Annotated in this window: 47 protein-coding genes (1 of these 47 running past the window's edge); 13 read left to right on the forward strand and 34 right to left on the reverse strand. The window is 76.8% G+C overall.

Features of this window, described 5'->3' with window-relative positions:
* Positions 1 to 1,776, reverse strand: a 1,776-nt coding sequence (locus EJA20_RS00005; RefSeq protein WP_129336128.1) for a glycosyltransferase family 2 protein, incomplete at its 3' end; no start/stop codon positions are given.
* 315 nt (positions 1,777 to 2,091) lie between these two features.
* Between EJA20_RS00005 and EJA20_RS00010 the strand changes: the two genes are divergently transcribed.
* Both EJA20_RS00010 and EJA20_RS00015 read left to right on the forward strand, forming a co-directional pair.
* A complete protein-coding gene (locus EJA20_RS00010) occupies positions 2,092 to 3,420 on the forward strand; it encodes an ABC transporter substrate-binding protein (RefSeq protein ID WP_129336129.1) in 1,329 nt (442 codons plus the stop codon).
* A gap of 209 nt (positions 3,421 to 3,629) precedes the next feature.
* Positions 3,630 to 5,222, forward strand: a complete 1,593-nt coding sequence (locus EJA20_RS00015; RefSeq protein ID WP_129336130.1) for a flotillin family protein — start codon at positions 3,630 to 3,632, stop codon at positions 5,220 to 5,222.
* Positions 5,223 to 5,264: 42 nt separating this feature from the next.
* Here the strand turns inward: EJA20_RS00015 and EJA20_RS00020 are convergent, their stop codons facing one another.
* Entirely contained in the window at positions 5,265 to 5,675 is a 411-nt protein-coding gene (locus tag EJA20_RS00020) for a hypothetical protein (protein ID WP_129336131.1), read from the reverse strand.
* A 262-nt stretch (positions 5,676 to 5,937) separates the two neighbouring features.
* Between EJA20_RS00020 and EJA20_RS00025 the strand changes: the two genes are divergently transcribed.
* The gene (locus tag EJA20_RS00025; RefSeq protein ID WP_129336132.1) at positions 5,938 to 6,672 is read left to right on the forward strand and encodes a hypothetical protein; all 735 of its coding nucleotides are present in this window, start codon (positions 5,938 to 5,940) and stop codon (positions 6,670 to 6,672) included.
* Between the two features lie 51 nt (positions 6,673 to 6,723).
* Here EJA20_RS00025 and EJA20_RS00030 read toward each other — a convergent pair whose 3' ends face one another.
* The 17 genes from EJA20_RS00030 to EJA20_RS00110 form a co-directional block, all read right to left on the reverse strand.
* Positions 6,724 to 7,029, reverse strand: coding sequence for a hypothetical protein (locus EJA20_RS00030; protein WP_129336133.1), 306 nt, complete (start codon positions 7,027 to 7,029; stop codon positions 6,724 to 6,726).
* A 71-nt stretch (positions 7,030 to 7,100) separates the two neighbouring features.
* Positions 7,101 to 7,757, reverse strand: coding sequence for a hypothetical protein (locus tag EJA20_RS00035; protein WP_129336134.1), 657 nt, complete (start codon positions 7,755 to 7,757; stop codon positions 7,101 to 7,103).
* A gap of 388 nt (positions 7,758 to 8,145) precedes the next feature.
* Complete coding sequence (locus tag EJA20_RS00040; protein WP_129336135.1) at positions 8,146 to 8,889, reverse strand: uracil-DNA glycosylase; 744 nt, start codon at positions 8,887 to 8,889, stop codon at positions 8,146 to 8,148.
* Entirely contained in the window at positions 8,882 to 10,444 is a 1,563-nt protein-coding gene (locus tag EJA20_RS00045) for a SpoIIE family protein phosphatase (RefSeq protein ID WP_129336136.1), read from the reverse strand. The genes EJA20_RS00040 and EJA20_RS00045 overlap by 8 nt, the downstream gene beginning before the upstream one ends.
* Positions 10,441 to 11,241, reverse strand: coding sequence for an alpha/beta fold hydrolase (locus EJA20_RS00050; protein WP_129336137.1), 801 nt, complete (start codon positions 11,239 to 11,241; stop codon positions 10,441 to 10,443). Before EJA20_RS00050 ends, EJA20_RS00045 begins: the two co-directional genes overlap by 4 nt.
* Positions 11,242 to 11,283: 42 nt before the next feature.
* Positions 11,284 to 13,410, reverse strand: a complete 2,127-nt coding sequence (locus EJA20_RS00055) for a glycoside hydrolase family 31 protein (protein ID WP_205687281.1) — start codon at positions 13,408 to 13,410, stop codon at positions 11,284 to 11,286.
* A complete protein-coding gene (locus tag EJA20_RS00060; protein ID WP_129336138.1) occupies positions 13,407 to 14,132 on the reverse strand; it encodes a YesL family protein in 726 nt (241 codons plus the stop codon). Before EJA20_RS00060 ends, EJA20_RS00055 begins: the two co-directional genes overlap by 4 nt.
* Entirely contained in the window at positions 14,132 to 15,097 is a 966-nt protein-coding gene (locus EJA20_RS00065) for a carbohydrate ABC transporter permease (RefSeq protein WP_129336139.1), read from the reverse strand. The genes EJA20_RS00060 and EJA20_RS00065 overlap by 1 nt, the downstream gene beginning before the upstream one ends.
* Before the next feature lie 23 nt (positions 15,098 to 15,120).
* Entirely contained in the window at positions 15,121 to 16,104 is a 984-nt protein-coding gene (locus EJA20_RS00070; RefSeq protein WP_240674815.1) for an ABC transporter permease, read from the reverse strand.
* Between the two features lie 123 nt (positions 16,105 to 16,227).
* Entirely contained in the window at positions 16,228 to 17,874 is a 1,647-nt protein-coding gene (locus tag EJA20_RS00075; protein ID WP_129336140.1) for a type 2 periplasmic-binding domain-containing protein, read from the reverse strand.
* A 143-nt stretch (positions 17,875 to 18,017) separates the two neighbouring features.
* A complete protein-coding gene (locus tag EJA20_RS00080; protein ID WP_129336141.1) occupies positions 18,018 to 19,943 on the reverse strand; it encodes a glycoside hydrolase family 127 protein in 1,926 nt (641 codons plus the stop codon).
* 505 nt (positions 19,944 to 20,448) lie between these two features.
* On the reverse strand, positions 20,449 to 22,566 hold the full coding sequence (locus EJA20_RS00085; protein WP_129336142.1) for an HNH endonuclease signature motif containing protein: 2,118 nt from the start codon (positions 22,564 to 22,566) through the stop codon (positions 20,449 to 20,451).
* A gap of 74 nt (positions 22,567 to 22,640) precedes the next feature.
* Positions 22,641 to 23,645, reverse strand: coding sequence for a LacI family DNA-binding transcriptional regulator (locus EJA20_RS00090; protein WP_129336143.1), 1,005 nt, complete (start codon positions 23,643 to 23,645; stop codon positions 22,641 to 22,643).
* On the reverse strand, positions 23,642 to 24,739 hold the full coding sequence (locus tag EJA20_RS00095) for a LacI family DNA-binding transcriptional regulator (RefSeq protein WP_240674816.1): 1,098 nt from the start codon (positions 24,737 to 24,739) through the stop codon (positions 23,642 to 23,644). Before EJA20_RS00095 ends, EJA20_RS00090 begins: the two co-directional genes overlap by 4 nt.
* A gap of 70 nt (positions 24,740 to 24,809) precedes the next feature.
* The gene (locus tag EJA20_RS00100) at positions 24,810 to 25,712 is read right to left on the reverse strand and encodes an aminoglycoside phosphotransferase family protein (RefSeq protein ID WP_129336144.1); all 903 of its coding nucleotides are present in this window, start codon (positions 25,710 to 25,712) and stop codon (positions 24,810 to 24,812) included.
* A 45-nt stretch (positions 25,713 to 25,757) separates the two neighbouring features.
* Complete coding sequence (locus EJA20_RS00105) at positions 25,758 to 26,549, reverse strand: aldo/keto reductase (RefSeq protein ID WP_129336145.1); 792 nt, start codon at positions 26,547 to 26,549, stop codon at positions 25,758 to 25,760.
* Between the two features lie 82 nt (positions 26,550 to 26,631).
* Positions 26,632 to 28,404 (reverse strand): DUF885 domain-containing protein, encoded by a 1,773-nt coding sequence (locus EJA20_RS00110; RefSeq protein ID WP_129336146.1) that lies wholly within the window; start codon positions 28,402 to 28,404, stop codon positions 26,632 to 26,634.
* A 147-nt stretch (positions 28,405 to 28,551) separates the two neighbouring features.
* Here EJA20_RS00110 and EJA20_RS00115 point away from each other — a divergent pair, with 147 nt between their 5' ends.
* The 3 genes from EJA20_RS00115 (at position 28,552) to EJA20_RS00125 (ending at position 31,286) form a co-directional block, all read left to right on the forward strand.
* Entirely contained in the window at positions 28,552 to 28,806 is a 255-nt protein-coding gene (locus EJA20_RS00115) for a hypothetical protein (protein WP_129336147.1), read from the forward strand.
* A gap of 313 nt (positions 28,807 to 29,119) precedes the next feature.
* Entirely contained in the window at positions 29,120 to 30,196 is a 1,077-nt protein-coding gene (locus tag EJA20_RS00120) for a ketopantoate reductase family protein (protein ID WP_129336148.1), read from the forward strand.
* Between the two features lie 10 nt (positions 30,197 to 30,206).
* Positions 30,207 to 31,286, forward strand: a complete 1,080-nt coding sequence (locus tag EJA20_RS00125; protein WP_129336149.1) for a LacI family DNA-binding transcriptional regulator — start codon at positions 30,207 to 30,209, stop codon at positions 31,284 to 31,286.
* A gap of 54 nt (positions 31,287 to 31,340) precedes the next feature.
* On the opposite strand, the gene EJA20_RS00130 is transcribed toward EJA20_RS00125, so the two are convergent.
* The 5 genes from EJA20_RS00130 to EJA20_RS00150 all read right to left on the reverse strand — a co-directional run bounded on the left by EJA20_RS00130 (position 31,341) and on the right by EJA20_RS00150 (position 35,880).
* Positions 31,341 to 31,862, reverse strand: coding sequence for a metallophosphoesterase family protein (locus EJA20_RS00130; protein ID WP_129336150.1), 522 nt, complete (start codon positions 31,860 to 31,862; stop codon positions 31,341 to 31,343).
* A 13-nt stretch (positions 31,863 to 31,875) separates the two neighbouring features.
* Positions 31,876 to 32,112, reverse strand: a complete 237-nt coding sequence (locus tag EJA20_RS00135; protein ID WP_129336151.1) for an acyl carrier protein — start codon at positions 32,110 to 32,112, stop codon at positions 31,876 to 31,878.
* A gap of 109 nt (positions 32,113 to 32,221) precedes the next feature.
* Positions 32,222 to 34,162: an HAD-IIIC family phosphatase gene (locus EJA20_RS00140; protein WP_164983773.1), complete on the reverse strand. Its 1,941-nt coding sequence runs from the start codon at positions 34,160 to 34,162 to the stop codon at positions 32,222 to 32,224.
* On the reverse strand, positions 34,159 to 34,788 hold the full coding sequence (locus EJA20_RS00145; RefSeq protein ID WP_129336153.1) for a serine O-acetyltransferase: 630 nt from the start codon (positions 34,786 to 34,788) through the stop codon (positions 34,159 to 34,161). The genes EJA20_RS00140 and EJA20_RS00145 overlap by 4 nt, the downstream gene beginning before the upstream one ends.
* Positions 34,789 to 35,052: 264 nt before the next feature.
* Positions 35,053 to 35,880 carry a glucose-1-phosphate cytidylyltransferase gene (locus tag EJA20_RS00150; protein ID WP_129336154.1) on the reverse strand — a complete coding sequence of 276 codons (828 nt, stop codon included), beginning with the start codon at positions 35,878 to 35,880 and terminating at the stop codon, positions 35,053 to 35,055.
* A 243-nt stretch (positions 35,881 to 36,123) separates the two neighbouring features.
* Here EJA20_RS00150 and EJA20_RS00155 point away from each other — a divergent pair, with 243 nt between their 5' ends.
* From EJA20_RS00155 to EJA20_RS00165, 3 genes are read left to right on the forward strand one after another with little or no spacing between them, the layout of a single operon-like run.
* A complete protein-coding gene (locus EJA20_RS00155; RefSeq protein ID WP_129336155.1) occupies positions 36,124 to 37,146 on the forward strand; it encodes an NAD-dependent epimerase/dehydratase family protein in 1,023 nt (340 codons plus the stop codon).
* Positions 37,146 to 37,718, forward strand: a complete 573-nt coding sequence (gene rfbC, locus EJA20_RS00160; RefSeq protein ID WP_129336156.1) for a dTDP-4-dehydrorhamnose 3,5-epimerase — start codon at positions 37,146 to 37,148, stop codon at positions 37,716 to 37,718. Before EJA20_RS00155 ends, rfbC begins: the two co-directional genes overlap by 1 nt.
* Positions 37,715 to 39,001: an NAD(P)H-dependent oxidoreductase gene (locus EJA20_RS00165; protein WP_129336157.1), complete on the forward strand. Its 1,287-nt coding sequence runs from the start codon at positions 37,715 to 37,717 to the stop codon at positions 38,999 to 39,001. The genes rfbC and EJA20_RS00165 overlap by 4 nt, the downstream gene beginning before the upstream one ends.
* Positions 39,002 to 39,262: 261 nt before the next feature.
* Here EJA20_RS00165 and EJA20_RS00170 read toward each other — a convergent pair whose 3' ends face one another.
* The gene (locus EJA20_RS00170) at positions 39,263 to 40,414 is read right to left on the reverse strand and encodes a glycosyltransferase family 2 protein (protein ID WP_129336158.1); all 1,152 of its coding nucleotides are present in this window, start codon (positions 40,412 to 40,414) and stop codon (positions 39,263 to 39,265) included.
* On the reverse strand, positions 40,411 to 41,499 hold the full coding sequence (locus EJA20_RS00175; protein ID WP_240674817.1) for an alpha-hydroxy acid oxidase: 1,089 nt from the start codon (positions 41,497 to 41,499) through the stop codon (positions 40,411 to 40,413). The genes EJA20_RS00170 and EJA20_RS00175 overlap by 4 nt, the downstream gene beginning before the upstream one ends.
* A 299-nt stretch (positions 41,500 to 41,798) precedes the next feature.
* Here EJA20_RS00175 and EJA20_RS00180 point away from each other — a divergent pair, with 299 nt between their 5' ends.
* Together EJA20_RS00180 and EJA20_RS00185 are read left to right on the forward strand one after the other, a co-directional pair.
* Positions 41,799 to 43,754: an apiosidase-like domain-containing protein gene (locus EJA20_RS00180; protein ID WP_129336159.1), complete on the forward strand. Its 1,956-nt coding sequence runs from the start codon at positions 41,799 to 41,801 to the stop codon at positions 43,752 to 43,754.
* Between the two features lie 118 nt (positions 43,755 to 43,872).
* On the forward strand, positions 43,873 to 45,381 hold the full coding sequence (locus EJA20_RS00185; protein ID WP_164983774.1) for an apiosidase-like domain-containing protein: 1,509 nt from the start codon (positions 43,873 to 43,875) through the stop codon (positions 45,379 to 45,381).
* Positions 45,382 to 45,439: 58 nt separating this feature from the next.
* On the opposite strand, the gene EJA20_RS00190 is transcribed toward EJA20_RS00185, so the two are convergent.
* From EJA20_RS00190 to EJA20_RS00225, 8 genes are all read right to left on the reverse strand, one after another.
* The gene (locus EJA20_RS00190; protein ID WP_129336161.1) at positions 45,440 to 47,572 is read right to left on the reverse strand and encodes a SpoIIE family protein phosphatase; all 2,133 of its coding nucleotides are present in this window, start codon (positions 47,570 to 47,572) and stop codon (positions 45,440 to 45,442) included.
* Between the two features lie 62 nt (positions 47,573 to 47,634).
* Entirely contained in the window at positions 47,635 to 49,758 is a 2,124-nt protein-coding gene (locus EJA20_RS00195; RefSeq protein ID WP_129336162.1) for a bifunctional metallophosphatase/5'-nucleotidase, read from the reverse strand.
* 408 nt (positions 49,759 to 50,166) lie between these two features.
* Complete coding sequence (locus EJA20_RS00200) at positions 50,167 to 51,024, reverse strand: SMP-30/gluconolactonase/LRE family protein (RefSeq protein WP_129336163.1); 858 nt, start codon at positions 51,022 to 51,024, stop codon at positions 50,167 to 50,169.
* Positions 51,021 to 53,222 carry a SpoIIE family protein phosphatase gene (locus EJA20_RS00205; RefSeq protein WP_129336164.1) on the reverse strand — a complete coding sequence of 734 codons (2,202 nt, stop codon included), beginning with the start codon at positions 53,220 to 53,222 and terminating at the stop codon, positions 51,021 to 51,023. The genes EJA20_RS00200 and EJA20_RS00205 overlap by 4 nt, the downstream gene beginning before the upstream one ends.
* Before the next feature lie 147 nt (positions 53,223 to 53,369).
* Positions 53,370 to 54,350: a glycosyltransferase family 9 protein gene (locus EJA20_RS00210; RefSeq protein WP_129336165.1), complete on the reverse strand. Its 981-nt coding sequence runs from the start codon at positions 54,348 to 54,350 to the stop codon at positions 53,370 to 53,372.
* Entirely contained in the window at positions 54,347 to 55,390 is a 1,044-nt protein-coding gene (locus EJA20_RS00215) for a hypothetical protein (RefSeq protein ID WP_129336166.1), read from the reverse strand. Before EJA20_RS00215 ends, EJA20_RS00210 begins: the two co-directional genes overlap by 4 nt.
* A gap of 178 nt (positions 55,391 to 55,568) precedes the next feature.
* Positions 55,569 to 56,153: a hypothetical protein gene (locus tag EJA20_RS00220; RefSeq protein ID WP_129336167.1), complete on the reverse strand. Its 585-nt coding sequence runs from the start codon at positions 56,151 to 56,153 to the stop codon at positions 55,569 to 55,571.
* 95 nt (positions 56,154 to 56,248) lie between these two features.
* Entirely contained in the window at positions 56,249 to 56,479 is a 231-nt protein-coding gene (locus EJA20_RS00225) for a hypothetical protein (RefSeq protein ID WP_129336168.1), read from the reverse strand.
* Between the two features lie 145 nt (positions 56,480 to 56,624).
* Between EJA20_RS00225 and EJA20_RS00230 the strand changes: the two genes are divergently transcribed.
* Both EJA20_RS00230 and EJA20_RS00235 read left to right on the forward strand, forming a co-directional pair.
* On the forward strand, positions 56,625 to 57,410 hold the full coding sequence (locus tag EJA20_RS00230) for a histidine phosphatase family protein (protein ID WP_129336169.1): 786 nt from the start codon (positions 56,625 to 56,627) through the stop codon (positions 57,408 to 57,410).
* Positions 57,407 to 57,671, forward strand: partial view of an NAD(P)H-hydrate dehydratase gene (locus EJA20_RS00235; RefSeq protein ID WP_129336170.1) — the start only. Its footprint extends 659 nt past the window's final position; only the first 265 of its 924 coding nucleotides appear in the window; it begins with the start codon at positions 57,407 to 57,409; its stop codon lies beyond the right edge, outside the window. The genes EJA20_RS00230 and EJA20_RS00235 overlap by 4 nt, the downstream gene beginning before the upstream one ends.

Genomic DNA, 57,671 nt, shown 5'->3' on the forward strand with positions numbered 1-57,671 from the left:
GTGCGCGACGGCCCCCGCCGCGACGAGCGACCCGACGACCGCCGCGCCGGCCCCGGCAGCCCCGGCGGCCCCGGCGACGGGCGGCGCCGCCGTCCGGCGGTCCACGCCGACGGCACCGGCGCGCAGCCCGGTGGCGACGAGCGGCCACTGCACGTAGGCCGACAGGGCGGCGAGCAGCACCATCGCCCACGTCACCTCGAGGCCGCGGGTGAGCGTGACGTGGCCGAGGCCCGTCCACAGCAGCGCCTGGGCCACGGCCGCGTACAGCGTGGTCGTCCGCACGACGGTCGTCGCGACGGAGGCGCGCCGCCCGCCCGTGGCGGCGGCGGTCGTGCCGGTGGCGACCCACTCCTGCGTCCGCCCGCGCACGAGGTCGACGATCGCGACGGCGTGCGCGAAGGAGTACAGGTACTGCACGCGCAGGACGTCCACGCGCCAGTGGCCACGCATCACCACGGGGTACACGACGAGCCACAGCAGCACCGCGCCGAGCAGCCAGACGCTGTTCATCGGCTCCACCCAGGCCGGGAACGCCCAGAGCATGACGACGGCCGGCAGGGGCGCCACGACGGCGTTGACGCCGGTGGAGATGTAGTAGAGGAAGCCGCTCCAGAAGCACAGGCGCTGCCGCAGCGTGAGGAAGCCGTCGTCGTGGAACGAGGGGTCCGCGAGCAGCGACATGCTGCCCGTGCACCACCGGTACTGCTGGGTGACGAACGCCCGCACGTCGTCGGGGCACAGGCCCTTCGACAGCACCACGGGCACGTAGCGCACGACGAGCCCGCGCCGGAGCATCCCGACACCGGTGTGCACGTCCTCGCTGTGCCCGATCTGCGCGAAGCCGCCCGAGGCCTCCAGCGCCGAGCGCCGGTACAGCGCGCACGTGCCCACGCAGATGGCGGCGTCGCTGCGGTCCCGCGCCGGCTGGATCCAGCGGTAGAACATCTCCTGGGTGGCGCCGGCGCAGCGCTGCAGCCACCCCATGCCGGCGACCGCGTCGAAGTACTGCGGCGACTGGACGATGCCGACGCGCGGGTCGTCGAGGTACGGCACGAGCGCGCGCAGGTAGTCCGGCCGGGGCACGAAGTCGGCGTCGAGGACCGCCAGCACGTCGCCGGAGCTGTGCTCGTACCCGTACCGCAGGTTCCCGGCCTTCTTCAGCCGGCCCCGGTCCGGGCGGGTCAGGTACTCGAAGCCGTGGGCCGCCGCGAGCGCCGCGACCTCGGGGCGCGCGGAGTCGTCGAGGACGAGCACCCGCAGGGTCCCGTCCCACTCGAGGGCGGCGACGTGGTGGTACGTGTTCGCCAGCACGGCCAGGTCCTCCCCCGCGCTGGGCAGCAGCACGTCGACCGAGGGGACCGCGTCCGGCCGCCACGCCGCCAGGAGCGCGCGGTGGGAGGCGAGGTCGACGCGCCGACGGCGCGAGGACGACAGGAGGGAGACCACCATCGTCACCGCGAAGAGCGACAGCGGGACGAGGAAGAGCAGCAGGCGCAGGTCGGCGACGGCGAAGCTCGTCGCGGACACGGCGACGAGCACGAACGACAGCGCCTGGAGCACCAGCACCCACCGGTGCTGGCGCCCGAGGTAGGACACCATCTCCGCGTCGGAGGGGGGCGCGGGCAGCGCCGGGTCGACGGGCCGCACCCCCGTGCCCGGCCGCAGCCCCGACCCCGCGCCAGGACCGGGCTCCACCTGCCGGGCCGTGGCCGGGGCCGGCCCGGCGGGGACGACGAGGGGCGGTGCGGCGTCGGGTTCGTGCAGACCGGTCGTCATCGCCTCGTCCTCCGGTGGCCCCCGGGGACCGACGGGTCGTCGGTGCACGGGTCGGGGACACTCTGCCCGGCGCACCGCCCACCCCGTCAACAATCCGGGGTGAACGGGACAGACCGGGCATGTGACGCGCACGACGCCACCGACCGTCGCCGCACCGCCGCAGCACCGTCGCAGCACCCCCGCAGCACCGTCGCCCGTGCTGAGAGGCGGGTGAGGTGGCGCGGTCGCGTCGGGTCACGGTCCCCGTCACCGTGGTCGACGCGGACCCGCCGGGGTGCGCCCCGCCGTGGTGTCGGCGACCAGAGAGGCCACCCCATGACGCGCTCCCGATCCGTCGCCCGCCGCGCCGCCGTCCCCGGTGCGGCCGCCCTGGTCCTGGGCCTCGTCGCCTGCTCCGCCGACGGCGGGTCCGCAGGGGCCGACGCGGCGGGCGGGGCGTCCTCCGGCGAGCCGGTGGAGCTCACGATGGCGTTCTGGGGCGACGCCGACCTCGCCGACCGCTACCGGCAGGCGACCGACCTCTTCTCCGAGGAGAACCCCGGGGTCACCGTGCAGTCGTCCTTCTCCTCCTGGGTGGACTACTGGCCGGCCCGCGCGACGGAGGCGGCCGCCCGGGCCCTGCCCGACGTCGTGCACTCGGACCTGCAGTACCTGCAGGAGTACGGCGGCCAGGGCAGCCTCCTCGACCTCGGCCCGTACGTCGAGGACGGCACGATCGACCTCGAGGGCTGGGACGAGACGCTCGTGGGGGCCGGCGAGGTGGACGGCACGCAGGTCGCCGTGCCGATCGCCACCAACACGCTCGGCGTCTTCCAGGACCCGGTCGTCCTCGCCGAGGCGGGCGTGGAGCCGCTCGACGCCACGTCGACGTGGCAGGACTACCTCGACCTCACCGCCGCCGTGTCCGCCGCCGGGCTCACGACGGCCGAGGGGCAGCCCGTCTACGGCTCGGTCGACGTGACCCGCAACCTCGAGCACTTCATGCTCTGGCGGCTGCAGCAGGGCACCCCGCCGTTCGACGCCGACGGCACCCGGCAGTTCGACGCGGACGACATCGTCGAGTGGCTCGAGCTCACGGGGTCGCAGCGGGCCGACGGCGCGATCTACCCGGCCGCGCGCGCCACCGCCGTGTCCCCCGCCCTGCCCTTCACCACCGGCGAGCTCGCGGTGGACCTCACCTGGAGCAGCTACATGGTCGAGTTCTCCGCGGCCACGGGGCGCGACGACCTGCAGCTCGTGCCGGTCCCCCTCGCCGAGGACGGCGAGCGCCACACGTTCCTGCGGCCGGCCATGATGTTCTCGGCCTCGGCCGCCACCGAGCACCCGCAGGAGGCGGCCGAGCTCGTCGACTTCCTCCTCAACGACGAGCGGGTCGGCGCCATCTTCGGCACCGCGCGCGGCGTCCCGGCCGACCCCGAGCAGCGGGACCAGGTCGAGGCGCCGGAGGGCTCCGTCGACGCGCGGCTGCTGTCCTTCATGGAGGAGGTCACCGCCGAGGGCACCGACCCCGTGCCGGTCTACCCGCAGGGCTTCGGCTCGCTCGCGGCCACCTGGCGCGAGCTGTCCGAGGAGGTCAACTACGGGCAGCTGACGCCCGCGGAGCTCGCGGAGCAGTTCCTGGCGGAGGCCGAGCTCGTCGGCTGACCACCGACGGACGGGCCACCCGGCCGCGTGACGCCCCCGCGCGGCCGGGCGACGAGCTGGGGAGAACCGCTCCCACCCCGTGCCCGCGGCGCCTAGGGTGCAGGTCACGCACCCGTCGACGCCCGACGGGTCCGCGTCGCGGCGTGGCAGGGGGCCGGCCGGGGCGCTGCACCGCCCCTCGTCCGGGGCCCGTCCCCCGGAGGAGTCCCATGGAGGTCGCAGGCACCCTGGCGGTCGTCGCCGTCGCGGTGGTCGTCCTGGTCGTGCTCGTCGTCGTCGCGCTCGTCTACGCCAAGGTGCGGTTCAAGATCGCCACGCCGGACGAGGCGCTCATCATCACCGGGCGCAAGAGCGGCACCCCGGTCATCAACCCCGAGACCGGCGACGAGACCACCGACCTGTCCGGCCAGCGCGTCGTCATCGGGGGCGGCACGTTCGTCAAGCCCGTCTTCGAGCAGGTCGTGCGCCTGTCGCTGGCGTCCCAGAGCTTCCCGGTGGCCGCGGAGGACGCGACGACGAAGAGCGGCGTCGGCGTCACGCTGCGCAGCATCGCGGTCGTGAAGGTGGGCGGCACCGAGCGGATGGTCCGGGCCGCCGCGCAGCGGTTCGCCGGCCGCGGCCAGGAGCAGGTCATCGAGCAGCAGACGAGCGAGGTGCTCGTCGGCGTGCTGCGCACCATCGCGGGCACCCTGACCGTCGAGTCGATCCTCTACGAGCGCCAGGACTTCTCGAAGGAGGTCAAGGACATCGCCGTGCCCATGCTCGCCGAGCGCGGCCTCGTCCTGGAGAACTTCGAGATCCAGACCGTGGAGGACTCGGGCAACTACATCCGCAACCTCGGCCGGCCGCGCGCCGCCGCCGTGGCGCGCGACGCGGAGATCGCCGAGGCGCAGGCCCGGCAGGAGAGCACGGAGCGCTCGAACGAGGCCGCCGTGCAGATCGCCGAGTCCAACAAGGCCCTGGCCCTGCGCAACGCCCACATCGAGCAGGAGACGGCCACCGCGCGCGCCGAGGCGGAGGCGGCGAAGGAGCGCGCCGAGGCCGAGGCCGCCCAGTCCGTGCTCGTCCAGCAGGAGCAGGTCGCCGTGCGGCGCGCGGCGCTGCGCGAGCAGGAGCTCCAGACGGAGGTCCGCAAGCCGGCGGAGGCCCGCACCTACGAGGCCGCCCAGCAGGCCGACGCGCGCAAGTACGCCGCCGAGCAGGAGGCGGAGTCCGCCAAGACGGCCGCGATCCGCAAGTACGAGGCCGAGGCCCTGCGCACGACCGCCCAGGCGGACGCCGAGGCGGCCGCGGCTCGCGCCCGTGCCGAGGCGGCGCTCGTCGAGCAGCAGCGCCGCGCCGAGGGCGCCCTCGCGCTCGCGAAGGCCGAGGCGGACGGCGTCCGGGCCCGCGGCGAGGCCGAGGCCGCGTCGGAGCGCGCCAAGGGCGAGGCCCGGGCCGCCGCCATCAAGGCCGAGGCGGACGCCTACCAGGTGTTCCCCGAGTCGGCGCGACTGCAGATGGTGCTGGACGCCCTGCCCAAGGTCGCGCAGCCGTACGCCGACGCGCTCGCGAGCATCGACGGCATCACGATCATCGACAAGGACGGCGCGTCGCGGGTGACCGGCCAGGTCGCCACGGGGGTCCAGGAGCTGACGGCCCTGCTCAAGGCCCAGACGGGGATCGACCTCGGCCGCCTGGTCGGCGGCGGCACCGGCGGGACGGGCGGTCCGGAGAGGACGTCCGGCGCGCCTGCCGACCCCGCCGAGGACGGCGCGTCCCGTGGCCTGACCGACGGGCCCGTGCTCGACGGGGCCCGCTGACGGGCCCGCCCGCGCCCACGCCGCGGCCCCGGTGCTGCGCGGTCAGCTCACGGGGTCGTAGGGGTCCGGCTCGTCCGGGTCGTCCGGGTAGTCCGGGTAGTCCGGGTAGTCGTCCTCCACCGAGCAGAGGATGACGTGGCTCAGGTCCTTGCCGGAGTAGTGCGTGTACACCGCACCGGGGACCGGGTCCTCGACGACCGTGCGGGCACCGCTGCCGGAGCCGGCCTTGAGCACGAGGACGGTCCAGACGCTGCCCGCGGGCGGCTGCGGCACCGTGAAGGAGCCGATGCCGTCGACGAGCTCGGTCTTCGTGCAGGAGGCGTCGTAGAGCGCCTCCCAGTAGGCCTCCGTGTTCTGGGTCGGGACGACGGCGGCGCTCGCGGGGGCGGCGGCGGCGCCGGCCAGCGCGACGCCGAGGACGGCGGCGGTGAGGGTACGACGAAGGGCGGGCATGGCTCCTCCTGGCGTGGTCGGACGAGCCGGACGGCGGGACCGGGGACCACGTCGTGCCCGATCTGCCCGTTTCGTCAGGGTCCTGCGGACGGTCCTGGACTGCCGCCGCCCGGCAGGGTGCGGGGACGATCTCACCCGGTCGACGGAGGCCGGGTCGGCCCGACCTCCGCGTTTCGGCGCGACAGACGCCAGGAGCAGAAGTGACGATCAGGCGGAGCCGCCGGGAGCACCCCCGGTCCCCCACCGCCGCCGGAGCGACCCCATGGACGAGCACCGCGCCCCCGAGACGCCCCCCGACGGCCCCGAGGGCCGGGCTGGAGGTCCGGACGGGCCCGACGAGCACGACGGGTCCGACGAGACGGTGCTGCACGCCGGCGCCGCGCTCCTGGCCGTGCACGGCGTGGGGGCGGGCCTGCCGGACGGCCACCTCGTGCGCCGGGCCGTGGTGCGCCAGATCCTCGCGCTCGCCGAGCCGCGGCCGGCGCCGAGCCGGGTGGCGGACCTGGGCGAGCTGCTCGTGCTCCCCGCCGGCGCGCTCCTGCGGCACCCGACCACGGGAGACCTCGTCGAGATGGTCCGCCGCCGGGGGCTGGTGTGGCCCGCGGTCGACGGCGCGCTGCTGCACGGGCCGTCCCTCGTCCGCGAGGACGACTTCCCCATGGAGGTCCTGCACCTGCCGGACGTCGTCGCCGCCCCCTCCGCCGCCGTCCGCGAGCGCGCGGAGCACGCCACGGCCGACGCGCTCGTCCCCGGCGACGTCCTCGACCCGGACACCCCGGTCGTCGCGGTCACCTCGATGAACGAGGACCGCACCCAGGGCACCGGGCTCCTGCTCGGGACGGTGCAGCAGGTGGCGGCCCGGGCCGCGCGCGTGGCCGTGCAGACGCTCACCGGCACGCCGACGACGCCCGACGGCCGCCCCGGCCCCGTCGCCGCCCCGCCGCGGCTGACGCGGCACGAGCGCGAGCTCGACCGTCTCGCCCGCGACGGCGGCTGAGGCACGCGACCGGGGCCGGCCGGCCGCGGGCGCCGACGGGGACGGCAGCCGTCAGGCCCAGAGCTCGTCGTCGACCGAGCCGGGGATGCGGACGCCGACGCCCCGGCTCAGCCGGTCCCGCTCGGGCTGCTCCGCGTGCCAGCCGAAGGTGTGGCCGGCCCGCTCGAGGTCCCGGCACGCCAGGACGGTGTCGTAGGTGACGCCCAGCGCGACGGCCACGCCCGCCGCGTCGCCCGGGAAGGACTCCCACCGGTGGCCCGTGGCGGTCAGCGCCTCCCGCGCGGCCGCCGCCTCCTCGGGGTGAGCGGCGACGAGCACGGTGTGGTGGGGCGTGGTGCGCACGAGCAGGTGGGCCATGGCGCCATCCTGCCCGAGGCGGCGAGGGGGCTCCCGCCGAGCGGCGTGCAGGGGCGGGCGGGCGGCCGGCGTCAGGCCCCGTGCCCGTCCCGGCCCTCGTCCCGGCCCTCGCCCCGGGCCGCGGCGTAGGGGGCGCGGCGCAGCGCCGCCGCCCACGCGTAGGTGGGCAGCGACGGCGGTCGGTGACGGACGGGGTCGAACCGCCGGTCCGTCTCCTCCCCGGTGTCCTCCAGGACGAGGCGGGCCAGGACACCGGGCGGCCCGGCGCCGATGGCGCCGAGCAGCAGCCGCTCGCGCTGCGCGGGCGCGTACCCGCGCCCCGGCACGACGAGCAGGACGAGCGGCCCGAGGCGCGAGCGGAACGGCATGAGCGTGCTCAGCGTCCCCTCGCCGCCCGGCCGGCGCGGCGCGAGGAGGAACCGGGCGACGGGCCCCGTGCCGGCGGAGGCGAGGAGCACGTCGCGGGGCGCGCCCGGCGGTCCCCAGCGCAGCGCCAGGCCGACGACGTCGGGCAGCGGCGCGGGCAGGCCGGCGGCGCGGGAGCGTCGGGCCTCCACCGGCTCCGTCGCCCCGGCGCGGCCGAGCCCGAGGGCGGCGCCGTCCGCCGTCCACGTCACCGTGCCGACCAGCCGCGTGCCCACCGGGTGCAGGGGCCGCTCGCGCCCGGCCGCGCGCACCGCCCGGGCGAGGACCGCGGCGACCGCGCCACCGGCCCGCGCCGCGGCCACGAGGACCTCCGGGGCTCGCGGCGCCGGCGCCCGCTGCCCCTGCGCCCGCTGCCCCTGCGCCCGCCTACCCCTGCGCTCCGTGGTGCCCCCCTCCCCCCCGGTCCGCCGTCCCGCCGGTCCCCGACCGCCTCGTCCGCCCGGCCTGCCCCGGCCTCACGGCGTGCGCCGGCTGCACGGGCGCGACGCCCGGCTCCGGTGAGGGCACCGGCGCGCCGCGCTCCCGCCTGCCATCTCCCTGGTCGAGGAACGGCGCCGCCCCCGCGCCTCGCGGCGGGCGGCGCGTGATCCGTGCCGTGCTCCGTGCTCCCAGGCCACCAGGTCTCCGGCGGGCCGGCAACCGGACACGGTGCCCGGCGCGTCGACCAGCACGGGCAACCCCGGAGCCCGCTCAGGCGGTGGCGAGGGCCCGTGCCCGGGCGAGGACGGCGTCGAGCATCGCGGGCGTGAGGCGGCCGGTGAAGGTGTTCTGCTGGCTGACGTGGTAGCAGCCCAGCAGGGTGAGCCGCCGCCCGTCGGGGCCGTCCAGGACCACCTCGGCACCGTGCCCGAACGCCGGCCGCGGCCGCGGCACGGCCCAGCCGAGGTCGCGCAGGGTCGCCAGCAGCGCGACCCAGCCGAAGCCCCCGAGCACGACGGCGACGACCGGGTCGACGAGCTCCACCTCCCGCGCGAGGAACGGCGCGCACGTGCGGCGCTCCTCGGGCGTCGGCACGTTGGCCGGCGGTGCGCACCGGACCGGCGCCGTCATGCGTGCCCCGAGGAGCGTGAGCCCGTCCCCGGCGTGCACGGAGGTCGGCCGGTCCGCCAGGCCCGCGCGGTGCAGCGCGGCGACGAGGACGTCCCCGGACCGGTCGCCGGTGAACATCCGGCCCGTGCGGTTCGCGCCGTGCGCGGCGGGGGCCAGCCCCACCACGAGCACGCGCGCGGCCGGGTCCCCGAAGCCCGGCACGGGCCGTGCCCAGTAGGTCTCCTCGCGGAAGGCCGCCCGCCGCTCCCGTCCCACGGTCTCGCGCCAGGCGACGAGGCGCGGGCAGGCGCGGCAGCCCGTGAGCAGCGCGTCGAGCGCCGCGAGGTCCCCGGCCCCCGCCGCCCGCGCGGGCAGGGCCGCCGGGTCCGGCGCGCCGTCAGGCACCCGGCGCGCCCCTCCCGGGCCGGGCCAGCGCGACGACGCACACGTCGTCCCGCTCGGCCCCCGGGTCGGGCAGCGCGGCGGAGACGAGCGCGGCCAGCCCGCCACCGAGGCCGCCCGCCCGGCCGCCCTCGAGCGCGGTGCGCAGCCGCGGCGCCAGGGCGGCGAGCGCGTCGAGCCCGTCGGACAGGGGCCGGTCCCGCCGCTCGACGAGACCGTCCGTGTAGAGCAGGAGCGTCGAGCCCGGCGCGAGGCGGGCCTCGGCCTCGCCGCGCACGCCGTCGGCGGGCCGCAGCCCCAGCGGCGTCGAGCGCCCGTCCCACAGGTGGTGCACGTCGCCCGCGGCGTCGAGGAGCAGCGGTGGCGGGTGCGCGGCGACGGCGTACCGCAGCCGGCCGGTGACGAGGTCCACCTCGGCGTAGGCCATCGTCGAGAGCATGCCCGCCCCCGTGGCGGTGACGAACCGGTCGGCGCGGTCGAGCACCTCCGCCGGCCGCGCCCCCGGCCCGGCGACGGCCCGCACCGCGCTGCGCAGGCGGCCCATCGCGGTGGCCGCCTCGAGCCCGCGCCCGACGACGTCCCCCACGGCGAGCGCGAGCCGGTCCTCGTCGACCCGGAAGGCGTCGTACCAGTCGCCGCCCACCTCCAGCGACGCCACGCCCGGCCGGTAGAGGGTCGCCAGCCGCATCCGCGGGTCCACCGGCTCACGGGTCGCGAGCATGGCGAGCTGCAGCCGGTGGGCGACCGAGACGTTCTCGTCGAGCAGCCGGGCGCGCTCCAGCGCGGTGCCCGCCGCCCGGCCGACGGCCTCGAGCACGTCGACGTCGAGGGGGTCGGCGCCGGCCGCGGCCGACGGCGCGACCGCGAGGACGCCCTCGGTGCGCTCGCGCCCCGGCAGGGCGACGACGACCGGACCGCCCGGCCCGTGCGGCTGCGCGGGGCCGGCGGCGGCCGGCGTGGTCAGCAGGGCGGTGAGTGCCGCGACGGACGCGGCGTCGCCCGTGCTCCGCTCGAGGGGCGTGCCCGCCTCGTCGAGCACCCGCACGACCGCCGCCCCCGCCCCGAGCTCGCGCGAGGCCGCCAGGAGCAGCGCGTCCGCGACGCCGGAGACCCGGAACGCGCCGGCCAGGGCGGTCGAGGTCCGGTGCAGCGCCCGCAGCCGCTGCGCGGAGGCCTCGGCGGCGCGGCGGGCGGCGTCGATCTCGCGCTCGTACCGGGAACGCTCGGCCCCGACGACGAGCGCGACCTCGACGCCCGGGGTGTCGTCGGGACCCGGTCCGACGACGGCCGTGAGGAGCACCGGGAGCCGACCCCCGGGCGTGGCGAGCGCGAGGGCGACCTCCTCGACCCGGCCCTGCGCGTGGAGGATCGGCGCGAGGTGCGTCTCCCAGTAGATGCGCCCGCCGGGCGTGAGGAGCTGCTCCAGGCGGACCCGGCCGACCGTCGCCGACCGGGTGCGGGACGTCCAGCGCAGGACCGTGCGGTTGGCGTCGACCACCGTGCCGTCGCGGTCGAGCCGCAGCAGGGCGACGGCGCCCCCGTCCCACCCGCCCGTCACGCCGCGCCCACCCAGGCCCGCATCGCCTCCACGAGCTGCGCGGGGGCGCTGAGGTTCGGCGTGTGGCCGACCGTGTCGAGCACGACGAGCCGGCTGCCCGCGAGGTGCTCGTGCACGTAGCGCCCCACCTCCGGCGGCGCGATGGCGTCCTCGCGGGACTGGACGACGAGCGCCGGCGTCCGCACCCGCGCGAGGTCGGCGCGGCTGTCCGAGAGGAAGGTCACGCGCGCGAAGCGCCGGGCGATGGCGGGGTCGGCGCGGCAGAACGAGGCCGTCAGCTCCTCCCCGAGCTCGGGCCGGTCCGGCCGGCCGACGATGACGGGGGCGATGAAGCGGGACCACCCGAGGTAGTTGTCGTCCATCGTCGTCAGCAGGTCGTCGATCTCGGCGCGCGTGAAGCCGCCCCGGTAGCCCTCGTCGTCGACGTACCGGGGGCTGGGGCAGACGAGGACGAGCCGCTCGACGAGGTCGGGCCGGGCCGCCGCGACGAGGCACACCACCATGGCGCTCACGGAGTGCCCGACGAGCACGGCCGGCCCGGTCCCGAGCGCCTCCAGCACCTCGACGAGGTCCTGCGCGTACCCCTCCAGCGCGGCGTGCCGGACGGGGTCGTACGCGCCCGCGTCGCTGCCGCCGGCGCCCACGAGGTCGAGGAGGACGACGTCGTGCGTGCCCGTGAACGCCGGCGTCACGAACCGCCACATGGCCTGGTCGCACCCGAACCCGTGCACGAGGACGAGCGGGGGCCCGTCCCGGCGCCCCGCGCGGGTCACGTTGTTGCGGCGCAGCACGTCCACGCTGGCACCCTAGGGCGTGGGCGGCCCGGTCGGCAGCGCGGCTCAGAGGCGGCCGACGAGCTCGGCGTGCGCGCCGTCCCGCGCGTAGACCGGCAGCGTCTCCAGGGGCGCGTCCGCCTCGACCCACGTCCCGCCGGGCAGCACCTCCCCCGTCCGCAGGCTCGTCCACGACGCCCCCGCCGGCAGGTAGACCCGCCGCGAGCGCGCGCCGGCCTCCAGCACGGGGGCGACGAGCAGCGACGCCCCGTGGAGGAACTGGTCGGCGACCCCCCACGCCTGCGGGTCGTCGGGGAACTCGTGGAAGAGCGCGCGCATGACCGGCTGCCCGTCCTCGTGCGCCTGCCGCATCGCCTCCCGGGTGTGGTCGCGCAGCGCCTCCCGCAGGTGCACGAACCGCTCCAGCACCCCGTACACCCTCTCCCCGAACGACCAGAGCTCGTTGCCGGCGCCGGAGGGGTTGCGCAGGGTGCCGTCGGCGGCGCGCACCTCGCGCGCGGGCTGCCGGTCGCCGTGCAGGCGCATGACGGGCAGGAACGTGCCCATCTGGAACCAGCGCACGAGCAGCTCGTGGAACGCGGGGTCGTCGGTGCGGCCGCCGGCGAACCCCCCGATGTCCGTGGTGAACCACGGGATGCCCGCCAGGCCCATGTGCAGGCCCGCGACGAGCTGGCGGCGCAGCGTCGGGAAGTCGGAGTGGATGTCCCCGGACCACACGAGCGCCCCGTAGCGCTGGGACCCGGCCCAGGCGCACCGCACGAGGCTGACGACCTGCGTCTCCCCCGCCGCCGTGAGGCCCTCGTGGAAGGCGCGGGCGAAGGTCTGGGGGTAGAGGTTCGCGACCTGCGCCCCCGCACCGGCGTGGAAGGCGTAGGCGTCCCACTGGTACAGGCCGAACTCGGGCTCGGCCTCGTCGAGCCAGAAGAGGCGGATGCCGTGGCGGGCGTACCCCTGCACGCAGCGGTCCCAGAGGAAGGCGCGCGCCTCGGGGTTCGTCGTGTCGACGAAACGGCTCGGGCCGCCGAACCACATCTGCACGTCGATGCCGCGCCGCGTGCGCACGAGCAGGTCGTGCCGGTCCATCTCGGCGTAGTTCTCCGAGTCGAGCCCGACCTGCGGCCAGACGGACACCATGAGCTCGACGCCCGCCTCCCGCAGCTCGGCGACCATCGCCGCCGGGTCGGGCCAGAACTCCTCGTCGAAGCGGTAGTCGCCCAGGTGGGGCCAGTGGAAGAAGTCGGCGACCACGACGTCCAGCGGCAGCCCGCGGCGCCGGTGCTCGCGCACGACGGCGAGCAGCTCCTCCTGGTGCGTGTAGCGCAGCTTGCACTGCCAGAAGCCCAGGCCGTGCTCGGGCATCATCGGCGCGTGACCCGTCGCCTCGGCGTAGCGGCGCGTGATCTCCGCCGGGGTCCGGCCCACCGTCACCCACCAGTCGATCTGGCGGCAGCTCTCCGCCGCCCACTCCGTGCGGTTGCGCGCGAACGTCGCGCGCCCGACCGCCGGGTTGTGCCAGAGGAAGCCGTAGCCCGCGCTGGAGACGACGAACGGCACGCTCGCCTGGGAGTTGCGGTGCGCCAGCTCGAGGGTGGCCCCCTTGAGGTCGAGCAGGTCGTCCTGGTACTGCCCCATGCCCGCGAGGTGCTCGTCGGCGGGCGTCTCCAGCGCGAGCACGGCGCTCACCGACTCGCCCTCCAGCGGCCGCAGCTGGCGCGCGCGCAGGGCGAGGGCGCCGCTCTCGCCGACCTCGCGGAGCAGGACGCGACCGTCGGCGTCGCGGACCTCGATGCGGCAGTCGTGGCGCAGGCCGCCCGTCTGCATGTGCTCCACCGTGCGGGCGGTGAGCACGACGACGGCCCGCCCGTGGCGCAGCTCCGCCCGGTACCGCTCGGGCCCCTCGTCGACGAGCGCCGTCAGCCTCACCGTCGCGCCCGCCGCCGTCACCGGGTCGGGGGGCAGGAGCGCCCAGTCGGCGTCGACGACCGGCCCGAGCGCGGCGCGCACGCGGACGGAGTCCGCGCCCCACGGCTCGACGAGGAGCGTCTCGCCGCCGCCGCGCCAGCGCACGGCGGTGCCGAGGACGTCGAAGGGCCCGAGGTGGTCGGTGGTCGTCGCGGTGGATGTCGTCGCGGTGGATGTCGTCGCGGTGGATGTCGTCGCGGTGGATGTCACGGGGCGGTCCGTCCTGGCCGCAGGGCGACCGTGGGGAGCAGGGGGCGGTCGAGGGCCGGAGCGGGTCCGGGCGGCGCGGTCGCGGCCGGCAGCACGCCGGACCGCCAGAGGGTGGTGAAGGACAGCAGGGCCGGCAGGGCCAGGCCGACGACGGCCACGAGCCCCGGCACGAGCCCGTACGCGGCGAGCACGACGCCGACGACGGCCGCGTGCCCGAGCGCGACGAGCGGCCGCCCGAGCACGAGGAGCACCGCGCGCCGCAGGGTGGCGCGCACCCCCTCGTCGAAGTGCGCGGCCAGGGCCGGGACGGCGAGGGTCGCGACGGCGGCGACGAGCGTGAGGACCCACAGCAGGCCGGCGAGCGCGGGCCCGAGCCCGCCCAGGTCCACGGTCGCGACGAGGCGCCGGTCGAGCAGCAGCACCGCCCACAGCGCCGTCACGGTCCAGCCGAGCCGGTTGGCGGGGCCGAACGAGGCGCGCCACGCCGCGCGGAACTCGGCGACGAGGGACGTGCGCGCCGCCGGGTCCGCCGCACCGGGCCGCTCGGCGGCCGCCGCGTCGAGCACGTCGCGCCGGACCACGGCTAGGACCGCCGCGCCCGCCGGGAACGCCCCGAGCACGACCCCGCCGGCCAACGTCCCCGCGACCCACAGGAGGTGCAGGGCGAGGAGCCGCAGGCCGACCTCGCCGACGCGCGTGTGGAGCCCCAGGAGGCGACCCATCAGCCCTTCACCGACCCGATCATCACGCCCTTCTCGAAGTACTTCTGGATGAACGGGTAGACGAGCAGCACCGGCAGCGTCGAGACGATGATGACCCCGTACTTGATCTGGTCGGCGTACTGCTGGCCGTACGCGCCGCCGGTGCCGCCCGCCCCGCCCGCGCCGCCGGCGAACGCCTGGTTGGACAGCAGGATGTCGCGCAGGACGATCTGCAGGGGCTGCTTGTCGTAGTCGCGGACGAAGATGAGGCCCGTGAAGAAGTCGTTCCAGTGCTGCACGAGGTAGTACAGCCCGATGACGGACACGATCGCCTTCGACAGCGGCAGCGCGATGCGCAGGAAGAACTGCAGGTAGCTGACGCCGTCGAGGGTCGCGGCCTCGAACAGCTCCTCGGGCAGGGAGTGCTCGAAGAACGCCCGCGCGATGATGAGGTTGTAGACGTTCAGCGCCGACGGGATGACGAACACGAGCCAGTTGTCGAGCAGCCCGAGGTCCTTGTAGAGCAGGTACTGCGGGATGAGCCCGCCGCTGAAGAACATCGTGAAGGCGAAGAAGAACATCAGCGGCCGGCGCGGCGCGAACTCCCGGCGCGAGAGCGCGTAGGCGGCCGGCAGCGTCACGACGAGGTTCAGCGCGGTGCCCACCACCGTGTAGAGGATCGTGTTGCGGTACCCGGTCCAGATGCGCCCGTCGGACAGGATCTGCTCGTACCCGAAGAGGCTCAGCTCGGCCGGCAGCACCCAGACCTGGCCGGTGTTCACGGCGGCCGGGCTGCTCACGGAGGCGATGAGCACGAACCAGATCGGGTACAGCGTCGCGAACAGCACGAGCGCGCAGACGAGGCCGAGCAGCACGGAGAACGCGAGCTCCCCCGGCGTGCGCGGGTGGCGGACGCGCGGACGGCGCGTCGTGGTCGCGGCCGGCCGGAGCCGGCGCGGCGGGCGGGGCGGGGACGTGGTCGTCATGGGGGTGCTCCTCGCTGTCCCGGTCACCAAAGGCTGGTGTTGGAGACGCGCTTGGCGACCTGGTTCGTGACGACCAGGAAGACGAAGTTGATGAGGGTGTTGAACAGGCCGATGGCGGTGGCGTAGGAGAACTGGCTGGAGAGGATGCCGATCTTGTACGCGTAGGTGGAGATGACCTCGCTCACCGGCAGGTTCAGCGGGTTCTGCAGGAGGAACACCTTCTCGAAGCCCGCGTTGAGCACGCCGCCCATGTTGAGGATGAGCAGCACGATCATCGTGGGGACGAGCGCCGGCAGGTCGATGTGGCGCACGGTCTGGGCCCGGCTGGCGCCGTCGACGCGGGCCGCCTCGTACAGCTGCGGGTCGACGCTGGCCAGCGCGGCGAGGTAGATGATCGAGTTCCAGCCGCAGTGCTGCCAGACCTCGGAGATGACGTACACGGGGACGAACGCCGACGTCGAGCCGAGGAGGTTGCCGCCCTCGACCCCGAGCAGGCCCAGAGAGCGCGGCAGCACGCCGGTCGCGGGGTTGAGGAAGACCTGCAGCATGCCGACCACGACGACGATCGAGATGAAGTGCGGCAGGTAGGTCGCCGTCTGCAGGAACCGCTTGCGGCGGCGCCCGACGACCTGGTTGACCACCAGCGCGAGCGCGATCGGCGCGACGAACCCGACGACGAGCGTCGTCAGGCTGATGGCGACCGTGTTGCGGAGCAGGTCCCAGAAGAGCGGGCTGGCGAAGAACTGCCGGAAGTACGCCAGCCCCACCCAGTCGCCGCCCGTGAGCCCCTGCGCGAAGTCGAACTCGCGGAAGGCCAGCTGCAGCCCGTACATCGGCACGTACGCGAAGACGACCGTCAGCGCGATCGCCGGCGCGAGCATGAGCCACAGCTGCCACCGCGAGCGCAGGTGGTCCGAGACCACCGCGCCCGGGGGCCGTCGTCGTCGGCCTCCCGCGACCGGCGGGACCGGCACCTTCTCCGCCGTCTCTCCCAGCGTCAACGCCACCCTGCACCTCCTCCGGGGCCACCGCCCCACGTCCGGCCCGTCCCGGGCCGCCGGACCGGCCGCGCGGGTGCGCGGCCGGCGGGCGGGGGCGGCGCGCCGTGCGACGCACCGCCCCCGGGGGCGTCAGCCCTCCGACGCGTCGTAGTACTGCTGGTAGAGGTCGATGTTCTGCTGCAGCCCGGCGGCCTCGAGCGAGGCGACGTAGTCGTCCCAGCCGGCCTCGACGCCGCCGTTGGTGACGAACTGCGCGAAGGCGTTCTGCGTGAGGTTGAGCAGCGTGGTGTTGTTCAGCGAGAGGGTCGACAGGTCGGCGGCCGACATCTTGATGTAGGGCGGCCAGACGTCCTCGTCGGGGTCGACGTTCGCCAGCGCGGGCTCCAGCGGCGCGCTCTGCTCCACGGCCTCGGCGAGGTCGGTGGGCAGCACGAGCTGGGTCTCCTCGCGGATCCAGCCGGGCGAGGCGTCGGCGAGGGAGTTCGTCCACTTCCAGGTCGAGGGGTCGCTCGTGCCGTCCGCGGGCGGGAGCACCTCGTACGCGCCCTCGCCGGTCTTCGTCACGTACTCGCCCTCGTCGCCGAAGAGCGTCTGCACCGACAGGTCCTCGTCGTAGAACGCGTCGATGACCCGCAGGCCGGCGTCGATCGCGTCGGACTGCGCCGACAGGAGGATGTGGTTGGGCGTGAGGTTCTCGAAGTCCCAGCTCCACGTGGGCTCCACACCCGGCTCGGACAGCACCGGCGCCATGGAGGCGTACTGCGGGGCGAGCTGCGCCCCGAAGCGGTCGGAGGAGGTCCAGCCCCAGCTCATGCCGACCGTGGCGTCGTCGCCGGAGCCGCGCCCCACGGACTGGTAGGCGGAGTAGTCCTGCGTCATGACGTTCGTCGAGACGAGGCCCGCCGCGTTCGCCCTCTCGAGGAAGAGCAGGACCTCCTTCCACCGCTCGTCGGCCAGCCAGTTCCCGACCGTCCCGTCCTCGACGAAGTACCCCGTGCCGCCGCCGCCCGAGATCGGCAGGCCGGTGCCGCCGAGCAGGGCGGAGGGCTGGAAGTAGCCCCAGCCCGTCGTCGCCACGGGCGCCCAGTCCAGGGGGATCTCGTCGTCGGGGTCGCCGTTGCCGTTCGCGTCCTCCGTCTTGAAGGCGAGCAGCACGTCGTAGAGCTCGTCGAAGGTCGTGGGCATCTCCAGGCCGAGGGCGTCGAGCCACTGCTGGTTGATGTACTGGCGCGTGATGGCCTGGGGCCAGGCCTGCTTCCAGCGCGGGAGGGCGTACACCGATCCGTCGGTCTGCGTGGCCGTCTGCTCGGCGCCGTCGACCTCCTCGAACATCGCCTGCACGTTGGGCAGCGCGTCCATGTGCTCGGACAGGTCGACGAAGAGCGAGCCGTAGGTGGCCAGGTCCGAGTCCGTGATGACGTTCGTGCCGATGACGAGGTCGGGCACGTCCCCGGCGGCGAGCATCGTCGACTTCTTCTGGTCCCAGTCCGCCGACACCTCCTCCCAGTTGAGGGTGACGCCGGCCTCCTCCTCGAGGGTCTTCACCCAGGCCATCTCGTCCATGCCCTTGGTCAGCGGGTGCTTCACGACGAGCACGTCGAGCGTGCTGCTGCCGCCGGCCTCGCCGCCCTCGTCGTCCCCGCCGCCGGTGCACCCGGCGACCAGGAGTGCGGGGGCGACGAGCGCGGCCGCCCCGGTGCGCAGCGCGCGGCGGGACCGGCGGGGCCGGGCCTCACCGCCGGGCGCGGCGGACGGGGTGCGGGGGGTGCGTGCCATGGATCTCCTCCTCGAGATCGCTGCCCGGTCGGGCGGCGGTGGGCGGTGCGGGACGGTGCGGTGCGGTGCGGGGCGGTGCGGGTGAGCGGTCGGGCCGTGCGCGAGGCACGACCGGAGGTGCGTCCGGGCGGAGGGCGCCCGCGTCAGCCGGTCGTGACGGGCAGCCAGACGCGCATGGCCCCGGCCCGGCGGTTCCCCCAGGCGGCGAACGGCACGGCCAGGACGTCCACGGCCGGGCCCGCGGCGGCCGCCGGCCCGTCGGCGCGGGCGTAGAGATCGGTCTCCGGCGGCCGTACGGTCGCGGCCAGCCGCAGCGCCGGTGCCGCGGGTCCGGGGAGGCCGGCCGGCGCCGGCACCTCGTCGGGCGTGCGCGCCGGGTCGACGACGAGGTCGTCCACCGCCGCGCCCGCGGGCAGGTCGGCCTCCTCGACGCAGTAGACGAGCGGCCCGCGCTCGAGGGCGAGGCAGCCCCGGACGGCGTCGACGCGGGCGTTCGCCCGGGTCCAGCGCGCGGAGACGTCGAGGTCGAGGCGCACCGTCGCGCCGCCGACGAGGGGGACGCGCACGTAGCCGTCGGCGTCGGCGCCCGTCACGGTGCCGTCCGCGGTGACGGCCGTCGTGCCGGCCGACCACGCCGGCAGCCGCAGCGCCACCGTGGCACCGGGCCGCAGTTCGCCGCGGACCGTCAGCTCGACGCGCCCGTCGACGGGGTAGCCCGTGCGCACCTCGACCACGCCGGACCCCAGGTGGGCGGGCACGTCGATCTCGCCGGCGGCGTACTGGTGGACGACGAGGGCGTCCGGTGTGCTCGTCGCGACGTAGGAGGACAGCTGCGCGACCGTCCGGGCGATGTTCGGGGGGCAGCAGGCGCAGGCGTACCAGGGGGTGCGCTCCCGGGGCGCGTTCTCCTCCGAGTAGCGGTCGGGGCGCAGCTGGAGCGGGTTGGAGTAGAAGAACCGGCAGCCGGTGGCGTCCACGGCCGCGGCCAGGGCGTTGTGGATCTCGCGCTCGACGACGTCGCCGTAGCGGGCGTCGAGGTCGACGAGCTGCATCCGCCACGTCCAGTGCAGGTCCGCGATGGTCGCGCACGTCTCGGCGTAGGCGCGGTCGGAGGGCAGCTCGTGGTCGTCGCCGAAGGCCTCGTCGCGGTGGCGGGAGCCGAAGGCGCCCGACAGGTACATCTTCCGCTCGTGCGCGGCGGCCCACTGCGCCCGCATCGCGGCGAGGAGCGTCGGGTCGCCCGTCTCGAGGTGGACGTCGGTGACGCCGGCGTTGAGGTACAGCTGGCGCACCGCGTGGCCCACCGGCGAGAGGGACTCGCGCACCGGGGCGTGGTCCTGGAAGTAGCGCGCACCGAGCCCGCCGACGGGCAGCAGCCCGGTGCCGCGCAGGTCGACCATGTGGGCCGCGAGCTCCAGGTGCCGGCGGTCCCCGGTGTGGCGGTAGAGCTCGACGAGGGCCGTCTCGATCTCGGGGTGGCCGCAGACGCCCTTCTCGCGCCCGGGCCCGAAGCGCCGGTCGACGAGGTCGACGAAGCGCAGCGCGATCTCGAGCAGGTCGCGCCGGCCGGCCGCCCGGTCGAGGGCCACCGCGGCCTGGACCATGTGCCCGAGCACGTACATCTCGTGCGTCCACTCGAGCTCGGCGAACCGCTTCTCGGGGTGCACGCCCTGGATCCAGGACATGACGTAGCCGCTCGGGTCCTGCACGCGGGCGACGAGGGCGATGACGTCGTCGAGCCAGCCGTCGAACGCGCCGGTGCCGGACCGGGCGATCTCCCAGGCGACCGCCTCGATCGTCTTGTAGAGGTCGGAGTCGGCGAAGACGAAGCCGCGGTAGGCGGCGCCCGACTCCCCCACGACGCGCCGCAGGTTGTCGAGCACGCCCGACGCCTCGAGCCGCTCGATGCAGTGCGGGATGGTCGCCTCGGCGTTGCGCCGCTGCCAGACGCCGAGCGGGCTGCGCGGGTCGAGGCGCACCGACCGCAGGTCCAGCGGACGGTGCCGCGCCACGTCCGCGAGCGGGACGGCGGGTGCTGCGGCCACGGGGGCCGCCAAGGTCTCGGTCAACGTTGACTCCTGTCCAGGGGCGACGCGGACGATCGTGGCGAGGTTGTTCAGCGTTGTCAACCATCGGACAGCAGCCTGTCCCGCGGTCTGTCGGCTCACCGGCGGACGTCGGCCGACGGGGTCGGTGGCCGACGGCGGAGGCGTGGTCGCGCTCCCTCCCTGCGCCGACCTGGACGGACGTCCTGCGGGCCACGTCGTCGCCCCGGGACCGGGGAGGGAGACGAGGCGCCCACGCCCGCCCACGTCCGAGTCGCTGCCAGGGCGGGGACGACCTCGAGCCCGAGCAGCATCTGCCGGGCGGGTCTTCCGAGGCTCCACCGGCCGCGGCGCGCCGTCGCCGCCGGCGGGATGGTCGGCGACCTGGTCGAGCTCTTCCCGCCGTCGCACACGCTCCTGGTGCAGGAGCAGGAGCGCCGCCGGAGGTTCCGGCGTCACGAGGAGCCCAGGGCTCACCGCGCCAGACCGTGCCGGACCGTGCCGGACCGTGCCGGACCGTGCCGGACGGTCAGAAGGGCGGCGTGTCGTCCGGTGCCGGCGGGGCGCTGCGGGCGCGGCGGTGCCCGCTGGCGCTCTCCTCCGCGGCCGCCGCGTCCGGGTCGTGCACGATCCGTCCCCGGCGGTCCCGGCGAGCCCCGGCAGGCACGGCCACCGCCGCAGGCCGCCTCAGCGGCTCGTGGTCCGCGGGACCGATCCCGACCGGTCCACCGGCACCGGCACCGGCACCGGCGTCCTCCCCTGCCGGCCCGTCGTGGCCCTCGACGACGCGCCACCGACCGTCGGGGGTGCCGGCGGCGTTCTCGTCGGTGGCGTCGAGGTGGGCGTGGGGGTGCAGGTGCAGGTCGGGCAGGGTGGTGTGGTGGCGTCCGGTGGGCGTGGTCCAGCAGGCCGTGCCGTCCCGGTCCAGGGTCATCGACCAGCCCGTCAGGTGCCGCAGCCGGTGGTGGTGCCGGCACAGGTGGACCAGCTCGTGCGGGTCCGAGGCCCCGGTGATCGCCCAGTCCTGCACGTGGTCCACGTCGCAGCGGTGCACCGGCCGCGGGCACCCCGGGAACCGGCACGTGCCGTCACGGGCCTGCAGGAACCGACGCAACGCCCCGGTGATCCGGTACGTGCGCCGGTCCACCGCCCGCACCGCCCCCGTGACCGGGTCGGTGAGGATCCGCGTCAACGTCCGCGCGGTGGACGCCAGCTGGCGTGCCGTGGCCGCGTCGACCGGACCCACACCGGCGACCTCCGCCGGCTCGTCCCCGCCCAGCAACGTCCCCACCGGCACCGTCACGAACAGGTGCGTCACCCGACCACCCGTCGGCACCACCGGCCCTGCCCGACGACCCGGCGGCCCGGCCTCCGCCTCGTCGTCGTCCCTCGACGGCTTCCCTCCCGGTCCACCCCCCGCGACCACCGACCCCGGGCCCGTCCCCACGTCCGGCGCTGAAGGGGCGCGTACCGCCGGGCGCGGTCGACCCTGGTCCGCTTCGGAGGCCCGCTCCTCGCTCATCTCGAGGAGCAGGTCCTCGTCCGGAGGCACCGGGGCCAGCGCGTCGGCCGACCCTGCGCTCACCTCGCCCGGCAGGGACAGGGGTGGCAGCTCCGGCAGGGTCGCGCTCACGTGCAGCACCGCCTCCACCAGCGCGTCCGCTCGCAACTGGTCCAGGGTCCGCCCGTCGCGGGCCTCCTGCGGACGCGCGACCTCCGCCGCCCACGCCGTCAACGTGTCGTGGATGCCGTGGGCGTCGACCGCCGGCAGGTACGCGTGCAACGAGGCCATCCCGTCCCGCTCGGGCAGCAGCCGCACGCACCGCTCCTCCCGCGCCGCCCGCCGCCGCTGCGCCACCGGCCGCGGGTGGTGCCGCTCGCACCACCGCTGCGCCCGCCTCCCCAGCGCACGCGGGGTCAGGTCCACCGGCGCGGCCCACCCCTCCTCACCCTCGTCCGTCAGCAACGCCCGGTCCGCCTCCTGCGCCACCTCCACCGACAGGTGCGCCGTGGCCTGCAGCAGCACCTCCACGTGTCGCCACCCCAACCGCCCCGTCGCCAACGCCCCCAGCACCACCGGCCGCTCCCGCACCAGCGCCGTCGAGGCCCCCACCAGACCCCCGGCCGTCTGCTCCGGCAGGCCCAGCGCCGCCGCGACCTCGGCCACCACGCTGCGCGCCGGCAGGTCATCACCCAGCGGCACCCCCACGCCCAGCGCCACCGCCAACCGCCCGAAGGACGCCGCCTGCGCCAACCTCTCCGCCCGCCACGCCTGCCAGGCCCGGATCGACTGCTCGACCTGCACGACCTCCTCCAGCAGCACCCGCGCACTGGCCTCCACCCGCTCCCGCAGACCCGGCACACCGGCCAGCACCCCCACCGGCAGCTCACCACCGACCAGGTCCTCCACGGCCGCCAGCTCGGGCACCGACCAGGCGCCCACGCCCTCGGTCATGATCCGCCGGACCGTCTCGGAGTCGAGCCGGTCACCGCCCCCACGCTCGCGGGTCGAGCCGCCCGGCCGCGACTCCCGCTCCCCCGCCACCTCCCACACCCCCGACGACATCGCCGTCGCAGCAGGACGCGAAGCAACAGGGGCGCACTCCTCCGCGCCCCTGGCCCCCAGCAGCCCCGCACCCGTCGCCACGGGACCATCCCACCACCCACCACTGACACGCCGCCTGCTCCCTGACTGCGCCCCGGGGAGCGGGGACGCGACCGTCAGCGGGGGGCGGTGGACTCGCGGACGACGAGGTGCGCGCCCGTGCGGACGTGCTCCGCGGGCCCCTCGTCGCCGGCGAGCCGCGCGACGAGCATCCGGACGGCCGCATCGACCATGGACGCCTGCTCGGGGCTCACCGACGACAGCGGCGGGACGGTGAAGGCCGCCTCCTCGGTGTCGTCGAACCCGGACACCGCGACGTCCTCGGGGACGCGGACGCCGTGCGCACGCAGGGCGCCGAGGGCCCCGACGGCGATGGCGTCGTTGACGCACAGCGCCGCGTCGAACGCCAGGCCCGACCGCAGCAGCCCGACCATCGCCTCGTAGCCGGAGGCGCGGCGGTCCCAGTCCGAGCCGGCGACGACGAGCCGGTCGTCGCGCTCCAGCCCCCGCTCGGCGAGCGCCTCGAGGTACCCCTCGAACCGGTCGCCCGAGGGCTGCGCGCCGGGCGCCTGGTTCCACACGAGGGCGATCCGGCGCCGGCCGCCGTCGAGCAGGTGGCGCGTCATGGCGCGGGCGCCCTCCCGCTCCGCCATGACGACGCAGTCCAGGCCAGGGGTGGGCCCCCCGCCGAGCTGGACGATGGGCCGCGGCGGCACCGTCCCGCGGATCATGTCGCCGACGGCGTGGTGGGGGCAGACGACCACGGCGTCGACGTCCCGCGTGGCCGGCCCGAGCAGCGCCTCGCGCTCGGCGGCCTCCCCGTGGGCCACGCGCAGGGTCGCGACGAGGCCGTGCGCCTCGAGGGCGTGGATGAGCCGCTCGGCGATCTCGGCGAAGTAGGGCTGGTAGAGGTTCGGCACCACGACGGCCACGCGCCCCGTCCGGCCCGAGGCGAGCCCCCGGCCGGCGAGGTTGACCGTGTAGCCGACCTGCTCGACCGCCGCGAGCACCGCGGCCCGCGTCGCGGCCGACACCCCGGGGCGCCCGAGCAGCACGTTCGACACGCTCTTGGCCGAGACGCCGGCGACGGCGCCGACGTCGGCGAGGGTGGGGCGCGTCACGGGGCCTGCTCCCCCAGCGTCGAGGCCCGCCGCAGGAGCTCCACGGGGAGCACGAGCGTCCGTGGCCCGGCCGGCCCGGCCCCGTCGAGGCGGTCGACGACGAGGTCCACCGCCGCCCGCGCGAGCGCGCGCGGACCAGGGTCGAGGGTCGTCAGGGTCGGTGCCGAGAAGCGGCCGTCGTCGAGCGCGTCGTAGCCGACCACCGCGACGCGGTGCGGCACGGGCACCCCGGCGGCGGCGAGCGCGGCGAGCGCCCCGAGCGCGACCTCGTCGTTCGTGCAGACGAACGCGTCGACCGACGGGTGCTCCGACAGGGCGAGGGCGGCCGCCCGTGCGCCGGCGGCCCGGTCGGCGACCGTGCCGAGCGGCACCAGCGGCGGCTCCGGGGGCGCCTCCGCGCCCGGCACCGCGGCGGCGACGGCGGCCCGCAGCGCCGCCGACGGCCGGCGGCGGTCCTCCCCGGAGCCGTGGGCGCGGTCGGGTCCGAGCAGCACCGGGTGGCGGCGCCCCATCACCGCCAGGTGCCGGGCCACGAGCACCACGGCCTGCACCACGTCCTCGTCGACCCGGTCCACGACCGCCCGCGCCGGCCCGAGGCCGTCGCCGCCGGCGCCCCCGGGGGAGAGGGCGTCGAGGGCGCCCGCCACCGGCACCGGCCCGCCCTGCACCACGACGAGGGGCCGGTCCGGCACGCCCTCGTCGAGCGGGACGCCCTCGGGCAGGGGCCCGACGTGCACCACCGCGTCGACCGAGCGGCCGCGCGAGGCGAGCAGCGCGCGCAGCCGCTCGGGGTCGTCGTGCAGCGGCTCCACCGCGACGGGCAGCCGCCGCCGGTCCGCCTCGACGACCAGCGCCTCGACGAGGGTGGCCAGGTAGGGGCGCCGCAGCGCCGCGACCCCGACGCCGAGCATGCCGGTCCGCCCGGTCCGCAGGCTCCGGGCCGCGGCGCTCGGCGTCCAGGCGAGCTCGTCGATGGCCGCCCGCACCCGGGCGACGACCTCCGGGCGCGTGTGCGGCTCGCGGTTGACCACGCGCGAGACCGTCTTGACCGAGACCCCCGCGAGCGCGGCGACGTCGCGCATCGTGGCTGCCACGGGGGTCAGCGTAGGTGTCGGCGGGGACCGGGGACCCGCGGAGGGACGGCCGGCGTCGGCCCGCGCCGGCTCACGCGCCGTCCTCGAGCACCGTCGCGAGCATCCGCCGCGCCACGGCCGCGAACGACGGGTGCGTCGTCGCGTAGTACGGCAGCGCGACCGCACCGACGAGGAGCGCCCACCCGCGCCCGCGCTCCCAGGTGGGTTCGTCGACCCTGAGGTCGCGCCGCAGCACGGCCCGGCCGCCCGGGCCCAGCAGGGACCACGCCGGCAGGAGGTCGACGGCCGGGTCCCCCAGGCCCGCGGCCGCCCAGTCCAGGACGCCCGTGAGGCGGCCGTCCGCGACGAGGAGGTTGCCCGGCAGCAGGTCGGCGTGCACCCAGGTGCCCGGCGCGCGCGCCGGCGGCACCACCAGGGCCGCGTCCCACCGCGAGGTCAGCGCCGGGACGTCGACGACGGCGCCGAGCTGCCCGAGCGCGGTGCGGACGGCCGCGTCGTAGGCGTCGAGCCGCCGGCCGCGGAAGGCGGTGGGCCCGTCGGGCAGCCCCAGGTCGCGCAGCGCGCGGACGACGGCGACGAGGTCCTGCGCGAGCGCCTCGTCGTCGCCCTCCGCGGGCTCCGGCGGCCGGCCGGGCACCCGCTCCTGGACGGACCACGCGAAGGGGTAGCCCTCGCCCGGCGCGCCGACGGCCACGACCCGCGGGACCGCGACCGGCAGGCGGCCGGCCAGACGCGGGAGCAGGGCCCGCTCCCGGGCGAGGTCGTCGGCGCCCGCCGCCCGCAGGGGCAGCCGGACGACGAGCGCGTCCCCGAGGGCGAACACGGCGTTCACGGTGCCGGCCGGCACGATCTCGACGACCGCGTCCGCCCCGCCCGCACCGACGAGCAGGTCGGGCACCTGCCCCGCCAGGAGTCGGACGACGAGGCCCGCGTCGACGGGCACCTCGTCGTCGTGCAGCCGGAGGCGCGGCACCCGTGCCCTCGCCGCCCCTCGCCGGCTCCGCCGCCCCCGCCGCCGTCAGCGCGTGGCCAGCGCGTCGACCGCCGCGACCTCATCGGGCGTGAGGGAGAACCCGAGGACCGCGAGGTTGGCCGCGAGGCGGCCCGGGTCCGTCGACTTCGGGATGACGACGACGTCGTGCTCGACGTGCCAGCGCAGCACCACCTGGGCGGGCGTGACGTCGTGCGCGCGCGCGACCTCGACGAGGGCCGGCGCGTCGAGGTCCGTCCGCTTCAGCGGGCTGTACCCCTCGAGGACGACGCCGCGCCCGCGGTGCGCGTCGAGCAGCGCCGGGTCGTGGTCGACCGGGCTCCAGGGCACCTGGTTGACCGCCGGCGCCTCGCCCGTCGCCGCGACGAGGGCGTCGACCTGCTCCAGCGAGTAGTTCGACACGCCGACGGAGCGGACGAGGCCCTCGTCGCGCGCGGCGAGCAGCTTCTCCCAGACGTCGGGCCGGGCCTCGCCCCCGGGCGGCCAGTGGATGAGCCAGAGGTCGAGGTGGTCCAGGCCGAGGGCCTCCAGCGACGCCTCGAGCGTCTGCCGCTCGCGCCCGGCGTGGTCCGGCGGCAGCTTCGTGGTGACGAAGACCTCCTCGCGCGGCAGGCCGGCCGCGGCGAGCGCGCGCCCGACCTCGGCCTCGTTGCCGTAGCCCGTGGCGGTGTCGACGTGGCGGTAGCCCAGCCCGAGCGCGGTCTCGACCGCGGAGCGGGCCCCGTCGCCGGAGGCCTGCCAGGTGCCCAGGCCCAGCACGGGGATGGCGCCGCCCGGCAGGGGCAGCGTCGGTGAGGTGGGGGCGGCGTCGGTGCTCATGCCGCCATCCTGCGCGCGCCCCCCGCCCCGCGCGCGCCGCACCGCGCCCGGCGTGCCCCGCCCGCCGCACCCCGCGCGGTGCCTACAGGGCAGCCAGCTCCCGCTCGAGGTCCGCCAGCCCGAGCGAGCCGAGCCCGAGCGCCGCCGAGTGCCACGCCCGCAGGTCGAAGGCCTCCCCCGCCGCCCTCCGCCGCGCCCGGGCCGCCGCACGGCCGGCGAGCCAGGCCCGCTCGCCGAGCTTGTAGGCCACCGCCTGCCCCGGCCAGCCCAGGTAGCGCGTGACCTCGCTGGCCACGAACGCCGACGAGGAGCCGGACCGCTCGCCCAGGAAGGCCAGGCCGCGGCCCGCCGTCCACCGTGCGCCGTCCTCGCCGCGCACCGGCAGGCCGAGGTGCATGCCGGTGTCGACCACGACCCGCACGGCCCGCAGCCGCTGCCCGTCGAGGTACCCCAGCCGCTCGCCGGCGTCCCGCAGGCGGCCGAGCTCGTCCATGAGGCGCTCGGCGTACAGGGCCCAGCCCTCCGTGGTGGCGGGCACGGAGCCGACGCTCACCTGGAAGCGGGAGAGCTCCCCGGCGCGGTGCGCCCAGCGCCCGAGCTGGAGGTGGTGGCCGGGGACGCCCTCGTGGTACCAGGTGCTCACCAGGTCCCACGTCGGGAACCGGGTGCGGCCGAGCGTCGGCAGCCACGTGCGGCCAGGACGGGCGAAGTCCAGCGAGGGCCGGGTGTAGTACGGCGCGGCCGCCGACCCCGGGGGCGCGATCATCGCCTCCACGCGGCGGACGGGGGCCGGGACGTCGACGACCGTCCCGTCGAGCTCGGCGATCGTGCGGTCCATCAGGTCCTGCAGCCAGGCGCGCACCGCGTCCTCGCCGTCGACGGCCGGGCCGTGCTCCGCGAGGTGCGCGGCCGCCTCCGCCGGCGTGGCGCCCGGGCGCAGCACCCGGCCCGCCTCCTCGTCCATCTCCGCCTCGATGCGGGCCAGCTCCTCCCACCCCCAGGCGTGCGCCTCGTGGGGGTCCACCTGCGCCCCGAGGTGCTGCCGCGCCGCCAGCGCCCACCGCTCCGCGCCGACGCCGTCCGGGACGTCCGCGACGGCGGGGCGGTACGCCGCGGCGAGCCAGTCCCGCAGGCCGGCGACCGCACCCGTCGCGGCGGCCGCGCCGCGCTCGAGGTCGCGGCGCAGGGCCTCCGGCACGCTCCCGGCGGCCCCGGCCACGAGGTCGGCGTACCAGCCGGCGCCGGACCCGTCCGCCCCGCCCCGACCGGCGCCCGGCAGCCAGGCCGACAGCTGCGCGACGACCGCGTCCGCCTGCCGCGACGCGCTCACGTGGCCCGTCGCGAGGCCGTGCTCGAGGCCGGCGCGCACGGAGGCGGCCGCCTCGGGCACGCGCGCCAGCCGCCGGGCGACGACCGCCCACTCGTCGGGGGTGCTGCGCGGCATGAGCAGGAAGACGCCCTGGAGGGTGCCGACGGGCGAGCCGATGGGTCGCAGGTGCGCGAGGTCCTCGCCGGCCTCGTGCAGGGCCAGCGCCGTCCCGAGCCGCTCGCGCAGGAGGGTCCCGCATCGGCGGTCGTCGTCGTCGGGTCCGGTCGTGGACCCCTCCGACGAGGCCCCGCCGCCGGGGAGGCCGTCGAGCTCGGCCAGCGCCGCCCGGGCCGCCGCCGCCCGGGCCGCGAAGCCGTGCCACGACAGGTCCGGGAGCCCGTCCTCGTCGGGCCGCGTCCCCAGCGCCGTGGCGACGGTGGGGTCCAGCCGCGCGAGCGTCTCGACCCAGCGGTCCGCCACGTCGCGGGCGCGACGCGCGCCCCCTCGGCCGTCCGTCCCCGCGGCCGCCACCCCGTGCTGCGTCATGGTCGGACGGTAACAACAGGCCCCGCAGCGCCCGCCCGGCCTCACGGCGCCGCCGCCCGGGCCTCGTCACCTGGCGCCCGCGGGCCGCACCGGCCACGCTGGAGCCAGCGCCGGCGGAGGGGCCGCGGGCGCCGGGGAGGTGCCACCGTGAGCGAGACCATGGGCACGGGCGGGTCGCCGGAGGCCGACGAGGCCGACCGCCTCGACCAGGGCCGGGAGCAGGACGGCTCCCCCGCCGGCGGTCCCGGGGACCTGCCGGACGCCGAGGACCGGCCGGCGCTGCCCGAGGCGGGGGCCGACGACCTGCCCGACGCGCTCCCGGACGGCGCCGCGGAGGCGGACGCCCTCGAGCAGGCGCTGCCCGCGGGCGGTGACGGCGAGGACGAGCACCCTCGGGCCTGACGCGCCTGCAGCCAGGGGGCCCGTCCGTCCGTCCTCCGGGCACGGCCGCACGGGTCGGCGGCGCGGGTCATGATGGACGGGCCCCGCGGCGCCGCCCGCCGGGGCGCGCCCCACCGCACGAGGAGAGGTCACCATGAGCACCGCCCCCGAGACCCAGCGCCCGCGGCCGTCCCGGCTCGGTGAGACGCCGGTGTACGACGAGGTCGTCGCCGAGCGCGGCGAGCCCTTCGAGACGCGACCCTCCCGCCACTGACGGCGGGCACGCCGCCCGGACGGTCCAGCGCCCGCCGCGCGGGCCTGCCAGACTCCCGCCATGCCCCGCACCCCCGACCCCGGCGCGGCGAGCGCGCCCGTCACCGGCACGGGACCCGTGCCCGGGCCCGCACCGACCCCCCGGCGTCTCGTCGTCCTCGGTGCCGGCGCGGTCGGGCTCACGCTGGCGGCCCGCGCCACCGAGGCCGGGGTGCCCGTGCTCCTCGTCGCGCGGGGCGCGGCGCTCGAGCGCCTGCGCACCGCGCCCGTCCGCTACGCCGACCCCGACGGGGTGCGCGAGGTACGGGTGCCCGTCGCCGCCGAGGACGAGGTCGCCCTCGAGCCCTCCGACGTCCTGGTCCTCACCGTGAAGGCGCAGCAGGCCGAGGACGCGCTCACCGCGTGGGCCTACCGAGAGGTGGCAGGCGGCGGCCTCGGGGCCGACCTGCCGGTCGTGACCCTGCAGAACGGCCTCGACACCGAGCGGGCCGCCCTGCGCCGGTTCACCACCGTGCTCTCGGCCTCGATCCTCGTCCCCGCGCAGTCCTTCGCGCCGGGCGAGGTCGCCACGGCCGCCGCCGGGCCCGCGGCGGTCCTCACGCTCGGCCCGGCCGGGGCCGGCCCGCACCCGCCCGCGACGCACGCGGCCCTGGCCGACGTGGCGGCGGCGCTCGTGGCCACCGGGTGCGCGGCGCACGTCGTCGAGGACGCGGCGCCGTGGAAGGCGCTCAAGCTGCTCGGCAACGTGCTCAACGGCGTCGAGGTCCTCGCCGGTGACGAGGACGCGCGCGCCGCCCTCGGCCGGGAGGTCGTCGAGGAGGCGCGCGCGGTGCTCGACGCGGCGGGCCTGGCGGTCGCGGACGGCGCCGAGCGCGAGCGGGCCGTCGGCGCCGTGCGCGTGCGCCGGACCGAGGGCTGGGAGCCGGGCCGCTCGTCGACCTTCCAGAGCTTCGCGCGCGGCGCGGCCAGCGTCGAGACCGACCACCTCAACGGCGAGGTCGTGCTGCTGGCCCGCCTCCACGGCGTGCCGGCCCCGCTCAACGCGGCGCTGCAGCGCGTCCTCGGGCGGGCCGCCGCCCGCGGCGAGGGGCCCGGCAGCGCCACCGTCGCCGACGTGCGCGCCGCCGCGGCGGGCTGAGGACGGGCGGATGGTGACCCTCCAGGACGTCGCGCGCGCCGCCGGCGTCTCGCCGATGACGGTGTCGAACGTCGTGAACGCCCGGGTCCCCGTCCGCCCCGAGACCCGCGAGCGCGTCCTCGCCGCCGTCGAGACGCTCGGCTACCGCGTCAACGGCGCCGCGCGGAACCTGCGCGCCGGACGGACCGGCACCATCGCCCTCGCGGTGCCCGACCTCGACCGCCCGTACTCCGGCCAGCTGGCGGACCGCGTCGTGCACGCGGGCCGGCGGCGGGGGCTGCGCGTGGTCGTGGAGGTCACCGGGGCCCGGCGGGAGGACGAGCTGGACGCCATCGCCCTCTCGCGCGTGCGCCTGCACGACGGGGTCATCGTCAGCGCCGTCGGGCTTCGGCCGGAGGACCTCCGGCTCCTGCCGCTGTCCGGGCCCGTGGTGCTGCTCGGCGAGCGCGTGCTCGACGCCCGCGTGGACCACGTCGGCATGCCGAACGTCGCCGGGGCCCGGGCGGCCGTGGAGCACCTGCTCGCCACGGGCCGGCGGCGGGTGGCCGTCGTGGGCGCGCCGCCGGAGGCCGTGGCGGGCGCCGGCCGTGCGGGCGACCCGCACGACGCGGCCGCGAGCGGGACCCCGCTGCCCGCCGACGCCGACGCCGGGCACCCCCGTGGCGAGGGCTACCGGCAGGCGCTGGCCGCGGCCGGCCTCCCGGTGGACCCCGCGCTCGTGGTGCCGGCACCGGACTGGACGCTCGCCGGCGGGGCCGCCGCCGCGCGGGCCCTCCTGGCGGCGGCACCGGACGTCGACGGCGTGCTCGCCGTGACCGACACCCTCGCGCTCGGGGTCCTGCGCGGCCTCGCCGACGCCGGCCGTCGCGTGCCGCAGGACGTCGCGGTGGTCGGCTTCGACGACGTCCTCGAGGCGTCCTACTCCGTGCCCCGGCTCAGCACCGTCGCGCCGGACCACGAGGAGATCGCCGAGACGGCGGTCGAGCTCCTCGTCGCCCGGATCGCGGAGACCGGCGTGCCGGCGCCGGCGCGGGACGTCACCAGCGGCTTCCGCCTCGTCGTGCGGGAGTCCTCCGCCCCTGCGGGCTGAGGGGCACGTCCGCGACCCCGGGCCCCCGGGACGGCTGCCGTCAACCCCGCCGCGTCAGCGCGCCCGTGCCGCCGCGCGGAGGGGGAGCCGGTGCAGGGTCACGTCGTGCAGGGCGCCGTCCCTCGCGACGGCCGTCACGTAGGTGCAGGTCGGCTGGCGCCGCCGGTCGGTCGGCGAGCCGGGGTTGAGCAGCCGGAGCCCGCCGGGCGCGACCGTGTCCCACGGGATGTGGCTGTGCCCGAAGACGAGCACGTCCAGGTCGGGGTACCCCGCCGCGCACCGGGCCTCGCGACCCGTGGCCGGGCCCGTCTCGTGGACGACCCCGAGGCGCAGGCCGTCGACCTCCCGACGCCCCACCTCCGGGAGCCGGGCCCGCAGGTCCGGCCCGTCGTTGTTGCCCCAGCAGGCGAGGAGCTGCGGCGCCCGCCCGGCGAGGGCGTCGAGCAGCGCGACGTCCACCCAGTCGCCGGCGTGGACGACGAGGTCCGCGGCGTCGACCGCCTCCCAGACCTGCGGCGGCAGGTCACGGGCCCGTCGCGGCACGTGGGTGTCGGCGAGGAGCAGCAGGCGCGTCACCGCGCGTCCCGCCTCAGGACGCCTTCCGCTCGACGATCCGCACGAGCTCGCCCACGTCCTGGATGGACCCCATCTCCGCGTCGCTGAAGGTGATGCCGAACCGGCTCTCCAGCGAGAACAGCACCGACAGGTGGGCCAGGGAGTCCCAGCCCTCCACGTCGCCCGCCGTGCTCGTGTCCTCCAGCTCGAGGTCCGGCTGGAGCAGCACGTCCCGGATCACCTCGTGGACGTCGTCGCGCACCGTGCTCATCGGCTCTCCCTCTCCCCGGTCCTGCTGCCTGTCCGCCCGGCTGCTGACTCGTCACCCGCGCCCGGTGCGGGGCGCGCCCGTGCTCTCCGGGGTGCCGGAGCACCCCGCCTCACGCCACCGCGGCGACCTGCGTCGCCCGGCGGACGGGCAGGTGCTCCGACCCGCGGGCCGCGTCCCGCCCGACGACGAGCTCCCACGTCTCCACGGGCCCGTGCTCGCCGGCCGGCGGCGCGGCGTCGACGTCGGGCCCGCCCTCGACCCGGACGAAGCCGGCCTCGGGGAGGATGCGCTGCGCCGGCGCGTTGCGCCCCGAGGGCACGAAGTGCGCCAGCACCCGCGCGAAGCCCTTCTCGCCCGCGTGCTCGACGAGGGCCGCCAGGAGCGCGCGCTCCGCCGTGCGGCCCAGCACCCGGCACGACATCACGAAGGTGTCGAGCCTGAGCGTCGTGCCGTCGGGCACCGCGACGACGGCGGCGACGAGGCCGTGGTCGTCGAACCGGTCCCGCACCCGCATCGCCCAGACGACGGCCCCCGGCGTCACCCCGAAGGCCTCGACGGCGGCCGTGCCGTGGCGCCGGCCCGTGAGGTTGAGCTGGTTCGTCTTGCCGATGAGCTGCACCACGCGCGCGAGGTTCGTCTCGGACAGGTCCTCCACCGTCGCCGTCATCCCGAGCGCGGCGAGGAACTCCTCCGGCGAGGCCGCGGACGTGCTCAGCCGCTGCGCCTCGTGCCGGGCGCGGTACTGCTCCGTGCGGCGGGCGTCCTCGGCCGTGAGGGCGACGGTCTGCAGCCCCGGGAAGCGCGCGAGGGCCGCCACGTACCCGCTGGGGTCCGGCGGCAGGTCCACGACGCCGACCTGCGGCAGCTCGTGCCGCATCCGCTCCCGCTCGGCCGGGTTGTCGTCGACGAGGACGAACGCCTCGAGGCCCAGGCCCAGCGTCGCCGCCATGGAGCGGACGGCGTCGGGCTTCGTGCCCCAGCCCGCCTCGAAGGCCACGAGGTCGTCGAGCCCGAGCACCATCTCCGGGTGCGCGCTGAACGGCCGGCGCGCCTCGTCGGGGTTGTTCTTCGTCGAGACCGCGAGCACGAGCCCGCGGCGCCGCAACGAGCGGACGTAGTGCTGGAAGGCGACGAACGCCTCCCCCGCCGGCGTCCCGCCGAGGGCGATGCCGCCGAGGCCGTCCTCACCGACGACACCGCCCCACAGCGTGTTGTCGAGGTCGAGCACGACGACCTTGCGCGAGAGCCCCAGCGCGGCGGCGGCGACGTCCGTGAGCCGAGCGGCCAGCGCGCCGACCGCCCCGAGGCCGACGGCGTGCTTCGCGGCGAACCAGTAGCGGCTGTCGGCCCACACCCGCGCGCCGACCTCGGCCGCCACCGCCTCGGCGTCGACGAGGTGCACGCCCGCGGGTGCGGCGTCGGCCAGGCGGAGGTTGAGCTCGCGCACGAGGCGGCGACGGGCCCCCGGCAGGACCGCGCCGAGGTCGCCCAGCGCGTCGTCGGGGGCCGGCACGAAGGTCGCCTGGACCACCGTGGCGCCCGACCGCTCCCGGAGCGGCCGCCACAGCCCCGTCCACCGCGCCACCTCGGCCGCCAGGTCGGCCTCGGGGTCCTCCGACAGCTCCGGCAGGTGCAGCTCGCGGGCGTCCACGACGAGCAGCACCACGTCCGGGGCCGCCGCGTAGAGCTCGGAGGCCGGGTCGACGACCGCGGCCTCGTACGTGCGGTAGCCGGTCTCGACGGTCGTGGCCGCCAGCCCGTGCGCGAGCGCCGCGACGCGGACGGCGGCGGCGAGCTGCCCGCTCGTGTGGCTCGACACGACCGCCACCGTCGCCTCGCGGCGGGCCCAGCCCGCCACCGCCCCGTCCGCCCGCAGCCGGGCCAGGAGGCGGTCGGCGCCGGAGGTCTGCCGCAGGTCGGGCCGGCCCTGCGCGAGCCGCGCCAGCACGTCGAGCGCGGCGGCGCCCCGGCCCGCGCGCTGGTGCTCGAGGGCGGTGGCCAGCGGCTCGGCCGCGACGCCCGTCGTGGTGGTGCCGTGGTCGGTGCTCACGCGGTCTCCTCCGGCGTCGTGCGGGCGCGGACCACGCGCGGCGGCTGGGCCAGCACCGTGGCCCCCGCCGGCACGTGCGTCATGACGACCGCGTTCGGTCCGATCGTGGCGCCGTCGCCGATGCGCACGGCCCCCACGACGACGCAGCCCGCGCCCAGGGACACCCCCCGCCCGACCTGCGGCGCCTGCTGGGCGAACGTCGCCCGGTCCCCGCTGCCCGCGCCGAGCGAGACGCCCTGGCGCAGCACGCAGTCGTCGCCGATCGCGGCGAAGGGGTGGACGACGATGCCGTGCTGGTGCGCGACCCGCACGCGGCGCCCGAGGCGGACGGTGCGCGGGATCTGGATGCCGTACACGTTCCGCACGAGCAGCCACGCCAGCTTGTGCGCCCGCAGCGCCGGCCCCCGCAGGACGGCCGCACCGCCCCCCGCGTCCAGCCAGACCCCCACCCGGTGCAGCGCCACCGCGTGGAACCCCGGCGTCAGCGGCCCCGTGCTGTTCGTCCGGCGGTCCTCCCGGAGCAGCTCGACGAGCTCGCCCACCGACCGCGGCACGGGCTGCTCGCCCGTGACGGCCGGCACCCGTCCTGCCGCGCCCGTGCCCGCCGTCCCCGCCTGCGTCGTCATGGCCCCGCCCCCCTCCGGCTCGTGACACGGCGATGCTAGGACGACGCCCGTCCGATTTGGGCGGTTTTGCCCGGGTGAGTTTCGGGCCACCCGAGGGTTGCTCGTCCGGGTGACGACGTCACCCGCACGGCCCGCACCCGGACGGGTGATCCTGCTCCGCGCCCGGCAGTGCCGCCGGGCCGGCCCGAGGACGACGACGCCCCCGCCGAGCGGCTCGCAGGGAGCCGCCCGACGGGGGCGCGGTGCCGGCCGGGGCCGGACGTGTCAGTCCTGCCAGACCTTCCAGGGCGCCTTGTCGGCGTCCCAGAGGGCGTTGAGGTCGGTCCAGTCGCGGAACGTGTCCATGCCGGCCCAGAAGCCCTCGTGCGCGAAGACGCCGAGCTGGCCGTCGCGCGCCACCTGCTGCAGGGGCGCCCGCTCCAGGAGCAGCTCGGGGTCGTCGTCGAGGTACTTGTCGACGAAGGCGCGCTCGAAGAGGAAGTAGCCGCCGCTGACGAAGCCGGTGGTGCTCTGCGGCTTCTCGAGGAAGGCGGTGACCTTCGTGTTCGTCGCGTCCGCGGTCATCTCGCCGAAACGGCTGGTCGGGCGCACGCCCGTGACCGTCGCGAGCAGGCCGCTCTCGTTGTGCTGCTTGAGCTGGGCGGTGAGGTCGACGTCGCCGACGCCGTCGCCGTACGTGAGCGCGAAGGGGCCGTCGCCGATGTAGTCGGCCACGCGGCGGACGCGGGCGCCCGTGCCGCTGAGCAGGCCGGTCTCCGCGAAGGTGACCTCCCAGTCCACGTCGCTCGCGTCGCCGTGGAACACGGGCGTGTGGTCGCCGCCGACGTGCAGCGTGAAGTCCTCGGAGTGCTCGCGCATGTCGAGGAAGTAGCGCTTGATGAGGTCGCCCTTGTAGCCCAGGCAGAGGACGAACTTGCGGAAGCCGTGGGCCTCGTACGTCTTCATGATGTGCCACAGGATCGGCTTGCCGCCGATGTCGACCAGGGGCTTGGGGAGCTTCTCGCTCGCCTCGCGGAGGCGGGTGCCCATGCCCCCGCAGAGGATGACGACCGGCACGTCGGCCGGGTCGAGGTCTCGCGTCGGTTCTGCCATGGCTGATGCCTCTCGTGGTGTGGACGTCGTCAGGGCGCGCCGCCCCTGCCCCGACCCGCCGGCGTACCGCTCGGTGGTCCGGGGCCGCTGCCCGCCAGGGAGCACGCTAGGACAGGTGCTGTCCGGTTTGTGCCGGATCGTGGGTTTTCTCACCCGGTCAACCACCCTCGGGCCCCCTCCCCGGCCTCTACTGTCTCGCCGAGGCGATACCGCCATCACCGCTGACCGCTCCGAGGGGGAGACGTGCGCATTCTGGTCACCGGCACCGAGGGTTACCTCGGCTGCCTCCTGGCCCCGACGCTGGTCCAGGAGGGCCACGAGGTCGTCGGGCTGGACACGGGCTACTACCGGGCCGGCTGGCTCTACAACGGCGTCCCGCTGACGGTGCAGACCGTCCAGAAGGACATCCGCGACACCACGGAGGCCGACTTCGAGGGCTTCGACGCGGTCGTCCACATGGCCGAGCTGTCGAACGACCCGCTGGGCGACCTCCTGGGCGAGGTCACCTACGAGGTGAACCACAAGGGCTCGCTGCACGTGGCCGAGACCGCCAAGCGCGCCGGCGTGGAGCGCTTCGTCTACATGTCCTCGTGCTCCGTGTACGGCGTGGCCGACGGCACGGTCGACGAGACCTCGCCGACGAACCCCCAGACGGCCTACGCCGTCTGCAAGGCGCTCGTCGAGCGGGACGTCACCGCGCTGGCCGACGACAGCTTCACGCCGACCTTCATGCGCAACGCGACGGCCTTCGGGGCCTCGCCGCGCATGCGGTTCGACATCGTGCTGAACAACCTGTCGGGCCTGGCGTACACGACCGGCGAGATCGCCATGACGTCGGACGGCACCCCGTGGCGCCCGCTCGTCCACGGCCTGGACATCGCGAAGGCGATCCGCCACGTCCTGGCCGCCCCGCGCGAGGACGTCCACGCGCAGGTCTTCAACGTCGGCTCCGAGGCGCAGAACTACCAGGTGCGCGAGATCGCCGAGACCGTCGCCGACGCGTTCCCCGGCTGCAAGCTCTCCTTCGGCGAGCCCAGCGCGGACAACCGCAGCTACAAGGTGAACTTCGACAAGATCCACTCGGTCCTGCCGGGCTTCTCCTGCGACTGGGACGCCCAGAGCGGCGCCCGCCAGCTCGCGCAGGTCTTCGGGTCGATCGACCTCGACGAGGCCACCTTCACCGGTCGTGGCCACACGCGTCTGAAGCAGCTCCAGCACCTGCTCGCGACGAAGCAGATCGACGCCGAGCTGCAGTGGGTGTCCTGATGCGTCTCGTCCCCACCGCGATCGCGGGCGCCACGGTCATCGAGCTCGACCTCCTGTCGGACGAGCGCGGCTTCTTCGCGCGCACGTTCGACCGCAAGGCCTTCGAGGAGGCCGGCCTCGAGCCGCTCGTCGAGCAGGGCAACGTCTCGTTCAACTACAAGGCCGGCACGCTGCGCGGCATGCACTTCCAGGTCGCCCCGGCGCCGGAGGCCAAGCTCGTGCGCTGCACCCGCGGCGCGATCGTCGACATCATCGTGGACGTGCGGGAGGGGTCGCCGACCTACCTCCAGCACGTCGCGGTGGAGCTGACGGCCGAGAACCGTCGCGCGCTGTACGTGCCGCCCTTCTTCGCCCACGGCTACCAGACGCTCGTGGACGACACGGAGGTCGTGTACCAGGTCAGCGGCACCTACACGCCGGCCGCCGAGCGCGGCCTGCGGCACGACGACCCGGTCCTCGGCCTGCGGTGGCCCCTCCCGGTGGACTCGACGTCCCCGAAGGACGCCTCGTGGCCGCTGCTCGGCACGCCCGAGGCGGCCGTGCCGCTGCCGGCGACGGAGGGCGCCCGGTGATCCTCGTCGACAGCGCCCTCGAGCGCCGCCGGGTCGAGGGTCGGCCGCTGCGCGTCGGCATGATCGGCGCCGGCTTCCAGGGCAAGGGTCTGGCCAACCAGATCGTCAACAGCGTGCCCGGCATGGAGCTCGTCGCCATCGCCAACCGCACGGGCCAGCGCGGCGTGGACGCCTACGCCTACGCCGGCGTCACCGACGTCGACCTCGTCGACTCCCCCGCCGCCCTCGACGCGGCGATCACCCACGGCCGCCCCGCGGTGACCGAGGACTGGTCGCTGCTGGTCGGCTCCGGGCTCGTCGACTGCCTCGTCGACGTCACGGGTGCCGTGGAGTTCGGCGCGCACCTGACGATGGCGGCCATCGAGGGCGGCAAGCCGCTCGTCACGATGAACGCCGAGCTGGACGGCACCGTCGGCCCGCTCCTGGCGGACCGCGCCCGCAAGGCCGGGGTCGTCCTGACGGGCGCCGACGGCGACCAGCCCGGCGTGCAGCAGAACCTGCTGCGCTTCGTGCGCTCGCTCGGTGCGGAGCCGCTCGTCGCGGGCAACATCAAGGGTCTGCAGGACCCCTACCGGAACCCGACGACCCAGCAGGGCTTCGCCGAGAAGTGGGGGCAGGACCCCTACATGGTGACGAGCTTCGCCGACGGCACGAAGATCTCCTTCGAGCAGGCGATCGTCGCCAACGCGGCGGGCTTCACCGTGCCGAAGCGCGGCATGAACGGCTGGGACCACGCCGGTCACGTCGACGAGCTGACGTCCCGGTACGACGTGGAGGAGCTGCGGGCGCTCGGCGGCGTCGTCGACTACGTGGTCGGGTCCAAGCCCGGCCCCGGCGTCTACGTGCTGGCGGCGCACAGCGACCCCAAGCAGCAGCACTACCTGAACCTGTACAAGCTCGGCACCGGGCCCCTGTACAGCTTCTACACGCCGTACCACCTGTGCCACTTCGAGGTGCCGAACAGCGTCGTGCGGGCGGTCGACTTCGCCGACGCCGCGCTCGCGCCGACCGGTGGCCCGCAGGTCGACGTCGTCACGACCGCCAAGCGCGACCTGCCCGCCGGGCACGTGCTCGACGGCCTCGGCGGCTACGACACCTACGGCCAGGCGGAGGCGTACGCCGTCTCGCGCCGCGAGGACCTGCTCCCGCAGGGCGTCGCGGTGGACTGCCGGCTCACGCGCGCCGTCCGCAAGGACGAGGTGCTCACCTACGCCGACGTCGAGCTGCCCGCGGGCCGGCTCGTCGACCGGCTGCGGCAGGAGCAGGTCGACCTCTTCGGCTGACCGGCCCCGCACGACCGCGACCCCCGTCCCGACCCTCACCGGTCGGGGCGGGGGTCGTGGCGTCGGGAGGCCCGCCGCCGGCCCGCGTCCGAGGGGACCAGCCCCGGCCGGCGTGGGCGACGGTGCGCCGGCGGGAGGAGGCCGGAGCCGTGACGATGTCCCGAGCCGGGGCGGGACCGACACGACAGCAGGGCCCCCGCGCGGTGCACGGGGGCCCTGCTCGTGTGCGGTGGGTGGCCGCCCCGAGGGGCGGCCGTCCGGTCAGGCGGCGCCGGCGGTCTCCGAGCGGCTCGGGGTCAGGACGCCGGCACCCGCCGTGGCGGGGCCGCCGAGGCCGGCGGGCGCGTGGCCCGGGACCTTGATCGCGGGGGCCGTGGCCTGCGGGACCGCTGCCACCGGGGCGCTGACGGGCGAGGCCGGCGCCGGCGCCGGCACGACGGCGACCGGGGCCGCCGCGACCGGGGCCGCGACGACGGCCGGGGCCGGGGCCGCGGCCAAGGCGACGGCCGGGGCCTTCGGCGTCGAGCGGCCGGAGAGGCCGGCGACGTGGAACGTGCGCCGCTGCAGCTCGCGCAGCAGCCCGCGGGTGCTCACCTGCGTGTAGTCGGACAGCGCCGCGAGGCAGCGCGCCCGCTCGGCGGCCGGCAGCGGCGCGCGCCGCAGGCCCGCCAGGAACCCCTCGAGCAGGTCCCAGTGCGGCATGGGCGCCGGGGGCACGGGGCCGCCGGTGAAGACGGGGTAGCGGGTGCGCAGGTCGGTGGCACGCGTGGTCCGGCCCGAGTACTCGCGGCGGTGGAAGAGGACCTCCGGCACCTCGACGAGGCGCCCGTGCAGGCCCATCTCCGCGAGCAGCGCCCGGTCCGAGCGCGGGTAGGCGCCGTGCAGCCCCGTCATGCGGAGCACGTCGAGCCGCATGAGGCCGAAGATCTGCACGCAGGGCCAGCCCTTGTGCGTCAGGGCGTGGAAGCGCTCGTGCGGCGTGGCCGCGTCCATCGCCAGGCCGTTGGGGACGAGGCCGAGGAACTGGCCGTTCTCGTCGACGTCCATCGTGCGGCAGTGCGCCAGCACGGCCGTCGGGTCCTCCTCGAGGAGACCGACCGTGGCCTCGAGGTACCCGGGCAGGTGCATGTCGTCCGCGGCGGCCCACTTGAAGTAGCGGCCCCGCGCCATCGGGACGGCGCGGTTCCAGTTCCAGGCGAGCCCGCGGTTGACCGGCGCGCGGTCGTAGCGGATCCGGTCGTCCTCGCGCATCCACGCGCGGACCATGTCCTCCGTGGCGTCGGTCGAGGCGTTGTCGGTGATGACGAGCTCGAGGTCCCCCATCGTCTGCCCGAGCAGCGACTCGACCGCCGGCGTGAGGAACTCCTGGGCGTTGTAGACGGGCAGGGCGACGGTGACGAGTGGTGCGCTCATGCTCGGACCTCCGGGAGGGTGGTGCCGGGGACGACCAGGCTGGGGTCGAGGGACGTGAGGTCGGCGGAGCCGGCGAGCGCCATGGTGTGCACGAGCTCCGCGCGCACCTGCTCGAGCAGGCCCTCGACCCCGTCGGCGCCCTCGGCCGCGAGGGCCCAGAGCGCGGGACGGCCGAGCAGCACGCCGCGGGCCCCGAGGGCCAGCGCGACGAGGACGTCGAGGCCGGACCGCAGCCCGCCGTCGACGAGGACCGGGGCGCGGCCGCCGACGGCGGCCACCACCTCGGGCAGAGCGAGCGCCGCGGGGAGCGCCCGGTCGAGCTGGCGGCCCCCGTGGTTGGAGACGACGACGCCGGCGGCACCGGCGTCGAGCAGGCGGACGGCCTCGTCGCCCCGCAGGACGCCCTTGACCAGCACCGGCAGCCCGCTGACCTCGTGCAGCCAGCCGATGACGTCCGCGTCGACGGAGGGGTCCTGCTCCGTCAGCGCGGGCACGTCGGCGCCCTCGGGCAGGTGCTCCGCGAGGTTGACGAGGAACTGCTCCGGCGGCACCGCGATGCGCACGCCGCCGACGGACCGCTTGGCACCGACGTAGGGCGTGTCGACCGTGAGGACGAGGGCCCGCGCGCCGGCCGCGGCGGCCCGCTCGACGAGGGCCCGCGTGAGCGAGCGGTCCTTCATGACGTAGACCTGGAACCACCAGGGCCCGGCGACCGCCGCGACGTCCTCGATCCGCCGCGAGCAGCGGGTGGACAGCACGAAGAGGGACCCGGCCCGCGCCGTTCCGGCCGCGGTGGCGAGCTCGGCGTCGGGGTGCGCGAGCCCGTGGAACGCCATGGGCGCCACGCCGACCGGCGACGCCAGCGGCGTGCCCAGCAGCTCCGTCGTCGTGGACACGTGCGCGACGTCCCGCAGCGACCGCGGGCGCAGCCGGTAGGACGCCCAGGCGCGGGCCGCCTCGTGCACGGTCGTCTCGCTGCCCGAGCCGGCGGCGTAGTACGAGTACACCTCCGGCGGCAGCAGCTCCCGCGCCGCGTGCTCGCGGTCGTCCGGCAGCATGCTCCGCCGCGGTGTCGTGGTGGTCACGGCTCCGCTCACCTCCCCCTGTGGTGCCTGTCGGCCGCCGGGACCTGGGCCCCGGCTCGGCGTCACGCTAACCACCCGGAATGTCCGAAGTGGGTGAATTCGCCGGATTTCACCCGCTCCTGATCCGTTCGGGTGACGGCGGTCGCGACGGCTCCACGACACGTGCGGGACGAGCGTCGCCCGTGCTGTCCCGTTCCGTCCTGCTCCGCACCGGCGTGGCGCTGCTCCGACCGGGTGAACGTCGTCACACCCGCGTCACGGGGCTCAGGTCGGCGATTTCACCCGCCGAACCACTCCCCATGCTGACCCGACCGCTCCTCGCCCTGCTGACCGGGATCGCGCTCACCGCGACCGGCGCGGTGGCCGCCCCGGCCGCCGTGGCCGCCCTCCCCGCGACCGGCACCGACGCCGCGGGCACCGACGCCGTCGCGACGGACGTCACCACGAGCGCCACCACCGCCGCGACGTCGGCCGTGCGCGTCAACGCCGGCGGCGGCGCGCTCGTCGACGCCGCGGGCCGCACCTGGGCGGCTGACGCCGGCGCCGTCGGCGGCCGGGCATCGACGCAGACGGACGGGGACGTCGCCGGGACCACGGAGGACGCCCTCTACCGCCAGCTGCGCGTGGGGATGACGGGGTACGCCCTGAAGGTGCCCGCAGCCGGCACGTACCGCGTGACCCTGCACATGCAGGAGAACTACCACACGGCCGTCGGCGCCCGGGTCTTCTCCGCCCGGGCCGAGGGCACGACCGTCTTCACCGACCTGGACCTGGTCCGCACGGCGGGACCCCGCACCGCCTACGCGGTGTCGAAGGACGTCGCCGTCACCGACGGCACCCTCGACCTGGCCTTCTCGGCGCGCACGAACCTCAGCACGGTCTCCGCCATCGAGGCGGTCCTGTCCTCGCCCACGACCGGCACGGTGGGCCCGAGCCCCTCGCCCACGCCGCTCCCCTCGCCGACGACCCCCGCGCCGACGGGCCCCGTGGCCTTCCCGGTCCGCGCGAGCGCCGACGGCACGGCCCTCGTCGACGCCCAGGGCGCGCCGTTCACGTACCTCGCCGACACCCCGTGGCTCGCGCCGACGAAGCTGGACCAGGCCGGCATGCGCACGCTGCTCGACACGCGCCGGGCGCAGGGCTTCACCGCCGTGCAGATGTCCGTCCTGCACTTCTTCGGGCAGCAGTCGCAGTCGACGAAGAACGCCTACGGCGACCTGCCCTTCGTCGGCGGGTACGACCTGGCACGGCCCCTCGAGGTCGGGGCCCGGACGAGCAACCCGGCCAGCCCGGACTACGACTACTGGGACCACATCGCGTGGGTCGTGGAGCAGGCGCAGGCGCGCGGCCTGGCGATCACGCTCGTGCCGTCCTGGTACGGCTACGACGGGCAGGACTGGCGCCCGCGCGTGAACACGACCAACGCGAAGGTCTACGGCACCTTCCTCGGCCAGCGCCTCGGGCACTACGGCAACATCGTCTGGATGCTGGGCGGGGACAACAACCCCGTCGGCGACGTCGAGAAGGTCTCGACGACCGCGGACCGCAGCGACAAGGTGGCGGCGACCGACGCCATGGCCTACGCCATCCGCGCCGCGGAGCCCGTCCGGCACCTCATGACCTACCACGCCGCCCGCACCGTGAGCTCGCACGTGCACTTCGCCGGCCGCTCCTGGCACACCCTCGCCTCCGCCTACGCGAACGAGTACACGCACAAGTGGGCGGTCGCGAGCAGCGGCAAGGGCATCCCCGTCGTCGTGACCGAGGCCTACTACGACAACCGGCCCAAGGCCCCCGTCCTCGACCACCGCAAGCTCCGCGCGGAGGCCTGGTGGTCCGTCCTGTCCGGCGCGGGCTTCGCGTACGGGCACGAGAACGTCTGGGACGTCGACGGCGCCTGGTCGACCGGCATCCGCGACGGCTCGGCGTCCGACATCGGCCGCATCCGCACGATCCTGGCCCCCTTCGGGCCCGTGAAGGCCTCGCGCACGGTGCTGACCTCGGGCGCGGGCACGACGAACGGCCTCGACGCCGCCGTCACCGGCCGCGCCGGCAGCACCGCGGTCACGTACGTCCCGACGAGCCGCTCCGTGACCGTCGACCTCGACGCGCTCGGCGGCAGCCAGGTCCAGCTCGTCTGGGTCGACCCGGCGACGGGCACGACGCGGACGGTCGGCACGGTGCCCGCCCAGGGCACGAAGACGCTGTCCTGGCCGGGCTGGTCCGACGCCGTGCTGCTCATGACGGCGCGCTGACCCGCCCCCTCCGCCCCGCGCACCCCCGGACGCCGCCCGTCCGGGGGTGCGCGGCGTCACGCCCGGATCATCCCCCGCCCCGGCGCGTCCGGGCCGGGGCGTGGGGCAGGCTGGTCGCGTGGACCAGGGGCGCACGGACGACCGCCAGGACGACGGCGTGAGGGCGGACGCCGAGGGCGTCGGCGCCCGCGTCGACGGCGGGGCGGCCCCGCGCCGCCCGCGCCGGCGGGTGCTCCTGGGTGCCGCCGCCGGTGCCGTCCTCCTCGCCGGGGGTGTCACGGCGGCCGTCGTCGCGAGCCGGGACGGCGCCCCCGCCCCCGCCGCCGGCACCTACCCGGTGCGGGCGTCGGACGACGGGACCTCGCTCGTCACGGCCGACGGGGACCCCTTCCTCTACCTCGCCGACACCGTGTGGCTCGCGCCCAGCCGGCTGGACCAGGAGGGGTGGGCGTCCCTCCTGGACGTGCGCGCGGAGCAGGGCTTCACCACGGTCCAGGTGTCGCTGCTGCCGTTCAGGAACCTGTCCGACGACCTGGCGAACTTCGGCGGCGCCGAGCCGCTGGAGGGCACGGACCTCGGGGCCCCGCTCGAGGTCGGCGGGCGGACGGACGACCCGGGCAGCCCCGACTACGACTACTGGGACCACGTCGACGCCCTGCTGCGCCTGGCCGACGAGCGCGGCCTGCAGGTGGCCCTCGTGCCCGCCTGGTACGGCTACGAGGGCGAGAACTGGCGCGGCGAGCTCGACGAGGGGGCCGCCGCGGCCTACGGCACGTTCCTCGGCGAGCGCCTCGGCGGCCACCGCAACCTCCTCTGGCTGCTCGGCGGCGACAACGACCCGGTCGACGACGTGGACAAGGTCGACGGGGACCGGGCCGACCGGGTGCGCGACGTGCGCGACGCGACGGACGCCATGGCGGAGGCGATCGCGGAGGCCGAGGCCGTCCCGCACCTCATGAGCTACCACGCCCGTCGCACGGTGAGCAGCCTGGAGTTCTTCGCCGGCCGCGACTGGCACACGTTCGCGTCGGCGTACGGGGACGCGCTCACCTGGGAGGCCGTGGCCGGCAGCAGCGGCCAGGGCGTGCCCGTCGTGCTCACGGAGGCCTACTACGACGGCCGCGAGCGGGCCCCCGAGCTCGGCGAGCGCCGGCTGCGGGCTCAGGCGTGGTGGGCGGTGCTCGGCGGCGCGGGGTATGCGTACGGCCACGAGGACGTCTGGGACCTCGACCCCGGGCACGGGGCGGACTCGGACGCGTCGGGCCGCTGGCAGGACGCGCTCGCCGCCCCCTCGGCGGCCGACCTGACCGTCCTGGCCGACGCGGTCGCGGGCTCCCTGCCGCTGCGCCCCGCCGACGACGTGCTCGTCTCCGACCCCGGGGAGGGCGACGGGCGCGTCGTCGCGGCCCGCTCCGGCGACGGCCGCCGCGCCTGGCTCTACCTCCCCGAGGCCCGCCCCGTGGAGGTCGCCCTCGACGCCGTCGGGGGCCGGCGCGTCACGCTCACGTGGATCGACCCGGACGACGGGGCCGCGGACGTGGTCGACACCGTGGACGCCGAGGGCACCCTGGATCTCGAGCCGCCGGAGGACCTCGACGACGCGGTGCTCCTCGTCGAGAGCGCCTGACCCGGCCGTCCCGTCCGGGCGGGTGCCGGCACGCCCGGCCCCGGCGCGCCCGTGCCGGTCAGACCCGGACGGCGAGGACCGCGATGTCGTCCCCGTCGCCGCCGAGCGCGCCCAGCACGTGGTCGCACAGGCCGTCGGGGTCGTCGGGACCCTCCGCCAGGGCCGCGGCGAGCCGCTCCAGGCCGCGCTCGAGGTGCTCCCCGCGCCGCTCCACGAGCCCGTCCGTGTAGGCCAGGAGCAGGGACCCGGGGGCGAGGTGGTGGCGGGCGGTGCGGCGCGACCGGGGCTGGACCCCGAGCAGCAGGTCCTGCGCGTCGTCGAGCGCCTCGACCCGCCCCGACGGGTCGCGCAGGAGGAACGGGGGGTGGCCCGCGCTGGAGTAGGTGAGCGTCCAGCCGCCGTCGTCCGCGGGGTCGAGCCGGCCGTACGCGAGCGTGGCCATCGTCGTCAGGCCGAGGCCGCTCATGAGCTGGTCGACCCGCTCGAGGACGTCGCCGGTGGAGCCCGTGCCCGCCCCCCAGGCGGCGGCGCGCAGCAGCCCGCGCAGGTGGCCCATCCGCGCGGCGGCCAGCACGTCGTGCCCCACGACGTCCCCGATGGCGACGCCGAGCGAGCCGTCGGGCAGGTCGATGAGCTCGTAGAAGTCGCCGCCGACCTGCGCGCCGGTCTCGCTGGCGCGGTAGCGCGCGGCGGCGGCGACGCGGTCGAGCACGGGCAGCTCCGGCAGGAGGCTGTGCTGCAGCGTCTCCGCGATCCGGTGCTGCGCCCGGAAGAGCCGGGCGTTGTCGAGGATGATCCCCGCCCGCCGGGCGAGGTCGACCGCGACCTCGAGGTCCTCGTCGGTGTGCCGGGGGCTCTCCGGGCCGCGCACGAGCACGAGCAGGTCCGTGATGCGCTCGCGCCCCGGCACGGCGACGAGCAGGACGGAGGACCGGCCCAGGCCGTCGCCGGTGGGCAGCACGTCGGGGTCCCGGACCCACGTGCGGCGCTCGTCCAGGTGGCGCGGGTCGTCGAAGTCGCTGATCCGGCGCGCGTGCGCCTCCCCGAGGAGCAGCGGCACGACGGGTCCCGGGACGAGCGTCTCGCGAACCCCCTCGACCCAGCGCTCGAGGTCGGGGGTGCGGCCCGGGTCGCGGTGCAGGGCGGCGGTCTCCGCGACCCCGCCGCGGTCGTCCGTCGTCACGAGCACCGCCCAGTCGGCGAGGCGCGGGACGAGCAGCCGGGTGAGGCGCCGCCGGCACTCGTCGACGTCGAGGCTGCCCGTGAGCTCGCTCGTCGCCTCGACGAGGAGGTCCAGCCGCTGCTGGGCGCGCTCGGCGGCCACGCGTGCCCGGCGCTCCGCCTCCAGCGCGCGGTCGCGCTCCGCGTCCGCGGCCACGCGGGCCGTCACGTCCGCCTGGATGCCGACGAAGTGGGTCAGCTCCCCGTCCGGCCCGTGGATCGGGCTCATGGACACCTGGTTCCAGAAGGCCGTCCCGTCCTTGCGGTAGTTGAGGATCGTCACGGTGGCGTCCTCCTCCGCCTCGATCGCCCGCCGCAGCGCCGCCCGCGCCTGCGGGTCCGTGGCCGGGCCCTGGAGGAAGCGGCAGTTGCGGCCCAGCACCTCCTCCGCGGCGTACCCCGTGGTCGCCTCGAACGCCGGGTTGACCCAGACGAGCGGGACGTCCTCGTCCTGCGCGTCCGCCACGGTGAAGGACAGCCCCGTGGCGACGACCGCGCGGTCGCGCAGCTGGGCGCTCGCCTGCGCGGCGTCGAGCGCGGCCTGGGCGGCCTCGCGCCGGCTGAGCGGCAGGAAGACGACGAGCGCGTGCCCCTCGAGCATCGGGGCGTCGGCCATCGGCAGCGCGACGACCCACAGCGGCAGCCGCTGACGGCCCATGGCGCTCCCCCGCGCCGCCGAGACCGCCTCGCCCACGACCGGCACGGACCGCGCCACCTTCGACAGCGGGTGGTCCGTCTCCGACAGCTCGGCGCCGTCGAGGTCGCGCAGGTCCGCCAGGTCCGACCACGCGTCGAGGGCGACCGGCAGGCGGGCGCCGGGGGCGAGCTGGTCCGCCACCGGGTTCGTGTAGACGACGCGGCGGCTGCGCAGGTCGACGAGCAGCACGGCGGCCGGGGCGTCCCCGGTCACGAGGGCGAGCTCGAGCGAGGAGGTCAGCGCGCCGGCTCGCGCGCGCTGCTCGACCGTCACGGGCACATCCTCACCTGGACGCCGCCGGCGCCGCCACCGCTGCTACCCGTGGGGGTGTCCCCTCATCGGGTGGCGCGCCGGCGGGCGAGCCCGACGAGGGCGCCACCGGCCGCGAGGACGACGAGGGCGAGGAGCCCCAGGTCGGCGGCGTCCGTGCCCGTGGCGGCCAGGGCCGCCGTCCCGGTGCGGCGCGGGCCCCCCGCCGTGACCCCCGGGGCGCTCGTCGTCGTCGGCGCGGCCGTGGGGTGCGCGGTCGGGTCGCCGACGGGCGCCGGGGTGGGCACGGATGTCGGGCTCGGGTCCGCGATCGGGGTCGGCGTCGGGGTGGGCGTCGGGGTGGGCGTCGGGGTGGGCGTCGGCGCGGGAGCCGCCGGGGTCGTCGTCGTCAGCGTCCAGTTCGTGTCGCTGAACGCGGTCGGGTCGATGACGCCGTCGGCCGTGGCGCGGTCGATGAGGAGCTGGCGGATCTCGAGCAGCTCGTCGTAGACGACCGGCGCCGACGCGACGTGCGGGAAGCCACCGCCGCCGCTGGCGCGGTAGTTGTTGACCGCGAGCACGAAGCGGTCCTCCGGGGCGACCGGGGTCCCGTCGGGGTGGGCGAGCCCGAGCACCCGCGACCCGGCGGGCTCGGAGACGTCGATCGTGTAGTCCACGCCGGACAGGGCGTCGAAGTTGTAGTCGGGGATGCCCGTGGGGCGGTCGGGCGTCACGGCGTTCGTGCCCGTCGCGGGGTCGAAGGTCGCGCCCTCGGCCGTCTGCACGAAGTACCGCGCCGACCACTCGAGGTAGTCCCGCAGCTGCGCGCCCGTGAGCTCGACGCCGCGCAGGGTGTTCTCGTAGATGTACAGGCCCGCCATGTCGCGGATCGTCACCGCGCCCTGCGGGAAGACCGCGGTGCGCGAGAACGGCGACGCCTGGGAGACCACCGGCACGTCGGCCCAGGCGGTCCCCTCCAGCGCGGCCTCGACGGTGCGCGCCTGGGTGTCGTTGATGAAGTCGATGATCGGCGTGTCCTCGTAGCGCGAGGTGGCGGCCGGCAGCGCGGTCGCCGAGGTGGCGATCTCCGTGTTCACGTAGTCGACGGTCGCGGCGTGCTGGTCCGCGACCGCGGCGACGACGTCCGGGTCCTCGGCGGCCACGTCGCGCGCGTAGTGCGGCTCCACGGTCGGTGCCTGCCCCGTCCAGTCCACCTCGAGGCCGCCGTCCGCCCCCTCGACGAGGTGCAGGGTGGTCTCCGTGACGCCGCGGGCCCAGTAGTCCGGCTGCGTGACGAGCACCTTGCCGCCGTCGGCGGCGTCGTAGACCGTCGCGGGGCGGTCCTGGTGGCTGTGGCCGGCGACGACCACGTCGACGCCCGGGACGAGACGGGCGATGTTGCCCGCGACGTCCTCGTGCAGCGCGCTCGGGTCGTAGCCGGCGTCCGGCACCGTGCCGTCGCCGGTGTGCGCCAGGACGACGACGACGTCCGCCTGCGCCGCGACCTCCGGCACCCAGCGTTGCGCGGAGGCGACCATGTCCTCGAACACGATCTCGTCCTCGACGAACGCCTTGTCCCAGACCCGGACGCCGGGGGTCACGAGCCCGAGGACCCCCACGGTGACCGTGCGCCCGTCGACCGTCCGCTCGACGAGCGTGTAGGGACGCTGCGCCTCCCCGTCGTCGGGCAGCAGGTCGAACGGGTCGCCCGTCTGCACGTCGACGGCGTTGCCGGCGAGGAGGGGCGCGTCCAGCTGCGCCGCGTACGCCTGCAGCAGCGGCAGGTCGTAGTTGAACTCGTGGTTCCCGACGACCTGCGCGTCGTAGCCGATGCTGTTGAAGGCGCGCGCCGTGGGGTGCGTCGTGGTGCCCGCGAGGACCCCGGGGGCCTCCTCGCCCAGCCCGTACAGGTACGTCAGGGGCGTGCCCTGGATCGCGTCGCCGTTGTCCACGACGAGCACGGACTCCGCACCCTTCTCCGCGCGCACCTCGTCGACGACGGTGCCGACCCGGGCCAGCCCGAGGGCGTCCTCGCCCTCGTAGGGCCCGTCGGCGAAGTAGTCCCAGTCCAGGACGTGCCCGTGGACGTCGGTGGTGGCGAGCAGCGTGAGGTCGATCCCCTCGTCGCCGGGCGCCGCGTGGGCCGGGGCCCCGAGGGCCAGGGCGCCGAGGGCGGCGGGCAGGACGAGCAGGCGGCGGCGCGAGGGCATGGGTCTCCCGGGTCGGTCGGTCCGGTGTCACCCGGATGCGCGCACACCGTACCGGCGGGTACGCCGGACGGGTGACGCCGACGGCGGCTGTTCACGCACTCTTCTCCCGGCCGCCCGGGGTACCGGCGGCGGCAGGCACCTCAACCGTCCGCGCTGAGGAGCCGATGAGACGGGGGTAGCCCCGGGGCCATCCCGCCCGTCTACCGTGACGCCGCGACAGCCCCCTCGACGAGAGGCCTCCCGTGACCGAACTGCACCTGCTCGGCTTCGTCCTCGTGCTCGCCGGCTCCACGACGGTCAGCTGGCACCTCGCGGGGGCCGCGCTCTGGTTGCGCCAGCGCGTCGTGCGCTGACCGCACCTCACCCGCACCTCACCCGCACCTCACCCGCGTCTCGGCCGCCCCGCGCTCACCCGCCGAACGGCAGGACCGGCTTTCCCGGCACCTCGACGCGGACGCGGAACACCGCCCCGTCGGCCTCGCCCGGCGCCTCGAGCCCCTCGCGCGAGGTCGTGACGAACAGGTCGCGCCCGTCGGGACCGCCGAGCGCGCAGGCGGTCGTGTTCGCCCCGGGGAGCCCGACCTCCGCCAGCGTCCGCCCCTCGGGCGACGACAGGCGGACGACGCCGTCGCCGTAGAACGCCACCCACACGTTGCCCGCCGCGTCGACGGTGAGGCCGTCCGGCCGCCCCTCGCCCCAGTCGCGCCACGGCCGCCGGTCCCTCAGCCGGCCGTCCTGCACGGTGAAGACGTCCGTGCGGTGCGTGTGCGTGTCGTCGTAGTACGCGAGCGTGCCGTCCGGCGAGAGGTCGATGCCGTTCGACACCGTCGCGTCGGGGACGACCACCGACACCTCGAGGGACGGCGTCACCCGGTACAGCCGCGCCGCCCCGGGCGTCCCCTCGTACGCCATCGACCCCGCGTAGAGGTTGCCCGCGGTGTCGCAGCCGCCCTCGTTGAGACGCACCGCCGGGTCCTCCCACAGGGGCGGCAGCGCCCGCGGCGGCTCGTCGACGCGCTCGGCGAGCCCGAGGCCGCGTTCCAGCCCGACGACGTACCCGCCGCGCGCCCGGGGCCGGACGAACGCCGCCACGTCGCCGACGTGGAGCCGGTCGACCGCGCCGTCGGCCCCCACGGTGAGCAGGTCGCCGGCCAGCATGTCGACGAACCGCAGGCCGCCCCACGCCGGCGACCACACCGGCCCCTCCGCGTGGAAGGCGACCGGCCCCGTCAGCGGCTCCACGGTGCCGGTCGGTGGCGTCGTCATCTCTGCTCCCTGCTGTCGTCGGTCGGGGGGATGCGCGTCGTCGGTCCGGTGGGGCCGGTGGCCCCCGGACGGTCCGGGGCGTCGGGCGGGACGTCCGACGGCACCTGGTTCGGGCCCGCCTGGGCGGGCCGGGGCTCGTCCTGCCGGTGCAGCCGGACGCCGACGAGCGCCACGTCGTCCGTGGGCCGGGCGGGGAGCAGCCGCGCCACGAGCGTGTCGAGCAGCGCCTTCAGCGGCTGGTCGCGCGCCGCGGGCTCGGCGAGGACGTCCCGCAGGCGCCGCGTGCCCTCCGCGAGGGGCTCGCCGCGGCGCTCGACGAGGCCGTCCGTGTACAGCAGGACGGTGCTGCCCCGCTCCAGCAGCAGGGTGTGCTCCTCGCGCGGGCTGTCGGGCACGACGCCGAGCAGGGCGTCGGTCGCGCCCGGCGCGACGGCGTCGACGGTCCCGTCGGGGTGCGCGACGACCGGCGCGGGGTGGCCGGCGCTGGACCACACCACGCGGGACACCCCGCGCGCCCGCTCGTCGGGGGTCTGCTCCACGCGGGCGACGACCGCCGTCGCGATCGTCGGCGAGCCCAGCGTCCGCAGCGTCCCGTCGACCCGGCGGAGCAGCTCGGCCGGACCGGCACCCGTCGCCACGGCGACGCCCCGCAGGAGGGCGCGCAGCTGGCCCATCTGCGCGGCGGCCTCCATGTCGTGCCCGACCACGTCCCCGACGACGAGCACCGTGCGGCCGTCGCCCTGGAGGAACGCGTCGTACCAGTCGCCGCCGACACGCGCGGCCTCCGCGGCCGGCTCGTACCGCACCGCGATCTCCACGTGGTCGGGCTCCGGCGGGTCGGACAGCATCGCCCGCTGCAGGGCCTCCGCCACGTGGACCTGCTCGCCGTACAGGCGGGCGTTGTCCAGCGCGAGGCCGGCCCGGGCGGCGACCTCCGTCGCCGTGCGCAGGTCCTCCTCGTCGAACCCCTCGCGCGCCGGGCCGGTGAAGAGGCTCAGCGCCCCGACCGTGCGGCCGCGGGCGCGCATGGGCAGCACCGCCGCGGACCGGGGAGCGAGCACCGCGAGCAGCTCCCGGGCCTCGCCCGAGCGCAGCACGGTCGCGATCCGCTCGTGCGCCGGCTCCGGCACGCGGACCGGGAGGCCGCCCTCGAGCGCGGCCCGCAGGAAGGACGCGTCGTCGAGCGCGGTCAGGCGCGAGGCCGTGTACCGCTCGACGAGGGGCCGGTAGGCGGGGTCCACGTGCCAGGAGGCGATGTCGCGGACCCGCCGGCCCGCCGGCCCGTGCTCGTCGACGAGGGTGACCACGCACCAGTCGGCGAGCGCCGGCACGATCGTGCGGGCCAGGAGGCCCACCGCCCGCTCCGCGTCGAGGGTCTCCCCCAGGCGTCCGGAGACCTCCGCCAGCAGCTCGAGGCGGCGGCGGGCGCGCTCCGCGGCCTCCTGCGCACGGTGGCGCGCGCTGACGTCGAGGAAGTAGACCGACAGCCCCTCCGGCCCCGGCCAGGCGCGCACCTCGTACCAGCGGTCGAGCGGCGCGGGGTAGTAGGCGTCGAACGCGACGGGCTCCCCCGTCGCGAGGGCGTGCCGGTAGTGGCGCTCGAAGTCCGTGCCGGGCGCGGCCGGGAAGAGGGACCAGACGTCCCCCCCGAGGAGCTCCTCCCGGCCGCGGCCGAGCAGGCGCTCCGCCTCGCCGTTGACGAACGTGAACCGCCAGTCGTGGTCGAGGGCGATGAACGCCGTGGGCATCGCCTCGAGCAGCCGTGCGACGCGCAGGGCGGCGTCGGAGACGTCGGTGGTGTCGAACGCCGACCCGACGACGCGGACCGGCGTGCCGTCGAGGTCCAGCAGCACCCGCCCGCGGGCCGCGAACCAGCGCGTGCGGCCGGCGGGGGTGGTGATGCGGTACTCGATGGCGAAGTCGCCGCCCGTCGGCATCGCGGCGCCGATCGCGGCGTGCACCCCGGCCCGGTCGTCCGGGTGCACGATGGCGTCGAAGTCCTCGATCCGCCCGCCCCAGCGGCTGCGGTCGAACCCCGCGAGCTCGAGCATCCGGTCCGACCAGCGCAGCTCGCCCGTGGCCAGGTCCCACTCGTAGGTGCCGATGCCGGCCGCCTCGATGGCGAGCCGGCCCAGGACGAGGTCCACGTCCGCGCGCGGCGCCGCGGCCGGGTGCTCCCCGGTGCCCTCGGTCCCCATGCGCGTCCCGTCGCCCGTCCTCGCCCGCCCGGCCGGGCGGCGGCCCCATCCTGTCGGATCCCGGTGCGCCCCGCGTCCCCGCGGGACCGCGCGCCGCGTCCCGGGCGGATCGTGGTCCGTGCCGCCCGCCCCGGCGCGGTGCGACGGTCAGCCGGGGACGGGCCGGCGGCGGGGGGCGACGCCGCGCAGGTCCCGTGCGGCGGCGAGGACGTCGGCCGCGGACACGGCCAGCAGGGCGGGGTCCGGCGTCTCGGCGAAGGTCTCCCCCCGGCGCACGGAGGCGTCCGTGAGGACCACGTGCGGGCCGTCGGCGGGCGGTCCCCACTCCTCCGGCGGCGCGGGCCCGAAGAGGACCACGGACGGCACGCCGTAGGCCGACGCCAGGTGCGCGACGCCGGTGTCCGCGCTGACGACGAGGGCGGCGTCGTGGACGAGCAGGGCGAGGGCGGTGAGATCGAGGTCGCCGGCCAGCACGGCGGCCGGCGGCAGGCCGGCGCCCCGGGCGACGGCGCGCGCCCGCTCCGCCTCCGCCGCGCTCCCGGTCACCACGACGGGCAGGCCGTCCTCGGCCAGCGCGGCGGCCACGGCCGCGAAGCGCTCGACGGGCCAGCGCCGCGCCCCGTGGAACGCACCGACGTGCACCACCGCCGCGGCGGTCACCACGGCGTCCCCGTCAGGCCGCCGCAGGGCGAGGTCGTCCGGGTCGGCGGGGACGCCGTGCGCCGTCACCAGCCGTGCCCAGCGGACGCGCTCGTGGATGCCGTCCTGCCACGGCGGCCCGTCGGGGTCGCTCGGCGATCGGTGCTGCAGCACCCGTCGGGCCCCCAGGGCCGCGATGACGTCCCGGCTGTCCGGCCCGTCCCCGTGGAGGTTCACCGCGACGTCGACGCGGCCCGGGGCGAGCGGCAGCGGCGCGTCGAGGCCCGGCGTGGGCAGGTGGGCGTCCACGCCGCCGACGAGGTCGACCAGCGGCGCCAGCCAGCCGGGGACCGCCACGACGAGGTCGTGGTCGGGGAAGCCGCGCCGCAGCGCGTGGAGCGCCGGCACCGCGACGAGCAGGTCGCCGAGCTTGAGCGCGCGCAGGGCCAGGACCTCGGGCCGGTCGCGGACCTCGCCGGGCGGCCTCACGCCGCGCCGCCCCGGGACGCTGCCGACGGGTCGCGCCCTGTCCCGTGCCTTGTCCCGTCCCCGGCCCCGTGCCCCTGCCCGTGGTCGTGGTCGTGATCCGCGCGGCGCTCGATCTCGCCCAGCTCCGCGGTGACGATGCCGAGGACCAGCAGGTCGGCCACCAGGCCCGCGACCGCTGCCCACTCGAGCAGGCCGAAGAGGAACACGTCGGTGACGAGCAGGCTCACCAGGACGGCACGACGGAAGCGGCGGTAGGCCCGTTCCCGGTCGCGTCCGACCACCGCCAGGCCGGCCCCCGCGAAGGCGGTCGACACCACGGCGCCGGCGACGAGGCCGACGACGACCCACGCGGGTGCCGGCGCGCCCGCCCGGCCCGCGAGCACCCCGCCGACGGCGGTCGTGAGCGAGACGAGGACGAGGACGAGGACCGTGAGCACCGGGACCCACCGCTCCGCGACGGCGCGGTGCGTCGCGCGGCTGACGGCGCGCTGCACCGCGTCGACGGGGTTCGGCACCTCGGCGTCGTCGTCGGCCACCGCGTCCAGCAGCGCCCGGACCTCGCGGCTCCCCCGCACGTCGCCCGCGTGGTCGAGCAGCCCGTAGGCCTCGCGGCGCGCGTGCGGCGTGAACCCCCCGACGAGCCCGGCGACCGCCCGGTCCGCGGCGGCGGCCAGGTGCTCGGCGGGGTCGTGCGGCCGCCGCCCGTGCAGCGCGTCGGCGAGCAGCACGAGCAGGACGACCGTGCCGTAGATGAGGGCGGCGGCCGGCCGGTAGAAGTAGTCGTTGTCGGACGTGACGAACTTGCCGATCTCGTCGACGAACAGCCCGAAGCCGATGCCGCCGATCACCGCGCCCAGGGGGCGGGCCGTCGGGCCCGCGAACGACAGCAGCGCGAGGAAGGCGACCGCGAGCAGGAGCCCGCCCCACAGCACGTGGGCGACGTGGAGCCCGTCACCGCCCAGGCGCGGCCAGCCCAGGGCGGCCAGCACGAGGCGGGTGACCATGACCGTCGCCACGGTGACCACCAGGAAGGCGGCCACCGAGGACGGCGCCGCGGGGTCGCGCGGCAGGCCGAGGCGCAGGAGCGGGCTGCGGTGACGTGGGCGCGTGCCGACGGGTCGCGCACCCGACGCCGGACCGCCGGCCGGGGCGGCGGCTCGGGTCCCGGGGGCGCCGCGGTCGGCGTCGCGGGGCGAGGAGGGGTCGGGCACGGGCGCCTCAGGCCGCGTGCGCCGCGAGGGCGCGCTCCACCGCGGCGACGGCGTCGAGCAGGGGGTGCCGACCCGCGAGCCGGTCGAGGGCCACGAGCCCGGCCCGGCCGTGGCGCGCGTGCAGCGCGACCACGGCCGCGAGCACCTCGCCCGCCGCGGACGGGACGTCGGCCGGTGCCGCGACGACCGCGTCCAGCGCCGGTCCGTCCGCGTCCTCCGCCGTGACGAGCAGTGCCGGGGCGAACTCGCGCGCCGGGCGCACCCGGACCCGCAGGCCCTCCGCCTCGTGGGGCAGCGGCAGGTCGAGCCCGCCGAGGCGGGCCCCCGCGAGGGCGGCCCGCAGCCGTGCGGCCTCCTCGGTGCCCAGGCCCGCCGTCGCGTCGACCTCGTCGAGGTCCGCCAGCAGCACGCAGGCCTCGTCGGGCTCGCCGTGCGCGGGGTGCCAGGCGCCGTCGAGCTCGAGCACGAGGAAGCCGTCCTCGACGGACCAGGCGGCCTCGACGAGCGCGAGCCGCTCGGCGAGACCCAGGCCCGCGAACGGGTTCCGCCGGGTCGTCGCCACCAGGCCGCAGGAGCAGGAGAGCGTCGTCATGCCACCAGGGTGCACCGGGGGTCCGACACGGCGGCCCCCGGCGCGCCGACGGGGCCGCACGGCCGCCCCCCTGGCGGGCCCGAGGAGGGCCCGGCTCAGGCGTCCCGCTCCAGCACCTTGGCCTCGTGGACGTCGACGCCGGGCACGGACAGCCCCTTGGCGGCCTTGGAGAACGCGGCGACGAGGCTGGAGGCCGTGCGGTCCTCCTCGCGGATGTCGTCGGGCTGGAGGGAGTCCTCCGGAGTGGAGTCGCGGACGGCGTCGACGAGCGCCGCCTCGTCCGTCACGTCGACCTGGAGCTCGAGGGTCAGGGTGTGCTTCGCCATGCCCCCAGCCTGGGGCCCCGCCCGCCTCCCGGCCACCGCAGGGCGCCGGGCCGGGCCTCAGGTGATCGCCGCCCGGCCGACGGGCGGCGTGCGGGCGGCGTGCGGGCGGCGTGCGGGCGGGGCGGCCCGGTGCGACGGTGGGGCCATGCCCCCCACCGCCGCCCCCCCGCCGTCGGGCCTGCCCACCGCCCCCGCGTCGCCCGACCGGCCCGCCCACCTGCTGCTCGTCCGGCACGGCGAGAGCGTGGGCAACGTCGCCGCGACCGCGGCCGAGGCGTCCGCGGCCGAGGTCGTCGACGTCGTCACCCGGGACGCCGACACGCCTCTGTCCGACCGCGGCGTGGAGCAGGCGCGCGCCCTCGGCCGCCGGCTCGCGGCCCTCGACCCCGGGGACCGGCCGGACGCCGTCTGGTGCTCGCCCTACGTCCGGGCGCACCGCACGACCCTCGAGGCGCTCGCTGCCGCCGGGCTGGCGGTCCCCGTCCGCGTCGACGAGCGCCTGCGCGACCGCGAGCTCGGCATCACGGACCGGCTGACGGCCCGCGGCATCGCGGCCCGGCTGCCCGACGAGGCGGCGCGGCGCAGGCTCCTCGGCAAGATGTACTACCGGCCGCCGGGCGGGGAGTCATGGGCGGACGTCGCCCTGCGGCTGCGGTCGGTCCTCGCCGACGTCGAACGCCTCGCCGCGGGCCGGCGGGTGCTCGTCGTCACCCACGACGCCGTCGTGCACCTCGTCCGCTACGTGCTCGAGGAGCTCTCGGAGGACCAGCTCCTGGCCGCGGTGCGCGAGCGCAGCGTCCGCAACGCCTCCCTCACCCGCCTCGACCCGCCGGCGGACGGGACGGGCCCCTGGCGCACGGTGCTGCTCGACGACGTCGGCCACCTCGACGACGTGCCCGTGACGGAGCACGAGGGGCGGGGGGACGCGTGAGCGAGCACGCTCCGGCCCCGCTCCCCCTGACGCCGTCCGCCCTGCGGGCCTGGCCCCTGCCCGACCGGCGGGGCTCGAAGGACGACCGCGGCGGGGTGCTCGTGATCGGCGGCGCCCGCGCCACCGTCGGCGCAGTCCTGCTGGCCGGCACCGCGTCGCTGCGGGTGGGCGCCGGGCGGCTCACGCTCGCGGTCGCGCGCTCGGCAGCGCCGTCCCTCGCCGTCGCCGTCCCCGAGGCGGGCGTCGTCGGGCTGCCCGAGA

Source organism: Cellulomonas endophytica (assembly GCF_004123805.1).
Lineage (GTDB): Bacteria > Actinomycetota > Actinomycetes > Actinomycetales > Cellulomonadaceae > Cellulomonas > Cellulomonas endophytica.

Excerpts from the sequence above, each read along its gene's own strand:
- EJA20_RS00015 (WP_129336130.1), top strand. The coding sequence starts at position 3,630 with ATGGAGGTCGCAGGCACCCTGGCGGTCGTCGCCGTCGCGGTGGTCGTC.
- EJA20_RS00110 (WP_129336146.1), bottom strand. The coding sequence starts at position 28,404 with ATGACGCAGCACGGGGTGGCGGCCGCGGGGACGGACGGCCGAGGGGGC.
- EJA20_RS00030 (WP_129336133.1), bottom strand. The coding sequence starts at position 7,029 with ATGGCCCACCTGCTCGTGCGCACCACGCCCCACCACACCGTGCTCGTC.
- EJA20_RS00220 (WP_129336167.1), bottom strand. The coding sequence starts at position 56,153 with ATGACGACGCTCTCCTGCTCCTGCGGCCTGGTGGCGACGACCCGGCGG.
- EJA20_RS00195 (WP_129336162.1), bottom strand. The coding sequence starts at position 49,758 with ATGCCCTCGCGCCGCCGCCTGCTCGTCCTGCCCGCCGCCCTCGGCGCC.
- EJA20_RS00060 (WP_129336138.1), bottom strand. The coding sequence starts at position 14,132 with ATGGGTCGCCTCCTGGGGCTCCACACGCGCGTCGGCGAGGTCGGCCTG.
- EJA20_RS00230 (WP_129336169.1), top strand. The coding sequence starts at position 56,625 with ATGCCCCCCACCGCCGCCCCCCCGCCGTCGGGCCTGCCCACCGCCCCC.
- EJA20_RS00075 (WP_129336140.1), bottom strand. The coding sequence starts at position 17,874 with ATGGCACGCACCCCCCGCACCCCGTCCGCCGCGCCCGGCGGTGAGGCC.
- EJA20_RS00170 (WP_129336158.1), bottom strand. The coding sequence starts at position 40,414 with ATGAGCGCACCACTCGTCACCGTCGCCCTGCCCGTCTACAACGCCCAG.
- EJA20_RS00125 (WP_129336149.1), top strand. The coding sequence starts at position 30,207 with ATGGTGACCCTCCAGGACGTCGCGCGCGCCGCCGGCGTCTCGCCGATG.
- EJA20_RS00205 (WP_129336164.1), bottom strand. The coding sequence starts at position 53,222 with ATGGGGACCGAGGGCACCGGGGAGCACCCGGCCGCGGCGCCGCGCGCG.
- EJA20_RS00145 (WP_129336153.1), bottom strand. The coding sequence starts at position 34,788 with ATGACGACGCAGGCGGGGACGGCGGGCACGGGCGCGGCAGGACGGGTG.
- EJA20_RS00180 (WP_129336159.1), top strand. The coding sequence starts at position 41,799 with ATGCTGACCCGACCGCTCCTCGCCCTGCTGACCGGGATCGCGCTCACC.
- EJA20_RS00120 (WP_129336148.1), top strand. The coding sequence starts at position 29,120 with ATGCCCCGCACCCCCGACCCCGGCGCGGCGAGCGCGCCCGTCACCGGC.
- EJA20_RS00065 (WP_129336139.1), bottom strand. The coding sequence starts at position 15,097 with ATGACGACCACGTCCCCGCCCCGCCCGCCGCGCCGGCTCCGGCCGGCC.
- EJA20_RS00135 (WP_129336151.1), bottom strand. The coding sequence starts at position 32,112 with ATGAGCACGGTGCGCGACGACGTCCACGAGGTGATCCGGGACGTGCTG.
- EJA20_RS00200 (WP_129336163.1), bottom strand. The coding sequence starts at position 51,024 with ATGACGACGCCACCGACCGGCACCGTGGAGCCGCTGACGGGGCCGGTC.
- EJA20_RS00225 (WP_129336168.1), bottom strand. The coding sequence starts at position 56,479 with ATGGCGAAGCACACCCTGACCCTCGAGCTCCAGGTCGACGTGACGGAC.
- rfbC (WP_129336156.1), top strand. The coding sequence starts at position 37,146 with ATGCGTCTCGTCCCCACCGCGATCGCGGGCGCCACGGTCATCGAGCTC.
- EJA20_RS00020 (WP_129336131.1), bottom strand. The coding sequence starts at position 5,675 with ATGCCCGCCCTTCGTCGTACCCTCACCGCCGCCGTCCTCGGCGTCGCG.
- EJA20_RS00025 (WP_129336132.1), top strand. The coding sequence starts at position 5,938 with ATGGACGAGCACCGCGCCCCCGAGACGCCCCCCGACGGCCCCGAGGGC.
- EJA20_RS00150 (WP_129336154.1), bottom strand. The coding sequence starts at position 35,880 with ATGGCAGAACCGACGCGAGACCTCGACCCGGCCGACGTGCCGGTCGTC.
- EJA20_RS00105 (WP_129336145.1), bottom strand. The coding sequence starts at position 26,549 with ATGAGCACCGACGCCGCCCCCACCTCACCGACGCTGCCCCTGCCGGGC.
- EJA20_RS00010 (WP_129336129.1), top strand. The coding sequence starts at position 2,092 with ATGACGCGCTCCCGATCCGTCGCCCGCCGCGCCGCCGTCCCCGGTGCG.